This window comes from Geodermatophilus sp. SYSU D01045 (genome assembly GCF_054050295.1).
Window position 1 is genome coordinate 54,283 of sequence record NZ_JBJGZB010000012.1, and the last position, 56,229, is coordinate 110,511.

Sequence of the window (56,229 nt, forward strand, 5' to 3'; positions counted from 1 at the left end):
CCGGTGGCGGTCGTGCGCGGCTGGGTCCGGCGCGCGGCCGCCTGGGGCGCCGGCCCGCAGCGGTCCTGGTGCGCCTGGTGACGAGCGCCGTCCTGCTCTGGCCGGCGGTCACCGTCCTGGGGTTCCTCGCGGTGGCCGGCCTGGTCGTCGCGCTCGGCCGCAGCTCGACGGCCCGCTACGAGTTCGAGCGCAACGCCGCGGGCCGGCGGCAGCCGCCGGCCGGCCCGCCCGTGCCGGTCGCGGCGGGCGCCGACGACACCGTCCCCCGCCTGCTCGAGGTCCCGGTGCCGGCCGTCCCGACCGGCGGCGGCCGCGCGGCCGCGGCCGGTGCCGTCGCGACGGTCACCCCGGCCCGCACCGCCGTGGGGCTGGCGACCCACCCCGCCGGGCGGCGCAGCGGCTCGGCCGGCGCGCCGACGGCGTGGTGGCTGGTCGACGGGACCGGGGACCGCCCCGCCGCGCTCGCCGGGCCGTTCGAGGACCGGGTCGAGGCCGACTGGGCGGCCGTGGCCGGCGGGCTCGACGGCGCGGTCCGCACCGTCCACGGCGTGCTCCGCGAGGACGGCAGCGTCGCCCGGCGGCCCTCGCCGCAGGACCGGGCGTGGCTGACCGAGCTCGGCACCCAGCTCGACCGGCTGCCCGAGGACTGGGACGAGCTGCTCACCGACGAGGACGCGCTGACCACGCTGGTCGTGGAGGTCGCCGCCGCGCTGGTCGAGGCGGGCCTGTCGCTGCACGACTGCTCCGCCACCGACCCGGGGACCGCCGCGACCGGCGGGGTGTGCCTGACGCCGGAGACCACCCACGGCGGGGTCCTGGTGAGCTGGCGCCAGCACGACCGGATGAGCCTGCAGCAGGTCCGCGGTGCCGCGCTGGACACGGCCGTGCAGCGGACCATGAACGCGCTGCTCGCCGACGTGCTCGCGCAGTTCGGGTTCGTCGTCGACCCGTTCGGGCCGGACGGCTGCTCCCTGGTCACCGCGATCCGCACCCATCCCCTCGGGGGGTGACCGGCGGGTGGCGGGCCGGCCCGGCGTCCGCCTCCGGCCCCCGTCGTCGCCGCGGGCGCGCCCGCCCCGCGCAGCGACGGCGCGCCGCCGGCGGTGCCGGCGCCCCGGCCCGGCGCGCGGTCCCGTTGACCGGCGGGCGGCCGCCGGGGAGCCTCGCTGCCACGATGCCCGCAGCCGCCCGCCCCCGCCGCCCGGCCGCCGGCGTGCTGCTGGTGGCGGGGCTGCTGGCGGGCGGCTGCACCTCCGTCGTCCCCGGCACGGCCTCGCCGACGGGGACGGCGGCCACCGACGCCACCGACGTCGAGGTGCGGGTGCACCTGGCCGAGGAGGGCGACCCGACCGACCGGCTCGCCCGCAACGCGCTGGCCGACGTGCTGGCCTTCTGGGAGCGGACCTACCCCGAGGTGTTCGGCGGCCGGTTCGGGCGGATCGAGGGCGGCTTCTGGTCGGTCGACCCGGCCACGACCGACCCCGCCGACCTGCCCGACGGCGCCTGCTTCCCCGACGACGTCGGCGACCTGGCGGGCAACGCCTCCTACTGCGGCGACGACGACGTCGTCGTGTACGACCGGACGTGGATGGCCGGCCTGGTCGGGGACTACGGGCCGTTCATCGTCGCCGAGATCATGGCGCACGAGGTCAGCCACGCCGTCCAGGCGCAGGCCGGCCTCGACGACCCCTCGATCGTCGCCGAGACCCAGGCCGAGTGCTTCGCGGGCGCGTGGACGAAGTGGGTGGTCACCGGCCGCGCCGAGCACGTCGCGCTGCGGCAGAAGGAGCTCGACCCCTACCTGCTCGGCTACGCGTACTTCGGCGACGCCGTCGGCACCCCGCCCGACGCCCGGGACGCGCACGGCTCGCTGTTCGACCAGCTGTCGGCCTTCCAGGAGGGGTACGCCGACGGCGCGCGCGCCTGCGCCGCCTTCGACGAGTCGCGCCTCTACACCCAGCAGGAGCCCCGGCCCGGTTCGGGCACGGCCGCCCGGTCCTACCGCACGGTCGTGGACGGCGCCGACGACGTGCTGGCCGGTTTCTGGCAGCAGGCGCTGACCCGGGGCTTCCCCGGCACCGGCCCGCTCGGCGGGTTCCTCACCGTGCCCGAGGTCCGGGCGGCCGACGGCGCGGGCGCGGTGTGCACCGGCGAGGGCGCCGAGCTGGACCTGCAGTTCTGCGCCGGGGACGGCTCGGTCCGCTACGACGCGGCCGGCCTGCTCGAGCCGGTCTACGACGACGTCGGCGACTTCGCCGTGACGACGTTGCTCGGCCTGCCCTACGCGCTGGCCGTCCGGGAGCAGCGCGGGCTGTCGGTGGACGACCGGGAGGCGCTCACCAGCGCGGTGTGCGCCACCGGCTGGCTGGCCCGCGAGGCGTATCTCGGCGAGCTCGACGGGGTGCAGCCCGGCCTCTCGCCCGGTGACGTCGACGAGGCCGCGGTGGTGCTGCTGCAGTACGCCACCGAGCCCACCGTCGTCGCGGAGCCGGAGCTGTCCGGCTTCGAGCTCGTCGACTCCTTCCGGCGGGGCTTCGTCGACGGCGGCGACGCCTGCGGGCTCTAGGGCGCGTCTCCCAGGGCGCGTCTCCCAGGGCGCGTCTCCTAGGGCGCGTCGAGGAAGCGCTCGACCACCGGCGCGAGCTCGGCGGCCTCGGTGACCAGCGCGAGGTGGCCGCCGCGGTGCACGTGCAGCCGGGCGTCGGGGATCAGCCGGGCCATGATGCGGGCGTTGACCAGCGGGACGATCGGGTCGTCGTCGCCGGCCACCAGCAGCGTCGGCTGCCGGACCAGGGAGAGGAACGGCAGGCTGGTCCAGGCCGAGCTCGCGGCCAGCTGGTAGTAGTAGCCGCGCCGCGGGCCGGTGCGCTCGTGCGCGTGCAGCGCCCGCGCCGCCCCCTCGGGGTGGGTGCCCACCCCCCCGCCGTAGACCGTCGGCGCGATCCGCCGGGCGTACTCGGCGTCGCGGTGCCGCCGCGGCGTGAGCATGTGCGAGAGCACCCGCGGGGACGCGGGCACCATCAGCGCGCCGGTGCCGGTGGCCGCGAGCACCAGCCGGCGGCAGCGGCGCCGGTGCTGGACGGCGAAGTGCTGCGCCAGGCCGCCGCCCCAGGACAGCCCCAGCACGTCGACCGGCCCGTCGTGGCCCAACCGGCGCAGGACCCCGGCGACCACCGGCGTCAGCGTCCCCAGCACGTAGGGGACGACCGGCCGGGGGGACCCACCCACGCCCGGGACGTCGAACCGGATCACGGTGCGCCGCGGGTCGAGCGCGTCGACGAAGGGCTGCAGCACCTCGAGGCTCGCGCCGATGCCGTTCATGAGCAGCAGCGGCGGCGTCCTGCCGTCGCCGGGCCGCTCGGCCACCCGGAGGGTGCGGCCGAGGACGGTCAGCGTGCGGACGGACTCACTTCTCGAGGACATAGGTCCCAGGAGCCTCCCCCAGGACCGGCAGCTCCGCACTCCCGAGCGACTCCGGCGCGGGCACCTCGTCCCCCGACCGCTCGCCGAGCCAGGACATGAAGTCCGGCCACCAGGAGCCCTTCTCCTTCGTCGCCCGGGACAGCCACTCCTCGGGGTCGGCCGGGGTGTCCGGCGCCACCTGGAACGTCGACTTCGGGTTGCCCGGCGGGTTGACCAGCGAGGCGATGTGGCCGTTGGTGGAGAGCACGAACCGGGTGTCCCCGCCGAGCAGCTGGGTGGTGCGGTAGCACGCCTGCCAGGGGCAGAGGTGGTCGGCGATCCCGGCGGTGACGTAGGCGTCGACGTCGACGGCGGACAGGTCCACCGGCGTGCCGAGCATCGTCGCCCTGCCCGGTTCGGTGAGGGAGTTGCCGACCGCGACCTCGATGAAGTCCCGGTGCAGCGCCGCGCTCATGCGGGTGGTGTCGGCGTTCCAGAAGAGGATGTCGAAGGCGGCCGGCGGCCTGCCCTGCAGGTAGTTGTTGACCCAGTAGTTCCACACCAGGTCGTTGGGGCGCAGCCAGGCGAAGACCTCGGCGAGCATCGCGCCGTCGAGGTACCCCTTCCTCCGCGACTTCTCTGTCGCGTCCCGGACCGCCTCGGGGTCCATGAGCGCCGACACCGTGCCGGCCCGCGCCCAGTCGAGGACGGTGACGGCGAAGCTGGCGGCGGCCACCCGGTCCAGCCGTCCGGTGGCGGCCAGGTGGGCCAGCACCATCGCGGTGACGATCCCGCCGGAACAGAACGCCTGGAGGGCCACCCGCTCGCTGCCGGTGATGCGCTGCGCGGCGTCCATCGCGTCCAGCACGGCCTGGCCGTAGGCGTCCAGGCCCCAGTCGGCGTGCCGCTCGTCGGGGTTGCGCCAGCTGATCATGAAGACCTGCTGGCCGGCGGCCACGTAGTGCTCCACGATGCTGCGGCCGGGCGCGAGGTCGGTGATGTAGTACTTGTTGATCGTCGGCGGGACCATCAGCAGCGGGACGGCGCGGACGGTCTCCGTCGTCGGGCGGTACTGGATCAGCTCGAACACGTCGGTCCGCAGGACGACGGCGCCCGGGGTGACCGCGAGGTCCTCGCCCACGGTGAAGGCGTCGGGCTCGACCATCGAGGGCACCCGCGGCGGGGACACCAGGTCCGAGACCATCCGGCGGAGCCCGCTGACCGCGTTGCGGCCGCCGGTGTCGATGACCGCCTTGAGCGCCAGCGGGTTGAGGAACGGGACGTTGGACGGCGCCAGCGCGTCGACCACGTTGGTCAGCGTGAACCGGATCCGCTCGTCGTCCTGCCAGTCGAGGTCGGCGTCCTCGACCAGGCGCGCGGCGGCCTGCGCGGCGGCGATGTGCGCCTGCATGGTCCGCCGGAGGAAGGGGTTGCCGGTCCAGGCGGGGTCGGCGAAGCGGCGGTCCTTCGGCGAGGGGGCGACCTCCGAGCGGCCCACCGCGATCCGCCCCAGCTCGCGCACCAGGTCCCCGCCGGTGCGGACGACGGTCTCGGGCCGGCGCGCCAGGGAGGCGCCGAGCCGGGCGACGGTGCGGGCCGGCGGGACCATCCGCCGCAGCGGGCCGCGGGCGCCGTCGACCAGCACCATGTCCAGGCCCATGACCGCCTCGGACGCCTCCGGGGAGGGGGACCGGCCGCCGTCGGGAGCCCCGTCGGTGACCGGCGCGGGGCGCGGGCGGGGCGGGGCGGACGGGCGCGGGGCGGTGGTGGTCATCCCGGGCTCCTCGGGTCTTCGGGCCTCCTGTGACCTCAGTCACTCAACCACAGGCGGCGCCCGGCGGCAGACCTCACCGCGGCCGGCCGACCACCAGCAGCGCCACCGACCCGACGAGCAGCCCCAGCCCGATCCCGCCGACGACGTCCAGCGGCAGGTGCGCGGCGGTCCACACCCGCGCCAGGCAGACCAGCGCCACGAGCACCACGGCCACGATCCGCGCGCGGCGGCCCAGCCACGGCCAGGCCACGGTCAGGACGGCGGTCACGACGGCCGCGTGCCCGGACAGGAAGCCGCGGCCGCGCGCCGCCGCACCGCGGATCACGACGTCGTCGAGCAGCCCGTCGGGCCGGCCGCGCACGACGACGTCCTTGATCCCCTTCGCCGCGAGGTAGGTGCCGACGCCGGCGAGCAGCAGCCCCAGCGCGAGCCGCCAGCGCCGCATCGCGGCCGCGACCACGGCGGCCGCCGGGACGACGAGGAAGTTGCCCAGCTGCATGACCGGCCAGACGAGCAGGAACGGCACGACGTCGACACCGTTCACCGCCCGGAACACCGCCGCCTCGGCCGCGGGCACCGACGTCCGCTCCACCGGCAGCGCGGCGAGCACGAGCACCAGCGCGCCGACGGCGGCCAGGACCACCTCGCGACCGCCGCGGGTGACCGGCGGCCGCGGGCGGGTGGCCGCCCGCCCGGTCACGCCGTCTCCGGCACCAGGTCCGTGCGCGGTGCGGAGTTGGGCTCCCGCCGCCACGAGCGGTTGTGCCGCCAGAACAGGTAGGTGCCGATCCCGAGGGGGATGGGCAGCAGGTAGGTGAGGCCGCGGAAGACCAGCACCGCCGCGGCCACCAGCGACCGGTCCCCGCCGTACGCCGACATGCCGGTGATCAGCGCCAGCTCGATGACCCCCAGCCCGCCCGGGGTGAACGGGACGGCCGTGAGCAGCCGGGCGAAGGCGAAGACCGTGAGCGCCTCCACCACGCTGACCTGCTCGGCGGACACGCCCACCGCGCGCAGCGCGACGATCAGCACGAGGAACAGGGACAGGTGGCTGACCAGCGTCGTGAGGGTGAGCCAGTGCCAGCGGGCGCGCAGCAGCAGCGCGGTCCGGTCGCGGAACTTCGTCGTCGCCTGGTCCCAGCCCTGCACGGGCGGCCGGCCGAACGGCTTGATCAGCGCGGAGGCGACCCGCCCGCTGCCCCGGCCGATCCGGGCGGCGCCCTCCCGGCTGTGCAGCAGCAGGCCGAGCACGACCACGGCCGCGACCAGCCCGGCGACGCCGGCGATGCCCGCGGCCACCCGGCCGGGACCGGGGGCGGAGGAGGTGAAGGCCATCAGCACGAGGGCGACCACCGGCAGGGCGAGCTTGGCGAAGTTGTTCCACAGCCCCGACAGCAGCACCGACACCGACGTGCGGGACCGCGAGAAGCCCCACGAGGAGTTCATGGCGTAGGTCAGCCCGAGCGCGATCGCCGCCCCGCCGATGACGGTGTTCGACACCGCGGTGGTGGTGAGGGTGGAGACCGTCGCCTCGCGCAGCCGCAGGCCGGGCATGGTCACGACCATCACGAACTGGTAGGTGGCCAGGTTCCACGCGGCCGCGACCAGGAGCAGCAGCAGCGCCCCCCACGACAGGTCGACCACCGCGTCCCACACCTGCGCCATGTCGGTGAAGCGCGGCAGGAACCACAGGAAGACGGCGGCGACGAGCGCGAGGGAGAACAGCGGGGCGAGCACCCGGCGCCACAGGGGCCTGCGCCGGGACGGCCGGACGGGTGGCGCCTGCGGGGTCACGGCGGTCATGGCGGGTCCCCCTCGTCCTCGGGGCCGGCGGCGTCGGCGGGCGGCGGGTCGAGCTGCAGCCGGCCGCCGCTCTCCTCGTGGACCTCGGCGGAGAGCACCTCGCGGCTCACCACGCCCAGGCTCTGGGTGGCGAGTGCCAGGGGCTCCCCGCGGTTGTCGCCGGAGAGCGTGAACACGACGGTCAGGCAGCCGCCGGGGAACACGTAGTAGCGGCGGCCCAGGTACTCCGGGGTCACCCGGACGACCCGCTCGAAGCGCTGCAGCCCGTCCCGCTCGCTGGGGATCTCGGTGGCACCCGTGGTGTCGCAGCCGGCGGTCAGCCGCACCTCGATGGCGTGGTAGCCGTCGCGGTCGGAGTTCAGCCAGAACCGCGCCGAGCCCGAGTGGGCGTCGAGGCCGGCGAAGGTCCAGCCCACCGGGACGCTCTCCACGCACGGCACCCAGGTCGCCGTCGGCACCGCCTGGGCCATGAGCACGACGCCGTGGGCGGCCCGGTCGTCGTCGCCGGTGCGGCAGCCGGGCAGCTCGCCGCTGACGGTCGGGGTGCCCGGCGCGCAGCCCGCCGTCAGCAGGGCGGCCGCCAGCACCGCCGCCGCGGCCGGGCGCCGGGCGCCGCTCACAGCGGCGACCCGAGCAGGTTGACCGCGATGGTCACGGCGAGGACCAGGGCGAGCGCGGTCACCAGGCACAGGCCGGCCCGGCGCCAGGTCCACCGCTGGATGCGCACCGGCGGAAGCCGGTAGGGCAGCAGCTCGAGGAAGTCCCGGTGCAGGTCGCGGCCCTGCGCCCGCAGCATCCGGCGCAGCTGCGAGGGCATGGTGAGCCCACGGGTGGCGGCGAAGGCCTCGGCCAGCTCCTCGTCGGAGAAGTAGCGCCGCGCCCGCTCGTACACGCGGGCGGCGTCCGTGCGCAGCGCGAGGACCAGGAGCATGTTCGCCAGGTCCACGGCCTGCCGCCACGGGCTGGGGCGCACCTCGGCGAACGCGGAGTCGATGAGGAACAGCGTGCCGTCGCGGACCATCAGGTTGGCCGGCTTGATGTCGCGGTGGGCCATGCCGATCTCCCACAGCCGCCGGACGACGGCCAGCCCCTGGTCGATCACCGCGTCGTCGACGACGACCTCGGGGTCGCCGATCTCCCGCGCGCCCTGGAGGAACTCGGTGACCAGCAGGTACTCGCGCTCCGGGGTGATCTCCACGATGCCCAGCGGGTGCGGCACGGGCAGGCCGGCGTCGGACAGCAGCCGCAGGACGTAGTCCTCGTACTGCACCAGCCGCCGCACGCTGTGGTAGGGCTTCTCGTCCTCCAGCCGGCCGTAGAGCAGCGTGCGCCCCAGCTTGAACCAGCGGTCGGACCGCACGTGCGTGGCGGCGTAGAGCTTGCCGAAGACGCAGCTCTCCTCCTGCTCGGCGGCGTCGGCGGCCTTGACGGTGATCTTCAGCGGCGTGGAGCCGCCCGACCCCGCCAGACCGAAGGGCTTCACCGAGGTGACCAGCAACCCGAGCTGGTCCTGCAGCGCGCGGACGATCGCCTCGCCGCGCGCCCCGGTGACGTCCAGGTGGGCGGGGCTGCCGCGCCGGTAGACGACGGGGTAGACCTCGTTGGGCGTCAGCAGCCGGAAGGCGGCCAGCGGCGCGGCCACGCCGAGGACGACGCCGGCGAGGACGTCGGTGGGGTGGTCCTGCGCGAGGTAGAGCCGCGAGGCGGCGGTGACCAGCAGCAGGCCCCACACCACCCACTTGCCGATGTCCCGGGGCCGGCCCGCGGGCACCAGCGAGTAGAGCGTGCTGACGAGGAAGGTGGCGAGCACGGTCATCGGCACCGACGGCATCGAGAACCCCGACCAGCTGCCGAGGATCTCCACCTCGTAGGGCCGTGGGCGCTGCAGCGTGGCGGCCAGGGTCGCGGCGGTGTTCACCACCAGCAGGCCGACCCCGATCCACACGAACAGGTGCCGCCAGCGGCGGAAGACCGCCAGCACCACGAGGTTGGCCAGCCACAGCAGGTGGATGGCCCGGCCGGTGCCGAGGACGCCGGCCACCTCGGCGACGTCGGTGAGGCCGGGGGAGCGGATGGCGGCGATCGCCTGCAGCACCCGGGTGTCGACGAGGTCGAAGAACGCCGAGCTCCCGGTGACGAGGACGGCGCCCCAGGTCACGACGACGACGCCGCTGAGCGCCAGCCACCACTTGCCCGACGCGTTGAGGTGCCGCGGCAGCGGCGGCGGCTCGCCCGAGGGGCGGCGTCGCCGGGGCTCGCGGTGGATGGGCGGGAGGTCCGGCCGCCGGACCTGCCCTCCCGCAGGTGCCTGCGCCGCGGGTGCCGTCACCGGTCCCCGCGGTGCCGGAGCCGGGACCGGCGTCTGGGGCGCCGGGGGCCGCGCCGTGGCCGCCATGCCGCCCGATGCTGCACCGGTTGCGCTCCCGGGACCATCGACCTTGGTCCCGAGCAGGGCTAGCGTGGCCGTCCCCGCGCCAGTCCGCCCGCGGGGCGTCGCCTCCTGTCCCGGGAGGGTCCGCGATGCGTCGTCGACCGCTCGCCGCCCTGCTCCTCGCCGCCCTGCTCCTCGCCGCCGCCGTGCTCGGCGCCTGCGGCTCCCCGGCCGCGGAGGCGGACCCGCCCGCCGACGGCGTCGTCCGGGTGGCGTCCTACGACTTCCCGGAGAACCAGACGCTCGCCGAGGTGTACGCGGAGGCGATCCGGCGGGCCGGGTTCGAGGTGGCGGTGCAGCACGGCATCGGCACCCGCGAGGTGGTCTTCCCGGCGCTCGAGCAGGGCGTCGTCGACCTCGTCGTCGACTACCTGGGCACCGCGTCGGAGTTCCTGGAGGCCGGCGCGGGGACGGCGTCCCACGACCCCACCGTCCTGCGGGAAGGGCTGGCGGCCGCCCTCGCGCCGCGCGGGCTGACCGTCCTGGCCCCGGCCGAGGCCGAGGACCAGAACGGGTTCGTCGTGCTCACCGACCTCGCCGCCCGGCACGGCGTGACGACGCTCAGCGGGCTCGCCGCGATCGCGCCGCAACTGGTGTTCGGCGGCCCGCCCGAGTGCAGCGATCGGCGGTTCTGCCTGCCCGGGCTGCGCGAGGTCTACGGCATCGAGTTCGCCGAGGTCCGCAGCATGCCGTCGCGGGCGGCCACCGCGGAGGCGCTGCTCACCGGGCAGGTCGACGTCGGGATGCTGGAGACGACCGATGCCCGGCTGACCGACGCCTCGCTGCAGCTGCTGCGCGACGACCGGGCGCTGCAGCCGCGGGAGAACGTGGTGCCGCTCGTGCGGACCGAGGTGGCCGCCGAGGGCGGCGAGCCGCTGCGCGCCGCGCTGGACGCGGTCAGCGCCCAGCTGACGACGATCGACCTGGTCCGGCTCAACCGGTCGGTCGCCGTCGACGGGCTCACCCCCGCCGAGGCCGCGGCCCGCTGGTGGGACGGCCGTTGAACGAGGCCGCCCGTGATCATGGCGCCGTGACCGGTGTCCCGGGCCCTCCGGTGGTCACGGCGCCGTGATCGCGAGGAGCGCGCGTCAGGTGATGGCGCTGGTGCCGGTGATCGCGCGGCCGACGATGAGGCTGTTGACCTCGCGGGTGCCCTCGTAGGAGTAGATCGCCTCGGCGTCGGCCACGAACCGGCCGACGTGGTTCTCCAGCAGGATCCCGTTGCCGCCCATGAGCTCCCGCGCCCAGCCGACGGTCTCCCGCATCCGCATGGTGCTGTAGCCCTTGGCCATGGACGCGTGCTCGTCGCGCAGCATCCCGCAGTCCTGCAGCTGGGAGGCGCGCGCGCACAACGCCGCCGACGCGGTGATGTTGCCGAGCATCCGGAACAGCAGGTCCTGCACCAGCTGGAACGAGGTGATCGGCCGGCCGAACTGCTCGCGGCCCAGCGCGTAGCGCAGCGCGTGCTCGTACGCGCCCCGCGAGCAGCCGACCGCCGACCACGCCACGCTCACCCGGGTGGCCCGCAGGACGTTCGCGGTGTCGCGGAAGGAGTTCGCGTTCTGCAGCCGGTTCTCCTCCGGCACGCGGACGCCGTCGAGGGTGATGTGCGCGTTCTGCACCGCGCGCAGCGCGATCTTGTCCTCGAGGTCGACGGCGCTGAAGCCCGGCGTCGGCGTCTCGACGACGAAGCCGAGCACCCGGTCGGTGTCGACGTCACGTGCCCAGACGATCACCAGGTCGGCGAAGCTGCCGTTGCCGATCCACTTCTTCTGCCCGTCGAGGACCCACTCGTCACCGTCCCGGCGGGCCGTCGTCTGGATTCCCCGGGCGACGTCGGAGCCGTGCTCGGGCTCGGTGAGGCCGAAGGCGCCGATGAGCTCCATCCGCGCCATCGCCGGCAGCCAGCGCTCCTTCTGCTCCTCGGAGGCGCACAGGTGCATCGTCCCCATCGCCAGCCCCCCGTGGACGCCGATGAAGGTGGCCACCGACGGGTCGCCCCGGCCCAGCTCCATCGACACCATGCCGTCGAACAGCGACGAGCGGCCGGGCGAGCCGTGACCGGAGTACTGCGCCCCCGCGATGCCCAGCTCGGCCAGGCCCGGGATCAGCTCCCGGGGGAACTGCGCCCGGGTCCAGTACTGGTTGATGACCGGCTCGACCTGCTCGTCCATGAACGCCCGGACGCGCATCAGTGTCGCCCGGTCCTCCTCCTCGAGGAGGGCCTCGAGCTCGTAGAAGTCCGACGTGACGGTGGGCCGGTCGGCCATGGCACTGGCTCCTTCCGCTGCCGGGACCCCGCTGTCCCGTGGGTCCGGCCTACCCCCGCCCCTGCGCGGCAACCGGCCCCGGCGGCGCGGGTCGGTGCCGCGGGGCGCCGACCGGTCGTCGACGTCGTCCCGCGCTCCCGACCGGCCTTCCCCCGCCTCCGGGGCGGCGACCGGCAAGGCGGCATGGCGGCGCGCCGATCGGGGCAGGGACCGGCGGATCCGACCGCCCCGTCCCGAGGAGGGCCCCGTGCCCCGATCCATCGCCGACCAGACCGACGACGAGCTGGGAGGCCCCGGCAGCGTCCTGGTGCGCCAGCGGGAGGACCACGTCGAGCTCGACCGGCTGCTGCACGAGCTCGACGGCGCCGCCGGCCGCGCGCAGGAGGAGGTGCTGACGCGCATCGACCGGCTGGTCTTCAGTCACGCGTTCGCCGAGGAGACCGTGCTCTGGCCGGTGATCCGCCGGGTGCTGCCCGACGGCGACGCGCTGACCCGGCAGATCGAGACCGAGCACCAGGAGGTCAACGAGCTGGTCGCCGCACTGGAGGAGGGCGGTCCCGACTCCCCGGAGCGGCCCGCCCGGCTGGCCCGGCTGGTCGAGGTGCTGCGCGAGGACGTGCGAGACGAGGAGGACGTGCTGTTCCCGCGGCTGCAGGAGCGGCTCGACCCCGCCGAGCTGCGCCGACTGGGCCGCCGGTGGGAGCTCGTGCGCCGGATCTCGCCCACCCGCGCGCACCCGACGGTGTCCCGCCGCCCGCCGGGCAACGCGCTCTCGGGCCTGCCGCTGTCGCTGCTGGACCGCAGCCGCGACGTCGTCGACGCGCTCGTCCGCCGGGCGCCCGCCCCGCTGACCCCGGTCGGGGAGGCGGTCAGCCGGGGGCTGGCCGCGGTGGCCGCCGTGGTCGAGCGCACCCCGCCGGCCCGCCGCGGGGACGGCCCGCCCACCGCCCGCTGAGCACACGACAGCGGCCCCCTCCCCCGCCGGGGAGGGGGCCGCTGTCGTGTGCTCAGTGCGTGTTGCGGGGCTTGGGCTCGGCGCGGGCGTCGAGCTGGATCTCCTTGTCCGCCCCCGGGACGCCCTCCTTGAGCTCGGTCGTCCGCTCCTTCTCGGCGTCGAACTCGATGCCGAACAGCAGGGCCAGGTTGATCAGCCAGAACCAGATCAGGAAGACGATGACGCCGGCCAGGGCGCCGTAGGTCTTGTTGTAGCTGCCGAAGTTGGCCACGTAGAAGGCGAAGGCGGCCGAGGCCAGGACCGCGACCAGGATGGCCACGCCGGCACCGGGGCTGATGAACCGGAAGCCGCGCAGCTTGACGTTCGGCGTGGAGTAGTAGAGGACGGCGATCATCAGGGCCAGGACCACCAGGATCACGGGCCACTTGACGACGTTCCACACGGTGAGCGCGGTGTCGCCCAGGCCGATGGCCGAGCCGACGGCCTCGACGACCGGGCCGCTGAGGACCAGCATCGCCACGATGACGGCGGCGAACAGGATGCCGATCAGGGTGATCAGCAGCTGCAGCGGCTTGAGCTTCCAGATCTTGCGGCCCTCGGGCGTCTCGTAGACGACGTTGGACGCGCGGGTGAAGGCGCCCACGTAGCCCGACGCCGACCAGATCGCGAGGGCGAGACCGATGACGAGCCCGACGCCGGCGGTGCTCTGGTTGCCGGCGACCTGCTCGATGACCGGGCCCATCGTGCTCGCGGCGCTGGCGGGGACGACGGTGGTCAGCGCGTCGGTGAGCTGCTGAGGGGTCGTCAGCAGGCCGACGATCGACGTCAGCGCGATCAGCGCCGGGAAGAGCGCGAGGACGCCGTAGTAGGTCAGCGACGCCGCCCAGTCGGTGAGGTTGTCCTCCTGGAACTCCTTGACGGTCCGCTTGACCGTGCCGAAGAAGGTCGGCGTGGTGTCCGCGCCGCGCGGCGCGTTGTCGAAGCGGGTGGAGTTGACCTTGTCGTCGTGCGGCGCGGGGTCACCGGCGGTGTTGCCGGAGAAGCGCGTCGGCTTCGCCGTGTCGGTGCTCGCGGCGCGGGAGCCGTGCGGGCGGGCCATGGTCGTCCTCCGGGTCTGGGGCGAGTCGATCGGACCGTGGTTTCCCCGGACGGGGCGCTTCCATGCGCGCGGTGATCATCCCGGCGCGTCGCGGGGCGTCAGCGGATGCCGGAGACCGGGGACCACTCGCCGGCGCCGGCGGTGGCCCGCTCGACGTCGTGGAGGTCGTCGGGGCCGGCCGGCCCGCTGCGCCGGGCCTGCACCATCCCGGCCAGGCTGACCAGCCCCACCGCGGCCGCCGCCCCGGCGCCGAGCAGGGCGACGGCGGTGAACCCGGCGGCCGTCGGCAGGCCGGTGGCGGGGTCGAGGGTGGCGCCGAGCAGCGCCACGGTGAGCGTGCTGCCCACCGCCTGGCCGAGCGAGCGGGCGATCGAGTTGACCGCGTTGGCGACGCCGGTCTCGCTGCGTCGCACCGCCTGGACCACCAGCGTGGGCAGCGCCGCGTAGGCCACGGTCACCCACGCCTGCGACAGCAGCCCCGCGACCACGACCAGCGCCGGCTCGGACCGGCCCAGCGCGAACACCACGAACCCGGCGACGCCGGCGACCGCGCCGGTGAGCAGGGTGGGCAGAGCGCCGATGCGGTCGACGACCTTGCCGGCCAGCGGCGCCAGCAGGATGCCGACCACGCCGCCGGGCAGCAGGTAGACGACGGCGGCCTCGAGCACCGGCGCGCCGAACCCGTAGCCGGCCACCCCGGGCGGCGTCTGGACGTACTGCATGACGGCGAGGAAGGACACGAACAGCCCGATGCCGGTGGTGAAGCCGGCGATGTTGGGCACGAGCATCCGCGGGTCGGTGAGCAGCGCCGGGCGCACCAGCGGCTGGGCGCTGTGGCGCTGCAGCAGCACCCAGCCGGTGAGGACGACCAGGGCCCCGGCCGCGCAGCCGAGCGTCAGCGGGGAGGTCCACCCCCAGGTGTTGCCCTGCGACACCGGCAGGAGCAGCAGCACCAGGCCGACGCCGAGGACGACGGCGCCGAGCCAGTCGACCCGCCCGCTCGCCGTGGCGGCGCGGCGGGGCAGCAGGACGGCGGCGAGGACCAGGGACAGCAGCGTGACACCCAGCCCGATCCAGAACGGCCGGTGGTAGTCCCCGCCGTCGCCGGTGAGCAGGCCCGCGGCGACCAGGCCGACGACGCCGCCGACGCCGAGGGTGCTGCTGACGACCGACATCGCCACGCTCAGCCGCTCCGGCGGGAGCTCGCGGCGCAGCACGCTGATCGACAGCGGGAACAGCCCGTAGGAGGAGCCCTGCAGGACCCGCGCGACCAGCAGCAGCGGCAGCGAGCGGGTGACGATCGCCAGCAGCGTGCCGACCGCGACCGCGGCCAGGATGCCGAGGATCACCGGCCGCTCGCCGCGGGTGTCGCCGAGCCGGCCGAGCACCGGGGTGAGCACCGCGGCGGCCAGCAGGTTGGCGGTGAGCACCCAGCCGGCCGCGGCCGGGGAGACGCCGAGCTGCTCGCCGATCGGCCCGAGCACCGGGACCACGAGGCTCTGCAGCAACGACAGCGTCGTGACACCCAGTGAGAGGGTCAGGACGAGCAGCGCGGGCCGCGGGCGGGCGGGGGCGGTGCCGGTGCCGGCGGTGGAGACCTCGGCACCTGCGGACACGTCCCGATGACACCACGTGCCGGACCGGGCGGCGCACCGGGCTCCGAGGGCCCCGTCGGGTGAAGTCGCTCACAGCCTGTCAGGTGAACAGTGCGTAGCGACGATTGAGAGGGCGGTTCGCTGGGGAAACAGTCTCCAGAGACGAGCCGCCGGGCCCGCAGCCCGGCCGGCGTCACGAGACGAGCAAGGGGACGTTCGAGATGTTTCTGTGGCCTGCAGTCACCCTGGTCGGGTTCCTGGTCCTGACCGCCCTGGTGATCGCGATGGGCACCTCGACCACGGCACGGTACGAGCGCGAGCAGCGGGCGGCCGCCCGCCGCGAGACCGCGCCGGCCGGTGCCGCCGTCGAGGCCGTGGGGATGGCCCGGGCGGCCTGACCCGCCCGCGCCCCGGACGACCCGCGCCCCGCCGCTCCTCCCGGAGCCGCGGGGCGCGAGTGCGTTCAGAGGTGGGCGTCGGGGGTGTCGAGCACCGTCCGGTCCAGGGACTCCAGCAGGTCCAGCCAGGTGTGCACCTTGGGCAGCTCCCAGTGCTGGAAGTACCGCGCCGCGGCGCGCTTGCCCTCGTGGAAGTCGCTGGTCTCGTCGCGCGTCGCCAGCGCCTGCTCCAGCCACAGCCAGCCGACGACGGTGTGCCCGGCCGCGTCGAGGTAGGCGCTGGCGTTGGCCAGGGCCAGCGCCGGGTCGCCGGTGCCCCACAGCGTGCCGGTCACCGCCACCAGCCGGGTGACGGCGGCGTCGACGTCCGCGGCCAGGTCGGCGAACGGCGTCCCGGCCGCCCGTGCCGTCGTCGCCGCGATCGTCTCGGCCAGCAGCCGCAGGCCGGCGCCGCCCTGCACGGTCACCTTGCGGCCGAGCAGGTCCAGCGCCTGGATCCCGTTGGTGCCCTCGTGGATCGGGTTGAGCCGGTTGTCCCGGTAGAACTGCTCGACCGGGTAGTCGCGGGTGTAGCCGTAGCCGCCGTGCACCTGGATGGCCAGGTCGTCGGCGACCGGCCCCCACTGCGAGGGCCACGCCTTGGCGATCGGCGTCAGGGTGTCGAGCAGCAGGTGGGCGCGGCTGCGGTCGTCCTCGGTCTCGCCGGTCTTCTCCTCGTCGACCAGGCGGGCGCAGTACAGGCCCAGCGCCAGGCCGCCCTGCGCGTAGCTCTTGGCGGCCAGCAGCATCCGGCGGACGTCGGGGTGGTCGACCAGCCGCACCATCGGCGACGACGGGTCCTTGCTGCTCGCCGAGCGGCCCTGGGTCCGGGTGCGCGCGTACTCCAGCGCGTGCAGGTAGCCGGTGTAGCCGAGGACGGTGGCGCCCATCCCGACGCCGATCCGCGCCTCGTTCATCATGTGGAACATGTAGGAGAGCCCCTTGTGCGGCTCGCCCACGAGGTACCCGACGGCGCCGGCCCGCCCGCCGGGGGTGTGCACGCCCTCGCCGAAGTTGAGCAGCGTGTTCGTCGTCCCGCGGTAGCCCATCTTGTGGTTGAGGCCGGCCAGGACGACGTCGTTGCGCTCGCCCAGGGACCCGTCGTCGTCCACCAGCACCTTCGGGACGATGAACAGCGAGATGCCCTTCACGCCGGGCGGCCCGCCGGGGATCTTGGCCAGCACCAGGTGGACGATGTTCTCGGTCAGCTCGTGGTCGCCGGCCGAGATCCACATCTTGTTGCCGGTGAGCCGGTAGGTGCCGTCGTCCTGGGGCTCGGCGCGCGTGGTGATGTCGGCGAGCGACGACCCGGCCTGGGGCTCGGACAGCGCCATCGTGCCGAACCAGCGGCCCTCGAGCATCGGCCGGACGAAGCGGTCCTTCTGCTCCTGCGAGCCGTGCGCGAGCAGCAGGCGGGCGTTGCCCATGGTGAGGAACGGGTAGCTCGAGGTCCCGACGTTGGCCGCCTTGAACCAGGCGAACGCCGCCTGCCCGACGGTCTGCGGCAGCTGCAGGCCGCCGTACTCCTCGTCGAAGGTCCCGGCCATGATCCCGGACTCGCGGAACACCGCGAGCGCCTTCGCGACCTCGGGGATCATCTCCACCCTGCCGTCGACGAACCGCGGCTCGTTCTCGTCGGCCTTCCGGTTGTGCGGCGCGAAGTGCTCCGTGGCGATCTGCTGGGCCAGCTCCATCACCGCGTCGAACGTCTCGCGGGAGTGCTCGGCGAAGCGGGGCCGCTTGGTGAGGGTCTCGACCTCGAGCCACTCGTGGAGCAGGAAGTCCAGGTCGCGCGGCGACAGGACGAGGTTGGGGGACACGGGGCCTCCACGGACGACGGCGGCGGGAGAGCCGGGCGCGCGGCCCGACCGGCCCACGATAGGCCGGGTCCGCGCCCGGGTAGCAGCTCCCTCGTGGACCTGCAGCAGCTGATGGGCCGTGCGACCGGCCTGGCCTCCGGAGCAGGTGCGGCACTGCTGCACCGGCTGCAGCACGTCCGCATGCCCGGCGCCGGCCAGGACGTGTCGATCATCGGCTGTGTGCACGCGACACGGCACGACACGCCGCCGCACCGTGCACGCGTCCGGTGATCGACGGCCGACCCGGCCCGGGACGACGAGAGGCCCCTCCCCGCACGGTGCGGGGAGGGGCCTCTCGGCCGGTGCGTCAGGAGCGGTGCCGGCCGGCGGGCTCGGCGTCGCCGGGGCGCCCGGTCGGGGGAGCCGTCGACGTCGGCGCCGCGGCACCGGCGGCCTGGGCCACCTGGGCGCCGGCGTCGTCCCCGGTGGGCTCGCCGGCGGTCTGGCGGGCGGCCTGCTGGGCCTGGATGCCGGACTGGTTGCTCAGCGCCAGCTGCGGCAGGAACAGGAACACGAAGAACCCGATCGCCACGACGCAGGCGGCGATGAGGAACACCAGGTCGATCGAGTTCGAGAACCCGGTCTTGAACGGCGCCGCGAGGAACGACGGCAGCGTCTGGATGAACGAGGTGTCCGACAGGTCGCCGCCGCCCTGGAGCTGGCCGCTCTGCAGCGCCTGCTGCACCCGCGGGTCGGTCGACGACGTCAGCGCCGACCCGATGTCCACCGGCAGCCGGCTGAACAGCACGGACAGGAAGACCGCGGTGCCGATCGTGCCGCCCATCTGCCGGAAGAACGTGACCGACGAGGTGGCCACGCCCATCTCCCGCGGGGACACGGCGTTCTGCACGGCGAGGATCGTGGGCTGGAAGTTGAAGCCCAGACCCAGGCCCAGCAGGACCATGAACGGCACGAGCGTCCACACCGAGGTGTCGGCGTCGACGACGAACGACATCGACAGCAGCGCGACGGTCATGAACACGATGCCGACCAGCGGGAAGACCTTGTACTTCCCGGTCTTCGAGATCGCGATGCCCGAGCCCATCGCGCCGGTCATGATGCCGGCGACCAGCGGGATCATCTGCAGGCCGGCGACCGTGGCGCTCGAGCCGTGGACGATCTGCAGGTACTGCGGGAGCAGCAGCAGGCCGCCGAACATGCCCGCACCCATCACCACGCTGCCGACGCCGACGACGCTGAAGCTGCGGTTGCGGAACAGCCGCAGGGGCAGCAGCGCCTCGTCGCGGTAGGCCCGCTCGGCGAGGAGGAACAGCACGAAGCCGACGGCGCCGATGCCGTAGCAGACCAGCGAGCGGGTCGAGCCCCAGCCCCAGATGCGGCCCTGCTCGGCGACGATCAGCAGCGGCACGAGGAAGGCGATCAGCGCCAGCGCGCCGGGCCAGTCGATGCGGTGCTCGCGCCGCTCGTGCGGCAGGTGCAGCACCCGGAAGACGGCGGCGAAGGCGACCAGGCCCAGCGGGACGTTGACGTAGAAGATCCAGCGCCAGCCGTCGACGCCGAGCAGCGCGTCCTGGCCGGCGAAGAACCCGCCGATGACCGGGCCCAGGACGCTCGAGGTGCCGAAGACGGCCATGAAGTAGCCCTGGTACCGCGAGCGCTCCCGCGGCGGCACGATGTCGCCGATGATCGCCAGCGCCAGCGACATCAGGCCACCGGCGCCGATGCCCTGGACCGCGCGGAACGCGGCGAGCTCGTACATGGAGTCCGCCAGGCCGCAGAGCATCGAGCCGACGACGAACACGGCGATGGCGAACAGGTAGAACGGCCGCCGGCCGTAGATGTCGGAGAGCTTGCCGTACAGCGGCGTGGCGATCGTCGAGGTGATGAGGAACGCCGTCGTCGCCCAGGCCTGCAGGTCGTAGCCCTGCAGGTCGTCGGCGATGGTGCGGATCGCGGTCGCGACGACGGTCTGGTCGAGGGCCGCGAGGAACATCGCGACCATCAGGCCGACGATGATCGTGAGGATCTGGCGGTGCGTGAAGGCGCCGGAGGAGTCCGGTGCGGCCGCCGCGGCGCGGGCGCCGCTGCGCCCACCCGTGGGGCGGGCGGTGGTCTGGCTCATGGCTTCTCTCTCGGGACGGGGAGTGCAGAGGGGGAGCGGGGGTCGGACGGCAGCGCTGCCGTCAGGTCGTCGAGCAGGCGCCCGAAGAGCTCGGTGAGCGTGGCGAGGTCGGCGTCGGACCAGCCGGTGAGCATCCCGGCGAGCTGGGCGGTGCGCTCCTCGGCCAGCCGCTCGACGGCGGCCCGGCCGGCGTCGGTGACGACGAGGCGCGTGGCGCGGCCGTCGGTCTCGTCGGCCACGCGCTGCACCAGGTCGCGCTCGACCAGCCAGGCCACGTGCCGGCTGACCGTCGACGGGTCGGCGTGCACGAGCTCGGCCAGCGCGCTCTGCCGCAGCGGGCCCAGCCGGGTCAGCGGGAAGAGCAGCACCAGGGCCGCGCGCTCCCGGCCGTCGGCGCCCGACGGGAGGCTCTTGAACGCGTGGGCCAGCCGCATGAAGCGCGGCATCTGCTCGGAGAGCCGGCGGACCTCCGCGGCGCGCTGCGGCGACGGTGCGGCCGGGGGGCCGGCGTCACGGGACGCAGACGGCGACATGGGGACTCCGGGGAACGGGTGGCGAAGATGAGTGCACGGTACAACTTCATGTGCGGTGCACACAACCAGTTGCAGCGTGCACGCATCGTGATCTGGGCGACAGCGCGGCCCCACTCCGGTACCCGCGGGTGCCGGTCGGTGCACGTCTCGCGGGAAGGGTCCGCGGCCCCGGCGCGTTGCACCGCTCGGTCCAGCGGCCCCGGGCGTCCGGCGGCACGGGCCGGACCTGCGATCCTGGGGGCGGTGGCCCCGGTCGCCACCCGTCCCCTCACCCGGAAAGGGAGTCGAGCGCGCCCGTGACCGCGACCCTCGCGGACCTCCGGTCCCGGCTGGCCGCGCTGACCCTCGACGACGAGCACCGGCTCGGCCGCCGGCTCGAGGGCCTGCGCCGCACCCGCGACGAGGGCGCGCGCGCACGGGCCCTCGACAAGGTCGCCGCCGACGTCGTCGCCGCCGAGGAGCGCATCGCCCGCCGGCGGGCCGCCGTCCCGGCGGTCAGCTATCCCGAGCAGCTGCCGGTCAGCGCCCGGCGCGACGACATCGCCGCCGCGCTGCGCGAGCACCAGGTCGTCGTCGTCGCCGGGGAGACCGGCTCGGGCAAGACCACCCAGCTGCCCAAGATCGCCCTCGAGCTCGGCCGCGGCGTGCGCGGGCGGATCGGGCACACCCAGCCGCGGCGGATCGCCGCGCGCACGGTGGCCGAGCGGATCGCCGAGGAGCTCGGCACGCCGCTGGGTGGTGCGGTCGGGTGGAAGGTGCGGTTCACCGACCAGGTCGGCGACGGCACGCTGGTCAAGCTCATGACCGACGGCGTGCTGCTGGCCGAGATCGCCCACGACCGGCTGCTGCGCCAGTACGACACGATCATCGTCGACGAGGCGCACGAGCGGAGCCTCAACATCGACTTCCTGCTGGGCTACCTCGCCCAGCTGCTGCCGCGCCGGCCCGACCTCAAGGTCGTCATCACCTCGGCCACCATCGACGTCGACCGGATCGCCAAGCACTTCTCCGTCGACGGCGCCGAGGTGCCCGTCGTCGAGGTCAGCGGCCGCACCTACCCGGTCGAGGTCCGCTACCGGCCCGTCGTCGACCCCGACGACCCGGACGCCGACCCCGACCGCGACCAGGTCAGCGCCATCGGCGACGCCGTCGGGGAGCTGGTCGCGGAGGGTCCGGGCGACGTCCTGGTCTTCCTCGCCGGTGAGCGCGAGATCCGCGACACCGCCGACGCGCTGGCCGAGCGCTTCCCCGGCGTCGAGGTGCTGCCGCTCTACTCCCGGCTGTCGGCCGCCGACCAGCACCGGGTGTTCCAGCCGCACACGGGCCGCCGGGTCGTGCTGGCCACCAACGTCGCCGAGACGTCGCTGACCGTGCCCGGCATCCGCTACGTCGTCGACCCCGGCACCGCGCGCATCTCCCGCTACAGCGCACGGACGAAGGTGCAGCGGCTGCCGATCGAGCCGATCAGCCAGGCCTCGGCGCGGCAGCGCTCGGGCCGCTGCGGCCGCGTCGCCGAGGGCATCGCGATCCGGCTGTACACCGAGGACGACTTCGACGGCCGGCCGGAGTACACCGACCCGGAGATCCTCCGGACCAGCCTCGCCTCGGTGCTGCTGCAGATGGCCGCGCTCGACCTCGGCGCCGTCGAGGACTTCCCGTTCGTGGACCCGCCGGACCGGCGCGCGGTCGCCGACGGCCGCGCCCTGCTCGAGGAGCTCGGCGCCCTCGACGCCGAGGGCCGGCTCACCCTCACCGGGCGGGCGCTCGCGCAGCTCCCGCTGGACCCGCGGCTGGGCCGGATGGTCGTCGAGGCCGACCGGCGCGGCGTGCTGGAGGAGGTGCTCGTCATCGCTGCGGGCCTGACCATCCAGGACCCCCGCGAGCGGCCCGCCGAGCACCAGCAGGCCGCCGACCAGGTGCACGCCCGGTTCGCCGACGAGCACTCCGACTTCCTCACGCTGCTCAACCTCTGGCGGTACCTGACCGAGCAGCAGGAGGCGCTGTCGGGCAGCGCGTTCCGCCGCACGGTCAAGCGCGAGTTCCTCCACTACCTGCGCATCCGCGAGTGGCAGGACCTGCACGGCCAGCTCCGCAGCACCGCCCGCCGCCTCGGCATGACCCCCGGCTCGCTCGCCGCCGAGCCCGACGAGCGCGGCATCACCACCGCCCTGCTGTCCGGACTGCTGTCGCAGATCGGCCTGCAGGTGGAGGAGAGCCATGCGCGCGCGAGAGGCGGAAGGGGGCGGGGGCGCGAGTACCTGGGCGCCCGCGGCGCCCGGTTCGTCATCGCCCCCGGCACCCCGCTGGCGAAGAAGCCGCCGCGCTGGGTCGTGGCCGCCGAGCTGGTGGAGACCAGCCGGCTGTTCGCCCGCACCGTGGCCCGCGTCGACCCCGACGACGTCGAGCGGCTGGCCGGCCACCTGGTCCGGCGCGAGTACTCCGAGCCCCGGTGGGACGCCAAGCGCGGCTCCGTCGTGGCCACCGAGCGGGTCACCCTCTACGGCATCCCGCTCGTGGTCGGCCGGCGGGTGCAGTACGGCTCGATCGACCCGGTGGTCTCCCGCGAGCTGTTCATCCGGCACGCCCTCGTCCAGGGCGAGTGGACGACGCACCACCGCTTCTGGGCCGACAACCAGCGGGCGCTCGAGCGGGTCGCCGAGCTGGAGGAGCGGGCCCGCCGCCGGGACATCCGGGTCGACGACGAGACGCTGTTCGAGCTCTACGACGCCCGCATCCCCGCCGAGGTCGTCTCCACCCGGCACTTCGACCGCTGGTGGAAGCAGGCCCGCCGCGAGACGCCGGACCTGCTCACCCTCACGCCGGAGGTGCTCACCGACGCGGCCGCGGCCGGGCAGGTGGATCCCGCGGACTTCCCCGACGAGGTGCCGCTGAGGCAGGGCCTGACCCTGCCGCTGTCCTACGCCTTCGCCCCCGGCGCGCCGGAGGACGGCGTCACCGTCGACGTCCCGCTGGCGGTGCTCGACACCGTCGCCGAGCGGACCTCGGGGGAGTCGCTGGCCTTCACCGTCCCCGGCCTGCGCGAGGAGCTGGTGACGGCGCTGCTGCGGACGCTGCCCAAGCAGCTGCGCCGGGCGCTGGTGCCGATCCCCGACCGGGTCCGCGAGGTGCTGCCGCGCATCAGCCCGGCCGAGCCGCTGCTGCCGGCGCTGGAGCGCGAGCTGCGCCGGTCCGCGGCCGTCGTCGTCCCGCCGGACGCCTGGCGCCCGGCCGAGGTGCCCGCGCACCTGCGCGCCACCTTCCGCGTGCTCGACGACGAGCAGAGGCCGCTGGCCACCGGCAAGGACCTGCAGGCGCTGCGCCGCGAGGTGGCCCCGGCCGGCCGGGCGAGCCTGGCCCGCGCCGCCTCCGACCTGGAGCGCACCGGGCTGACCGCCTGGACGATCGGCGAGCTGCCGCGCACCGTCGAGGTGCGCCGCGGCGGGCACGTGGTCACCGCGTACCCGGCGCTGGTCGACGAGGGGGCGACGGTCGGCGTCCGGGTGGTGGCCACCGAGGCCGAGGCCGGACGGCTGACCTGGCGCGGCGCCCGGCGGCTGCTCGTGCTGGTGGCCGGCTCGCCCACCCGGCAGGTGGTCAAGGGGCTCTCCCCGACGAGCCGGCTCGCCCTGCAGTTCAACCCCGACGGCGAGATCCCCGCGCTGGTCGACGACTGCGTCGACGCCGCGGCCGACGAGCTGGTCGCCGGCGCCGGCGGGCCGCCCCGCGACGAGGCCGCCTTCACCGCCCTGGTGGCGACGGCGCGGCAGCAGCTGCTGCCGCTCACCCAGGACGCCGTCCGCCGGGTCGAGGCGGTGCTCACCCAGGCGCGCGAGGTCGCCGTCGCGATCGGCGCGGCGCCCGGGCGCCGGGTGCCCGAGGCCGCCGTCGCCGACCTGCGCCGCCAGATGACCGGGCTGCTGCACCGCGGGTTCGTGGCCGACGCCGGCCGGCGGCGGCTGCCCGACCTGGTGCGCTACCTCAGGGGGATGGCGCTGCGGCTGGAGAAGCTCCCGGCCAACGCGGTGCGCGACGCCCTGTGGACGGAGCAGGTCGCCGCGGTGACCGCCGAGTACGAGCAGCTGCGCCGCGAGGTGCCGCCCACCGGCGGCCCCGACGACCCGGTCGCCCGCATCCGGTGGATGGTCGAGGAGCTGCGCGTGGGCCTGTTCGCCCAGCAGCTCGGCACGCCCCGGCCGATCTCCGAGCAGCGCGTCTACAAGGCCATCGACGCCCTGACCGCCTAGGCCGGAGGGGTCTCGCGGCCGTCGTCCCGGGCGGGCTGCTCGCGGAGCAGGGCCGAGATGCGCTGGCGGGTGACGCCGAACATCGCGGCGATCCGGTTGATGCTCACCTGCTCGGCCTGCAGGGCGCGGGCCTGCGCGCGGCGCCAGACCGACCCGGCGCCGGCCAGGGCTCCGAGGACGGTGGTGATCCGCTCGACGACCAGCGGGCGGGACTCCTCGGTGACGATGGCGAGCCAGCTGTCCCCCGCGCGGCGCTGGGTGAGCAGCTGCTGGGCGCGGGTCCGGGCGTCCTGCAGCTCGGCCGCGCACCGGTCGATCTCCCGGACCAGCTCCTCCAGGGCCGCGACCGCGTCGTCCCCTGGTGCCGACGTGGCGGTCCCCGACGGTCCTGTGGTCACCGGGAGCCTCCTGACGTGCCGGCGGGCCCCTGCCCGCGATCGGTTGGGCGCGATCCTACTGAACGGCCGTTGCGTGCAACGGGTGTGACGCGCAACGGCCCTTGCACGCAACGGCGGTTGCCAGGGGAGACCGGTCCTGGGACGGTGGGCCGCGACCCGATGACGCACAACCGGCCCGCCCCGGACGGCCGGTCACCAGGGGGCGAGATGTCGGCACCCACCGCACGGGTGGACCTGCCACCGGAGCCGCGCAGCGTCCCCACTGCCCGGCACGTGGCCCGCGAGACGCTGCGCACCTGGCGGGCGCCCCAGGACGCCGACGACGTCGCCCTCCTCGTGACCGAGCTGGTGGCCGACGTCGTCGACCACGTGGGCGGGGAGCGTGCTGTCCCTGGAGCTCGAGTACTCCGACGGCTGGTTGCGCATCGCGGTGTCCGACGGCTCGGGCACCCGTCCCGTCGTCGGCGAGCTGCGCGGCGACCGGCCCCGCGGCCGCGGCATGCAGATCGTCGACGCCATCGCCGACTCCTGGGGCGTGGAGGACGTCGACGGCGGCGAGCGCGTCCGGTTCGTGCTCGGGAGGTGACCGGGGCCGGAGTTTGACCGCGGGGCCCGCCGGGGAGGGCTGGAGGGACCGAAGCCGTTCGACGGAGGAGATGGGATGAGCGAGCCCACCAGCCACACCGAGGCCGCGGGCGAGGGCCTGTCCGACGAGGAGATGGCGCAGACCGTCGCCGACCAGACCGACAGCGCCTCGGGGCACGCGTACAAGGCCGGCAAGGACTGGGACGGCGACGCCAGCCAGGCGCCCGCGCCCCCGGACACCGACGCCTGAGCTGACAGACTCCTCCCGCCCGGTGTGCGCCGGGCGGGAGGTGCTGTGACGACGACGTCCCGGCGGCCGGCCCGGCCCGCTCCCGGCTCCCCGGCCGCACCCGCCCCGGCGCGCCTGCTGCGCCCGGCCCGCACGGCCACCCGCTACGCGCTGGGCCACGGCCTGCCGGCCCTCTACCTCGCGCGCGCCGCCCGCCGGGGTGACCCGGTCGCCCGGCTGCTGCGCGACCCGGCGTCCCGCGAGGACCCCTACGGCCTCTACGACCGGCTGCGCGCCCGCGGCCCGCTGTCCGGCAGCGCACTGGGCCCGGTCACCGCCTCGCACCCCGTCGCTGCCGCGGTGCTGCGCTCGGACGCGGCCGGCGTGGGCTGGGACCGGTCGCAGGCGCCGGCCCCCGTCCGGTGGGCGCTGCGGTTCGCCGACGAGCTCGACGCCACCGGCGTGGCCGAGCCGCCGTCCATGCTGGTCACCGACCCGCCCGACCACACCCGCTTCCGCCGGCTGGTCAGCCGCGCCTTCACCCCGCGCGCCACGCTGGCCTCCGGGCCGATGGTGCGGCGCACCGCCGAGGCGCTGCTGGACCGGCTCGCCGGCCGCGACGACGTCGTCGACCTGGTCGGCGCCTACGCCGCGCAGCTGCCGGTGCTGGTCATCGCCGACCTGCTCGCCGTCCCCGCCGACCGCCGCGGGGACTTCCTGCGCTGGGGCGCCGCCGCGGCCGCCACCCTCGACCCCGGCCTGCCGCTGCGCCGCTACCTGGCCGCCGAGCGCGCGCTGCGCGCCATGCACGCCTTCCTCCGCGGGCATGTCGCGCGGCTGCGCGCCGATCCCGGGGAGGACCTGGTCAGCCGGCTGGTCACCCTCCCCGACGACGAGGCGCTCACCGAGCGCGAGCTGCACGCCACGGTGATGCTGCTGCTCGGCGCCGGGTTCGAGACCACGGTCAACCTGCTCGGCAACGCCGTCGTGCTGCTCGACGCCCACCGCGACCAGTGGGACGCCCTGCGGGAGGACCCGGCGGGCTGGGACGGCGCGGTGGAGGAGGTGCTCCGCCACGACAGCCCGGTCCAGCTCACCGGCCGCGTTGTCACGCGGGACACCGAGGTCGCGGGCACGCCCCTGCCGGCCGGCACGCGGGTGACCCTGCTGCTCGGCGCGGCCAACCGGGACCCGGCGGTGTTCGCCGATCCCGCCCGCTTCGACGTCACCCGGGCCAACGCCCGCGAGCACCTGGCCTTCTCCGGCGGGATCCACTACTGCCTGGGCGCGGGCCTGGCCCGGCTGGAGGGCGTCGTCGGCCTGCGGACGCTCACCGAGCGGTTCCCGCGGCTGCGGGTGGCCGGCCGCCCCGTCCGCCGCGACCTGCAGACGCTGCGCGGCTTCGAGACGCTCCCCGTCAGACTGCGGTGAGGGCCTCTCCGTCCGGGCCGGTGGCCCCCTCGCAGGGGCCGGCAGCGAGCCTGCGGGGGGGCTTCAGCGGTGCGGCGGGAGCATCCCGGCGCCGACGGTGGCGTTGGTGGCCTCGTCGACGAGGATGAACCGGCCGGTGACCCGGTTGCTGTTGTAGTCGTCGACGAACAGCGGCTGCGTGGTGCGCAGCTTGACCCGGCCGATGTCGTTGAGGCCGAGCTCGGTGGCCTCGAGGTCGCGGTGCAGCGTGTTGACGTCGAGCCGGTAGGTCAGCTCCTTGACCATCGCGCGCACCGTGCGGGTGGTGTGCTTGACCGCCAGCCGCTGCCGCGGCCGCAGCGGCTCCTCGGCCATCCAGCACACCAGCGCGTCGAGGTCCTGGGTCACCTGCGGCACGTTGCCCGGCCGGCAGACCAGGTCGCCGCGGGAGACGTCGACGTCGTCGGCCAGGCGCACGGTCACCGACATGGGCGGGAACGCCTCGGCGACCGGGCCGCGCGGGCCGTCGATGCCCGCGATCGTGGTGGTCAGGCCGCTGGGCAGCACCTGCACCTCGTCGCCGGGGCGGAGCACGCCGCTGGCCACGGTGCCGGCGTAGCCGCGGTAGTCGTGGTGGGCGTCGGACTGCGGCCGGATCACGTACTGGACCGGGAAGCGGGTGTCGACGAGGTTGCGGTCGCCGGCCACGTGCACGTGCTCGAGGTGGTGCAGCAGCGACGGCCCGCCGTACCAGGGCGTGTTCTCCGACCGGGTCACCACGTTGTCGCCGTGCAGCGCCGAGATCGGGACGACGGTCAGGTCGTGGATCGACAGCTTCGTCGCGAACGCGGTGAACTCGTCGCGGATGCGCTCGTAGACGTCCTCGGACCAGTCGACGAGGTCCATCTTGTTGACCGCGACGACCAGGTGCGGCACCCGCAGCAGCGAGGCGAGGAAGGCGTGCCGGCGGCTCTGCTCGACCAGGCCCTTGCGGGCGTCGACCAGCACGATCGCCAGGTCCGCCGTCGAGGCGCCGGTGACCATGTTCCGCGTGTACTGCACGTGGCCGGGGGTGTCGGCCAGGATGAACGTCCGCCGGGGGGTGCTGAAGTACCGGTAGGCGACGTCGATGGTGATGCCCTGCTCGCGCTCGGCGCGCAGGCCGTCGGTGAGCAGCGCGAGGTCGACGTAGTCGCCCTTGCTGGCCCGCTCGATCGCCGCGTACTGGTCCTCGAACACGGCCTTGCTGTCGTAGAGCAGCCGGCCGATCAGCGTGCTCTTGCCGTCGTCGACCGAGCCGGCGGTGGCGATGCGGAGGATGTCCTTGCGCGCCGTCGCGATCTCGGCCGCCTGCTCGGCGGCGGGGGAGTGGACGTCGACCGGGGACTGCTCGGGCATGGCCCCCATCGTCCCAGCCACGGCACGGGGGCCCGCGATCGGGGACGCTGGTGTGAGCGGGACCACCCGGGCCCGCGGGGAGGGGCGGCCGTGGGCGGCTTCGTGTTCCTCGTCCCGGTGCTGCTGGTCGTCGTCGCGGGGTACGCGCTCGGCTACGTCGTCGCGGAGGCGCTCGGCGTCGCGCAGCCGGAGGCGGTGGGGTGGCCGGCGGGCCTGCTGCTGCTCGCCGTCACGGTCGTCGTCCTGCTCCGCCACCGCCGCCGGCGCCGGGCTAGAAGTAGCCCTCCTTCTTCCGGTCCTCCATCGCCGCGTCGCTGACCTTGTCGTCGCCGCGGGTGGCGCCGCGCTCGGTCATCCGGGTCACCGCGACCTCGGCGATGACCTCCTCCACCGTGCGCGCCTCCGAGCGCACCGCCGCGGTCAGGTTGGCGTCGCCGACGGTCCGGTAGCGCACCGTCTCGCGGAACACCCGCTCGCCCTCGCGCGGGCGGACGAACTCGTTGACCGCGTAGAGCATCCCCTGCCGCTCGACGACCTCCCGCTCCTGCGCCAGGTACAGCGGCGGGATCTCGATGTCCTCCCGGGCGACGTACTGCCAGATGTCGAGCTCGGTCCAGTTCGACAGCGGGAACACCCGGATCGACTCGCCCAGGTGGATGCGGCCGTTGAAGAGGTCCCACAGCTCCGGCCGCTGGTTCTTCGGGTCCCACTGGCCGAACTCGTCGCGGAAGGAGAACACCCGCTCCTTGGCCCGCGCCTTGTCCTCGTCGCGCCGGGCACCGCCGAACAGCGCGGTGAAGCCGTGCTCCTCCACCGCCTCGAGCAGCACCGGCGTCTGGATCCGGTTGCGCGAGCCGTTGGGCTCCTCGCGGACCAGGCCGCGGGCCATCGCGTCGGGCACCGAGGCCACGACGAGTTCCACGCCCAGCTCGGCCACCCGCTTGTCCCGGAACTCGAGGACGTCGGGGAAGTTCAGGCCGGTGTCCACGTGCATCACGGGGAACGGGATCCGCGCCGGCGCGAACGCCTTGCGGGCCAGCTCCAGCATGACGATGGAGTCCTTGCCGCCGGAGAACAGCAGCACCGGCCGCTCGAGCTCCGCGGCGACCTCGCGGATCACGTGGACGGACTCCGCCTCGAGCGTCTCCAGCTGGGTCAGGCGGTAGTCGGGTGTGGTCACGTGCGCGGACTCCGGGATCGACGACGACGGCCTCGGACCAGCACCAACCGCACCGGCCCAGGGGGGATTCCCGTACCCAGTGTCCGCCATCGGGTCGGCGGGCCCGCGCTCACCCCGGGCGGACGGCGGCGAGCAGGTCCGCGGCCAGCTCGGGGCGGCACACCAGCAGGTCGGGCAGCGAGGGGTCGGGCTCGTTGTAGCGCAGCGGCGACCCGTCCAGCCGGACCGCGGTCAGCCCCGCGGCCAGCGCGACGGCGACCGGCGCCGCCGAGTCCCACTGGTACATCCCGCCGGCGTGCACGTAGGCGTCGACCTCGCCGCGGACCACCGCGGTCACCTTGAACCCGGCCGACCCCAGCGGCACGAGCTCGCCGCCGACCGCCACCGCGGCCGCGTCGGCCTGCGCCGGCGGCCGGGTCCGGCTCACCGCGATCCGCGGCGCGCGGGCCACCGGCGGCGGCAGCGCCGGCGCCGGGTCGGTCACCAGCACCTCCCCGACGGCGGGCAGCGCGACGGCGCCGGCGGCCAGCGTCCCGCGGACCCACAGCGCCACGTGGACGGCGAAGTCGGACCGTTCCGTCTCGCCGTACTCCCGGGTGCCGTCGAGCGGGTCGACGATCCACACCCGGCCGGCCTCCAGCCGGCTGCGGTCGTCGGCCGCCTCCTCGCTGAAGACGACGTCGTCGGGGCGCTCGGCGGCGAGGACGGCGGTGATCGCCTCCTGGGCCGCGGCGTCGCCGGCGTCGCCGAGGGCACGCCCGGTCAGCCCCCCGACGCGCAGCCCGGTCAGCACGTCCGCGGCCGCCCGCGCGGCGGCCGCGGCGACCTCGACGTCCCTCACTCCGCGCGTCCCGGGGCGGTGGCGTCGGTGGGGCGCGAGGGCGGGGCGTGCCGGCCGGAGGCGTCGGTGACCCGCGCGAAGTACTCGGCCCGCAGGTCCTCCCGCGGCAGCACGAACACCGCCCGCGCCTCGACCAGCGGCCGGTCCGGCGCCCCGGCGAGCGCGATCGTGCCGGTGACGACCGACTTGCGGCCGCCGGCCTCGGTCACCCGGCCGCGGCAGACGACCGGGGTGTCCAGCGGCACCGGCCGCCGGTAGTCCAGCTCGAGCCGGGCGGTCATGCCCCACAGCCCGGCGCGGATCGTCGCCGCGCCCAGCACCTGGTCCATCACCAGGCTGCTCATCCCGCCGTGCAGGAAGCCGGGCGGCCCCTCGTAGGCCAGGCCGAAGGACACCTCCCCGACGACGCCGCCGGGCTCCTCGCGCAGCCGCAGCGGCGGGGCGAAGGCGCTGCCGACCCCGGCCACCGGGTTGTAGACGCGCCGGAACCGCACCGGGTCGTCCAGCGCCGGCAGCTGCCCCGGCGGGCGGACCGCGGCGGTGAGCCGGCCGGTGGCGGTCCGCACCACCGCGGCGACCTCCTGCAGGTCCGCGGCGGGGACGGCGGTGCGCACCGAGGCGTCGACCAGGCCGCGCAGGGCGTCGCCCAGGTCGGCGACCGCGGCCATCAGCGCGGCGTCGTGGGGGGCTCCTCCGCTGTCAGTGCTCACCGGCGGACGGTAGCCCCGCGGGCTCGGCGGGCTGCCCGGGGGGACCATCGGGCGCGGGCCCGGGCGCCGCGCCGGGAGCGCCGCCCGGGACGCCGGGCAGCTCGGGGCCGGAGCGGGGGAGCCGGACGGTGAAGGCCGCGCCCCGGCCGGGCGCGGTGTCCAGGGAGACGTCCCCGCCGTGCGCGGCGACCAGCGCTGCCACGATCGACAGGCCCAGCCCGGTGCCGCCGGCCACGCGGCTGCGCGAGGCGTCCGCCCGGTAGAAGCGCTCGAACACCCGGGCGGCGTCCTGGGGCGCCATGCCGGGGCCCTCGTCGGCCACCCGCAGCACCACCCGGTCCCCGCCGTCGCTGGTGTCCTCGCCGATCGAGACGGTCACCTGCGCGGTCTCCGGCGTGTGCACCAGCGCGTTGGTCACCAGGTTGCCCACCACCTGGCGCAGCCGCGCCTCGTCGCCGAGGACCACCGGCACCTCGGTGAGGGAGTCGTCCAGGTGCAGGCTGATCGGGCGGTCCGGCTGCAGGACCCGCGCGTCCTGGACGGCGTCGCCGGCGACCTCGGCCAGGTCGACCGGCGCGATGGACAGCGGCCGCTGCTGGTCCAGCCGGGCCAGCTGCAGCAGGTCCTCGACCAGCACGCCCATCCGGCCGCCCTCGCTCTCGATGCGCTGCATCAGCCGGGCGGTCTCCTCCGGGCTGGTGACGGCGCCCTGCCGGTAGAGCTCGGCGAACCCGCGGATGGAGGTCAGCGGCGTCCGCAGCTCGTGGCTGGCGTCGGCGACGAACCGGCGCATCCGCTCCTCGGACGCGCGGGCCTGCTCCTCGGAGGCCTTCTGTGCGCGGAACGCGCTCTCGATGCGGGCGAGCATGCCGTTGAGCGCCTGGGACAGCCGGCCGACCTCGGTGCGGCTGTCGCCCGGCGCCACCCGCTGCGACAGGTCGCCGGCGGCGATGGCCTGCGCGGTGCGCTCCACCTCGGCCAGGGGGCGCAGGCTGCTGCGCACCAGCCAGTACCCGGTCACGCCGAGGGCGACCAGCACCACCAGCCCGACGACGATCTCGATGGACACCAGCCGCGCGATCACCCGGTCGTCGCGGTCGAGGTCCCCGCCGACGACGAGCACCAGCCCGCCGCGCAGCTCCGCGGCCGTGACCCGCCAGGCCGTGTCGCCGTCGCCGGAGACCACCGTCTGCGCGAGCGGCCGGCCGGGGCCCGCCTCCGGGGGCGGGCCGCCGGGAGCCGCGGCGCGGGCCGCGATCGCGGCGGCGTCCTCGGCGTCGAGGGCGGGCAGGTCGTCCTCGTCGTCCGGGCCGGAGAGCACCACCGGCTCCTCGTCCCCGGGGATCACGCAGGCCACGTAGTTGTCGGGGGCCAGGTAGCGCTGGCGGCTGCCGAACAGGCAGTCGGTGAGGTAGTCCTGGGAGCCGGCCGTGTCGCGCAGCGTGCTCACCAGCTGCTGGTCCAGCTGGGCCACCAGGTAGCGCTTGAGCAGCGACGTCGCGGCCACCCCGGTGGCGACCAGCGCGAGGGTCACCAGGACCAGCAGCACCGCGACGAGCGTGATCCGCAGCGGCACCCGCGGGAGGCGGGGGCCGCTGCGGAGCGCCGCTCCGGGAGCAGGACCGGGGGGAGTGCTCACGCGCCGCGGGGCAGGCGCAGGGTGTAGCCCACCCCGCGGATGGTGTGCAGCAGGCGCGGCTCGGTGGTGTCCACCTTGCGCCGCAGGTAGGAGATGTAGGACTCGACGACGTTGGCCTCGCCGTTGAAGTCGTAGTTCCACACGTGGTCCAGGATCTGCGCCTTCGACAGCACCCGCCCGGCGTTGGCCATGAGGTAGCGCAGCAGCTTGAACTCGGTGGGGGACAGGCTCACCACCTGGCCGGCCTTGACCACCTCGTGCGACTCCTCGTCGAGCTCGATGTCGGCGAAGGTGAGCCGGCTGGTCGCGGCGGCCCGCTGCTGGCCGGCGCTGCGGCGCAGCACCGCCCGGATGCGCGCGAGCACCTCGTCGAGGCTGAACGGCTTGGTCACGTAGTCGTCGCCGCCGAGGGTCAGCCCGGAGACCTTGTCCTCGGCGGCGTCCCGCGCGGTGAGGAACAGCACCGGCGTGTGCCGGCCGCTCTCCCGCAGCCGGCGGACGACGCCGAAGCCGTCCAGGCCGGGCATCATCACGTCGAGCACCAGCAGGTCGGGGCGGAAGGTGGAGGCCACGGCCAGCGCCTGCTGGCCGTCGGACGCCGTCGCCACCTCGAACCCGGCGTAGCGCAGGCTGGCCGAGAGCAGCTCGCGGATGTTCGGCTCGTCGTCGACCACCAGGAGGCGGGCCTCCGGGGCGGCGGGTCGAGCGGTGCGGGCTCCCGTCACGACAACTCCCGTCGGACGCCTGGCTGCTGTCGTCATGCCCCGAGGCTCTGCCGCGGAACTGCAGTACCCCTGGACGCTACCTGTGAGTTCCCTGGGGGCGGCCCCGCTAGCCCGCGGGCGCCATCGCGCGGCCGCGCCGCCAGTAGCCGATCGCGTGGTGCTGGGCGCGGGTGAGTCCCCAGCGGCCGCGCAGGTCGGCGCGCACCGCCCGGACGGCGGCCGACTCGGCGGCCACCCACGCGAAGACGTCGTCACCGGCCGGGCGCTCGGTCGCGGCCACGGCGTCGGCGAGCAGGGTGCTCTCGCCCGGCGGCGTGCCGCCGCGGTGCAGCCAGCGCACCTCCACGCCGGCCGGCGCGGCCAGCGGCTGCTCCTCCTCCGACCCGGCGACCTCCAGCAGCGCCGTCCCGACGGTGTCCGGGCCGGCCGCGGCCAGGATGCGGCTGATCGCCGGCAGCGCCGTCTCGTCGCCGGCCAGCAGCAGCGTGCCGGCCGGGCGGTCGCCCAGCGGGCCGCTGCCGGCCACGCCCAGCAGGGCGCCGGGAGCCGCCGCGCCCGCCCAGGCGGCGGCCGGACCGTCGCCGTGCAGCACGAAGTCGACGTCCACCTCGCCACGGCCGGGGTCCTGGCGGCGGGCGGTGTAGCTGCGCAGGCTGACGCCGTGTGCCCCGGTCGGCCACACGATCCGGCCGTCCCGGGCGACCGCCGGCCACCGCGGCTCCCGGTCGCCCACGCGGGGCACCAGCAGGTTGACCGTGGGGCCGGCCGCGGCGACCGCGTCGGGCGTCCCCGAGAGCACGACCCGGCGCACCGACGGGGTCACGTCGGTGACGGAAGTGACGGTGAGGACGTCGACGGGGCGGGGGCTGCCCGGCAGGTGGTCCCCGTCAGCGGGAGCGGGCGGGCCGGCGGGATCGGTCACGCCGGCGAGCGTAGGGACCGGGCGGGGAACGGGGCCGACCCGGCCGACCCCGGGGGAATGGGGTCGACCGGGCCGGCGATCGAGGACGGCTCACCTCACCGAGCGTGACCGCTGCTCGACTCTCAGCAGGAGGTTCGCTCGACCGGTCTCCGTCACCGGACACGCTACGTGAGCGCGGTGGTCCTGCCACCGCACGAGCGGGTGACGCCGGCGCTCCGGAGGGTGATGTGCGTCGCTCCCGGTGCCGATGTGTGTGCGCTCCGGACGCCGGGCACGGGGGAAGGACGACCCGACGACACGGAGGTCCGAGATGGCCGACGACTTCACGAAGGGTGACCACGTCACCTGGAACAGCCACGGCAGCAAGGCCGAGGGGACCGTCACCCGGAAGATCACCGAGGAGACGGAGGCCGGCGGCCGGAAGGTGAAGGCCAGCTCGGACGACCCCCAGTACGAGGTCGAGAGCGACAAGAGCGGCAAGACGGCGGTGCACAAGCCCTCCGCGCTCGAGGAGAAGTAGCCACAGGAAGGAAGCGGTCGTGAGCGATATGGACGACGGGTTCGCTGGTGTGTCGTCGCGCAGCAACAAGCACAACCCGCGGGTCGACGAGGAGCTCGAGCACGAGATCCAGGGGATGCTGAAGGCCGAGCGGGCCACCCGGGCCGAGGAGTTCCGGGAGGTCGAGCCGGTCGCCGAGGGCGAGCCGGACATCGCCGCTGACCCCGCGGGCACCCTCGTCGGCGGCGTCCCCGTCGGGATGACCGAGGACGCCGTGGTCGCCCGTGCGGAGCTGGCGCGCTGGCTGGTGCGGGCCGACTTCCCCAATGACGGTCCCGGGCTGGTGGAGGCCGCACTGGACCACCGGGCGACCGACGCCGTCGTCGACGAGCTTCGCCGGCTGCCCGAGGGTCAGACCTACGAGCGCATCGGCGACGTCGCCCGCGCCCTGGGGTACCCGACCGAGACCTGACCGGCGGGACGTGCGGGACGAGGGGGCTCAGGAGCCGGTGCGCTCCTGGGCCCCCTCGCCGTTCTCGTCCTCGGCGATCTCGTCGCGGCCGCGCCGGCGGAACAGCTTGGAGCCGGGGAAGCCCTTCACCACCTCACGGATGTCCTGCATCGTGTCGACCAGGTCGTGGACGTCGCTGCCGACGTCGCCCAGCGACTCCAGCACCGGCAGCATCGTCTCGTCGAGGTGCGTGACGAGTTCCGGCAGCCGGTCGACCAGCCGGACCAGCGCCTCCACCTCGTGCGGGTCCAGCGTCTCGGCCAGCCGCCGCACCGACGGCGCCAGCCGCGTCAGCGGCTCCTCGTAGCCGGCCAGGAGCGGGTCGATCCGCCCGACCAGCCCCTCGGCGGCCACGACGGCGCCGTCCGCCCGCCCGAGCGTGCCCTCGGCGCGGTCGACCGCGCCCTCGGCCCGCCCGACGGCGCCCTGCGCCCGCTCGATGGTGGTGCCCACGGCCGCGATGGCGTCGTCGGCCCGCTGCTGGGTGCCGCCGACCGCCTCGATCGCGCGGTCGGCGCGGGCCTGCGTGCCCTCGACGGCGCCGATCGCGGCGTCGGCGCGGGACTGGGTCTGCTCGACGGCGCCGATCACGGCGTCCGCGCGGCGCTGGGTGCCCTCGACGGCGCCGATCGCGGCGTCGGCCTTCCGCTGCGTGCCGCCGACCGCGGTGATCGCGGCGTCGGCCTTCCGCTGCGTGCCGCCGACCGCGGTGATCGCGGCGTCGGCCGCCTGCAGCGTCGACCCCGCGCCGGCGACCAGCTCGTCGGCGCGCTGCCGGGTGGAGTCCAGGGCGGTCACCGCGCCGTCGGCCCGGCCGACCAGGCCCTCCGCGCGGTCCACGACGGCGTCGACGCGGTCCAGCAGCCCCTCGAGCCGCCCGACCGCCGCGGCCACCCGGGGCACGAGGGCGAGCGCCTCGGCGACGCCGTCACGCAGGCTCTCGACGGCGGAGAAGACGTCGGAGGGACCGGGGATCGAGGGCAGCCACACGCGCCGACGCTACGTCCGCGCGCCGGGCGCCGCCCGTCCGCCGACCGCCGCTCCCTCGTTCGTGGCCTGCGCAAACGCGACCCGCCCGGCGGGTCACGCCGCGTGCAACCGGTCGACGGCCGCTTCCGCCCGTATCGTTGAGTACTGGCGCGCGTGCGGTGTGCGACGGCACGGGCCACGACGATGGGATCGACAGCGGTGCGGGACGAGCGGGGGGACGACCGGGCCGCGGGCGGTGACGCGCCGGGGCCGGTGACCGTCGAGCAGTTGCTCGCCCGCCAGGGCGGGGCCACCGGCCGCCGCGCCGCGCGCCGCACCGGCGAGGTGCCCATCCCGCTCGAGCCCGGTGAGTCGCTGCCCCCGCACCGCGGGCCGAAGCCGCCCGTACCCGGAGCGGCCGCCGCGTCCTCAGCGGCCGCGCCCGAGGAGCCCCGTCGCGGGCTGCCCCCGGTCCCCGCCGCGCCGGCCGGCGTCCAGCACTCCCGTCCGGTCCCGCCGCTGCCCGGCACCCCGCCGAGGGGCGTCCAGCGCCCCGCCTCGGTGACGCCGCCGGCCGGCGTGCAGCACTCCCGCCCGGTCCCGCCGCTGCCGGGGACGCCGCCCGTGGGCGTCCACCACTCGGCGCCCGTCCCGCCGCTGCCCGGCACGCCGCCGGCCGGCGTCCAGTACTCCCGCCCGGTGCCGCCGCTGCCCGGCCGCCCCGCGCACCCGCCGATCCCCGGCCTCGACGGCCCGGCGGTGTCCGGTGCCGGGAGCACCCGCCGGCCCGCGGCCCCGCGCCCGCCGCGCAGCCCCGGCCGCCGCCGGCTGGTCCGCGCCGCCGTGGTCCTCGGCGTGCTGATCGGTCTCGTGGTCGGCTACCACGCCGGCCTCTACGCCTACGTCGACCGCAGCATCGCCCGCGTCGCCGCCCTCGCCCCCGAGGGGCCGGAGGTGATCGCCCCGCAGCTGCAGGACGGGTCGACCACCTACCTCGTGGTCGGCACCGACCTCCCCGGTACCGCCGGGCCGGCCTCGGTCACCACGCTGCTCGTGCACGTCGCCGCGGACGAGCAGCGCGCCGTCCTGGTCAGCGTCCCGCCGACGGCGTGGGTCGACACCCCCGCCTGCCGGACCGACGACGGCGCCGCCCGCGAGCCCGTCTCCGAGGCGTTCGCCGCGTCGCTGCTGGCCGGCGGGCCCGCGTGCATGGTCCGCGCGGTGCAGCAGCTGTCCGGGCTGCGCGTCGACCACTACCTCGCCGTCGACCTCGGCCGCCTCCCGGCGATGGTCGACGCCGTCGGCGGGGTCAGCGTCTGCCTGCCCACCGCCGGTCCCGCCGGCGCCGCCTCCGCCGCGCCGCTGCCGGCCGGCACGTCGGAGCTGACCGGGGCGCAGGTCGGCCGCTACCTGGCGCCCGGTGACGCCGGCTCCGACGTCACCGGGGTCGCCGCGGCCGAGCGCACGCAGCTGCTGCTGTCGGCCACGCTGCGCTCGGCGATGACCGTCGGGACGCTGACCGACACCTACGACCTCACCCGGTTCCTCACGCGGTCCGCCGACGCGCTCACCGTCGACGAGCAGACGACGCTCGGCGACCTCCGCACGCTGGCCTCGGCGCTGGGCGACCTCGAGGGCGACGCCGTCCAGCGGGCGAGCCTGCCGGTGGCGCAGGTCGGCTACGTGCCCACCGGCAGCGACCAGGCCTACGTGCTGCTCGACGGCGCGGCCACCCGCGCGCTGTTCGACGACGTCATCGAGGACAGCACCGTGCCCGCCGAGCTGGCCGCCCCGGTCGCCGCGGCGGCGACCGCTCCCGCGGACCCGGCCGCGGCGGCCGCCGGCACCCCGGCGGCCGACCCCGCCGCGGGGGCCACCGGTGCCGAGCAGCCCGCCGCGAGCCCGGCCGCCCAGCCGCTGACCGTGGCGCCGGCCGCCGTGACCGTCGACGTCCTCAACGGCACCGCCACCACCGGGCTGGCCTCGACCGTGGCGGACCTGCTGCGCCGGCAGGGCTTCGCCGTGGGCCAGGTCGGCAACGAGCGCGGCACGGTCAACCAGACCGTCGTCCGGCACGGCCCCGGGGTGGTCGAGCAGGCGCGCACCGTGGCCGCCGCCGTCCCCGGCGCGGTCCTGCAGCCCAGCGACGCCATCGGCGACACCGTGCAGCTGGTCCTCGGCCCCGGCTACACCGGCGTCGTCCCGGTGCAGGTGGCCCCCGCCCCGGCGCCCGCCGCGGTCGCCGCGCCGGCCCCGGAGACGTCCGCGGCGCCCGCCACGACGGCTGCCCCCGCCACGCCCGTCAGCTGCTGACCGGGGCGCCCCGCCGGGCGGGACCCCGGGCAGTCGCTCGTGCTCTGCCCCGTCCCACGGGGCAGAGCACGAGCGAGGGCCGAAGGAGTGGCCGTGGGCGGACTCGTGCTCTGTCCGCATCGGGGGCAGAGCAGGAGCGGGCGCAGGGCCGGATCCGGCTGCCGAACGGCCGCGGGCCCGGTCAGCAGCTGACCGGGCCCGTGGACGGAGCAGGGAGCGTCACCCGAAGCGGCCGGAGATGTAGTCCTCGGTCGCCTTCTGGTCGGGGTTGCTGAAGATCTTCTCGGTCGGGTTGAACTCGATCAGCCGGCCGGGCTGACCCACGCCGTTGAGGTTGAAGAAGCCGGTGGACTGGCTCACCCGCGCCGCCTGCTGCATGTTGTGCGTGACGATCACGATGGTGAACCGCTCCTTGAGCTCGGTCATCAGGTCCTCGATGGCCAGCGTGGAGATCGGGTCCAGGGCGGAGCAGGGCTCGTCCATGAGCAGCACGTCGGGCTCGACGGCGATCGCCCGGGCGATGCACAGCCGCTGCTGCTGACCGCCCGACAGGCCCGATCCGGGACGGCCCAGCCGGTCCTTGACCTCGTCCCACAGGTTGGCGCCGCGCAGCGAGCGCTCGACCAGCTCGTCGGTCTCGGACTTCTTCATCCGCTTGTTGTTGAGCCGGTTGCCGGCGATGACGTTGTCGTAGATCGACATCGTCGGGAACGGGTTGGGCCGCTGGAAGACCATGCCGATCTGCCGGCGGACGTCGACCGGGTCGGTGTCGGCGCCGTAGAGGTCCTGGCCGTCCATGACGACCTTGCCCTCGACGCGGGCGCCGGGGATGACCTCGTGCATGCGGTTGAGCGAGCGCAGGAAGGTCGACTTCCCGCAGCCCGACGGCCCGATCAGCGCGGTGATGCTGCGCGGCTCGATGGAGACGTTCACGCCCTCCACGGCGAGGAAGTTGCCGTAGTAGATGTTGAGGTCGGAGACCTCGATGCGCTTGGCCACGGGGGGATCCTCCGGGTCGGGGGGTCGGTCAGCGACCGGTCTTGGGGGCGAAGAAACGGCTGATCAGGCGGGCCACGACGTTGAGGACCATCACCAGGATGATGAGGACGAGTGCCGCCGTCCAGGCCCGGTCGAGGAACGCCTGGGTGTCGGTACCCGGCTGCGTGAGCTGGTAGTAGGCGAACACCGGGAGCGTCGCCATCCGCCCGTCGAACGGGTTCAGGTTGGTGCCGGTGATCAGGCCGACGGTGATGAGCAGCGGCGCGGTCTCGCCCACGACGCGGGCCACGGCGAGGGTGATGCCGGTGCCGAGGCCGGCGACGGCGGTCGGCAGGACGACCTTCATGATCGTCCGCCACTTGGGCACGCCCAGGGCGTAGCTGGCCTCGCGCAGCTCGTTGGGGACGAGCTTGAGGACCTCCTCGCAGGAGCGGACGACGACCGGGATCATGAGCACCGAGAGGGCCGCGGACCCCATGAGGCCGAGCCGGACGTCGTTGCCGAACAGCAGCGTGAACAGGGCGAAGGCGAACAGGCCGGCGACGATCGACGGGATGCCGGTCATGACGTCGACGAAGAAGGTGATCGCCCGCTTCAACCGGCCGGTGCCGTACTCGACGAGGTAGATGGCGGTCAGCAGGCCGATCGGCACCGAGATCACCGCGGTGATGGCGGTGATGATCAGCGTGCCGAGGATGGCGTGGTAGGCGCCGCCGCCCTCACCCACGACCCGGTACATCGAGTTGGTGAAGAACATGGCGTCGAAGCGGGCCAGGCCCTTCTCGAGCACCGTGTAGACCAGCGACACCAGCGGGATCATCGCGATCGCGAAGGCCGTGGTCACCAGCGAGGTGACCAGCCGGTCGCTGGCCTTGCGCCGTCCCTCGACCACCCGGGACCCGACGTACACCGCCAGCGTGCCCAGGACCGCACCGTAGATCACCGTCAAGGCGATGCTGAACCCGGTGAGCGCCGACAGGAGCGCCCCGACGGCGATGCCGGCCGCGTAGAGCCCGAGCGGGGCGAACCGGGGGAGGCGGGAGCGGCGCGGGACCGGGCCGGACGGGTCCGGGGCGACCTGCAGCGTCGACTGCGTGGAGGTGCTCATCAGTTGGCTCCGGAGAAGTCGGCGCGCCGGTTGACGATCCAGCGGGCGAGCATGTTGACCGCGAGGGTGATGACGAACAGCACCAGGCCGCTGGCGATCAGGGTGTTGATCCCCAGGCCGGTGGCCTCGGGGAAGCTCAGGGCGATGTTGGACGCGATCGTCGAGGGGTTCGAGCTGCTGATCAGGTTGAGCGTGGCGCCGGCGCCGCCCGACAGCACGATGGCGACTGCCATGGTCTCGCCGAGCGCGCGGCCCAGCCCCAGCATCGCCCCGGCGATGACGCCGGACTTGCCGTAGGGCAGCACCGCCATCTTGATCATCTCCCAGCGCGTCGCGCCGAGGGCGAGCGCGGCCTCGCGGTGCAGGGCCGGGGCCTGGCTGAAGACCTCGCGGGAGATGGCCGAGATGATCGGCAGGATCATGACCGCGAGCACCAGGCCGACGGTGAACATCGTGCGGCCGCTGGCGGAGGCCGGGCCGGCGAAGATCGGGAGCCAGCCCAGGTCGTCGGCGGCCCACTGGTGGAACGGGACCAGGGCCGGCGCGAGGACCGCGAGCCCCCAGAAGCCGTAGACGACGCTGGGGATGGCCGCGAGCAGGTCGATCACGTAGCCGAGGCCGGCCGCGATCCGGCGGGGCGCGTAGTAGGTGACGAAGAGCGCGATGCCCACGGCGAGCGGCGTGGCCACGACCAGCGCGAGGACGGCGCCGAGCAGGGTCCCGACGATGAGCGGGGCGATGTAGGAGCCGAGGCCCTCGCCACCGGGGATGTCCGCCGCCGGCGCGGTGAGGGCGGGGATCGCCTCGCTGATGAGGAAGACGGCCACGCCGGCGAGCACCAGCAGGATGAAGATGCCGGAGCTCTTGGCGCTGCCGGCGAAGATGCGGTCCCCCGCCCGGCGCACGACGCGCTGCTGCGACGGGGGTGGGGTCGGGGCCTTCGTGGCGGTCACCGTTGCTCCGAGGTCGATCGGTGGTGCGGGGAGCCCGTCTCCGGGCGGGGCGGTGGCCCGGGGCGTCAGCGACGCCCCGGGCCACCGTTGATGGTGCTCCGGTCAGCCGGCGGTGATCGCGTCCACCGCGGTCTGGGCCTGCTCGCGCAGGGTGTCGGAGATCGGCGCGTTGCCGGCGTTGTCGGCCGCGGCCTGCTGGCCGTCCTCGCTGATCACGTAGGACATGAAGGCCTTGACGTTGTCGGCGGTCGCCTGGTCGTCGTACTGGACGCAGCCCACGTGGTAGCTGACCAGGACGACCGGGTACTCGCCGGTGCCCTCGGTCTGCCGGTTGAGCTCGATGGCGAAGTCGTACTGGCCGCGGCCCTCCACGGCCGGGGAGTTCTCGACGACGGCCGCGGCGGCCTCGGCCGACGGGGCGACGAACTCCTCGCCGACGGCGACGCTGGCGACACCCAGGTCACCGGCGCGGCTGGCGTCGGCGTAGGTGACGGCGCCGGCCGTGCTCTCGACGACGCCGATGACGCCGGAGGTGCCGCTGGCGGCCTCGCCACCGGGCAGCGGCCACACGCCGTCGGGCTCCGAGGTCCACACGTCACCGGCGGTCTGGAACAGGTAGTCGGTGAAGTTGTCCGTGGTGCCCGAGTCGTCGGCGCGGTGCACGGGGGTGATCGCCGTGTCGGGCAGCTGGGCGTCCGGGTTGGCCTCGGCGATCGCCGGGTCGTTCCAGGTGGTGATCTGGCCGGTGAAGATGCGGGCGATCACGTCGGGCGTGAGGTCGAGCGAGTCGACGCCCTCGAGGTTAAAGACGACCGCGATCGGCGAGATGTAGTTCGGCAGCTCGAAGACCTCGCCGCCGCCGCAGCGCTCCTGCGCGGCGGCCAGCTCCTCGTCGTCCAGCGCGGCGTCGGAGCCGGCGAAGTCGGCCCGGCCCTCGATGAACTGCTCGCGGCCCGCGCCGGAGCCGGCCGGGTCGTAGCTGAACTGGACGTCGGGGTACTCGCCCTCGAAGCCGGCCTGCCAGGCCTCCATGGCCGCCTGCTGGCTGCTGGCGCCGGCGCCGACGAGGTCGCCGCTGAGCTCGGCGGCGCTCGCGCCGCTGCCGCTGTCGCTGCCGCCCGAGGAGCTGTCCGACTCGTTGGCGGCCCCGCACGCGGCGAGCGTGAGGGTGCTGGCCAGCGCCGTGCTGAGGACGACGGCGCGCGACCGGGTGCTGAGCTTCAAGCCAGTGCCTTTCCGGAGGTGCCCGGACCTCGTTGCCGGGCAGGGGAGGACCAACGGAACGGGACGGTAGGCAGCGCAGGTGGCCGGTCCCGGGTCGCTCGATGAACGCCCGGTGAACGCCGGTGGAGCCTTTCCCGACCGGGTGAGGACGACGTCACGTCCGGCAGGTGAACCAGGGCGATTCGGGTGGCGGCGGACACGTCCGGTGCGGCACAAAGGGACGTTTGCGCCTCGTATCCCGGACTCAGGGGAGGCGCCGCCAGGAGACGTCGACGGCGTACCGCGTGAAGCCGGTGCGCCCGTAGAGCGTGACCGCCGCGGTGTTGTCCTCCTCGGTGTAGAGGAGCACCTCGTCCAGGCCGCGGGCGCGCAGGTGCGCCAGGCCGCGCCCGGTCAGCGCCCGGCCCAGCCCGAGCCCCTGGGCGTCGGGGTCGATGCCCAGCACGTACACCTCGCCGACGGCGTCCGGGCCGGCGTCACCGGGCGGGTGCACCTTCGTCCAGTGCGCGCCGAGCAGCGTGCCGCCGGCGTCGGGGTCGCCGCGCCAGGCGAGCAGGAAGCCGGCCGGGTCGAACCAGGGCTCGGCCTCGCGCAGCCGCAGGTCCTCCGGCGTCCAGGCGCCCTGCTCGGGGTGGGCGGCGAAGGCCCGCGCGTTGAGCCGCAGCCAGGCCGCCTCGTCCCGGCCGGGGCGGAAGGCGGCCACCGACACGTCCGGCGGCAGCGGGGCGGGCGCGTCCAGGTCGGCGTCGGTGAGCGGGCGGCGCATCTGCAGCAGCACCCGGGCCCGGGTGTAGCCGCGGGCGGCGGCCAGCGCGGTGGCGGCCGGCAGGTCGCCGTGCGCCCAGACCCGCAGCGGCCGGCCGGCGGCGAGCTCCTCGAGCCGGGTCAGCAGCGCGCCGCCCACCCCGCGCTCCCGGGCCGCGGGCGCGACGACGAGCTCGCCCTCGGCGTCCCCGCTGCCGTCGCCGAGCTCGAGCCGGGCGTAGCCGGTGAGCGCGCCGCCGTCGTCGGTGGCGACGACGTCCCGGCCGCCGGGCGGGCCGCCGTGCTGCAGCCGCAGCTCGGCCTCCTCCGACAGCGGCCGCACGCCGTCGGCCACCGCGGCCGCCCGCAGCAGCGCGAGGACGGCAGCGGTCCGCGCGGGGTCGAGCCCGGCGGAGTCGGAGACGGCGGCGGCGCTCAGAGCAGCGGGGCGGTGGTGGGGGAGGCGTCGGCCACCGTGTTCGCCGACCGCTCGGCCTCGGCGCGGGCGGCCGCGGCGGTCGCGTCGGCCACCTGCTGGTCGAGCTTGTAGCCGACGTTGCGGACGGTGCCGATCAGCGCCTCGTGCTCGGTGCCGAGCTTGGCGCGCAGCCGCCGCACGTGGACGTCGACGGTGCGGGTGCCGCCGAAGTAGTCGTAGCCCCAGATCTCCTGCAGCAGCTGCGCGCGGGAGAACACCCGGCCGGGGTGCTGGGCGAGGTACTTGAGGAGCTCGAACTCCTTGTAGGTGAGGTCGAGCGGGCGGCCGCGCAGCTTCGCCGAGTAGCTGTGCTCGTCGATGACCAGCTCGCCGGCCTGGGTGACGCCGCCGTCGGCGCCGTCGGCCGGGGTGGTCGCGGCGAGCCGGCGGGCGGTGGCCCACTTCAGCCGCGCGTCGACCTCGGCCGGGCCGGCGGTGTCGAGCAGGACGTCGTCGACGCCCCAGTCGGCCGAGAGCGCGACCAGCCCGCCCTCGGAGAGGACCGCGACCAGGGCGGAGGCCACCCCGGTCGAGGACAGCAGGCTGCACAGCGTGCGGGCCTGGATGAGGTCGTGGCGGGCGTCGACGAGCACGACGTCGCCGGAGTCGCCGTCGAGCAGGCTCGACAGCTCGGGGGCCACGACGCGGACCTGGTGGCCGAGCAGCCCCAGCGCGGGCAGCACCTCGGTCGTGGCCTGACGCGCCGCGGTCATGAGCACGAGTCGCATGTCGTCTCCTCGGGGAGGGCGTCGACGGCGCTGTCGAACCGAGACCGCAGGATAGCCGACGTGCGTCCCGTCCCCTCCGAGGTCGGCCGAGCGCGTCCGGTGACGGTCCCCACCGAGGACGGCGTGCGGCTCGAGGGTCTCGTCGTCCCGGCCTCCGGGCCGGTGACCGACCTGGCCTTCGTCGTGGCGCACGGGTTCACCAACTCCACCGCGTACCCGCCGTTCCGGCGGATGGCCGGCTGGCTGTCCCGGTTCGGCGAGGTGCGCGCCCTGGACTTCCGCGGGCACGGCCGCTCCGGCGGCGGCACGGGGGCCGGGGGCGACGACGAGCTGCGCGACGTCGACGCGGCGGTGGCCGCCGCGCGGGACGACGGCGCGGACGCGGTGGTCACCCTCGGGCTGTCGATGGGCGGGGGCGCGGTGCTGCGGCAGGCGGCGCTCGGCCGGCACCGGCCCGACGCGGTGGTCGCCGTCAGCGCGGTCAGCCGCTGGTACGTCCGCGACACCCCGCCCATGCGCCGCGTGCACTGGCTGCTGGAGACGACGCTCGGCCGGCGGGCCGGCGCGCGCCTGCTCGGCGTCCGCCTGGCGCCGCCGTGGGAGACCGTGCCCTCGTCGCCGCTGGAGGCGGTCTCCCGGATCGCCCCGACGCCGCTGCTGCTCGTGCACGGCGACCGCGACGCCTACTTCCCGCTCGAGCACGCCCGCGCGCTGGCGCGGGCGGCCGGCCCGACGGCGACCGCGTGGGTGGTCCCCGGCTTCGGACACGCCGAGAGCGCCCTCACCGCTCCGCTCGTCGAGCGCGTCGGGCGCTGGGCGTCTGCGACGATCGGGGGCGAGCGGGAGGTGCCGGCGCCGACGGGGTCGCCGGGCGGTCCCGGGCAGGAGGGGACGTGACCACGGCGCTGGACTCCCCGCCGGCCACCCGCGCGCGGCACGCCGCCGCGGCCGTCGTCACCGGCGCGGCCGTGGCCGCGGTGCTGCTCGCGCCGGACCTGCTCGGGGAGCGGGGGCGGCTGGTCGCCGTCCTCGTGCTGCAGGCCCTCCTGGTCGCGGGCTGGGTGCGCGCCACGGCGCCGGCCGGGGCCGCGGGCGTCGCGGTGGTCGGGGCCGGCGCCGCCGTCGGCGCCGACCTGGCCGTGGACCTGCTCGCCGGCGACGGGGACCGGCCCGGCCCGGGCCTGCTGCTCGCGGTCGCGGGGCCCGCGCTGATCGTCGCGGTGCTGCACCAGATGCTGCGCCGGCCGCCGCGCACCGACGTCGTCGGCTCGCTGGGCAGCGAGGCGGTGCTGGTGTCCGCCGTCTGCGCGCTGGCGCTCCTGCTGCTGCCCGACGTCGCCGGCGACGACGGCGACCGCGCCGCCTCGCCGCTGCTGGCCGCCGGCGCCGCCCTGGTCGTCGCGCACCTCGTCGACGCCGTGCTGCCCCGTCCCGCGGTGGCCGCCGGCGCCGACCGCGGCGTGCCGGCGCTGCTGCTCGCCGTGGTGACCGGGGTCGTCGTCACGCTGCTCGGGCGCGGCACCGGCGCGACCGCCGACGTCGTCGGCGCCGTCGCCGTCGGCCTGGTGCTCGGCCTGGTCGCCGGGCTGGCGGGGACCGCCGCCTCGTTCGCGGTGGGCGGCGGCGGGGAGCGGCGCCGCGGCGCCGCCGTCGCCGGGGTCGTGGTCGAGGCGGTGCTGCCGCTGGCCGTGTGCGCGCCGGTGCTGCTCGCCCTCGCCGCGGTCTGAGGCCGGTCGCACCCGTGCGCGCCCTGCTCGTCGTCCCCGCCCTGCTCGTCGTGCTCGCGCTGGTGGCCGACCCGGTCGCCGAGGGCGTCGCCGAGGACCGGGTCGCCGAGGCGCTGCGCGACGCCGGCGGGCTCGCCGGGACGCCCGACGTCGACGTCCGGGGCTGGCCGTTCCTCACCCAGGCGGTGTCGGGCACCTACGACGACGTCCGCATCTCGCTGACCGCCGCCGAGCTGGGGCAGCCGGAGGGGACCACCGCCGACGTCCGGCTGCGCGGGGCGCACGTGCCGCTGCCCGACGCGGTGTCGGGGTCGGTGCGCGAGGTGCCGGTGGACCGGGTCGACGGCACGGCGACGCTGTCCTACGCGCTGCTCGCCCAGCAGCTCGGCGGCGACACCACCGTGGCCCGCGAGGGCGACGGGCTGCGCGTCACCCGGACCGTGGAGGTGCTCGGGTACACCGTCCCGCTCACCGCCGCGGGCACGGTGTCGCTGGACGGCGAGGACCTCGTGGTCGACGTCGAGGAGGCCGACGCGGCCGGCGTCGACGTGCCCGGGTTCGTCGTCGACCGGGCGAGCGACCTGCTCGACCTCCGCTACCCGGTCGAGCTGCCGTTCGGGCTGCGGCTGACCGGCCTGCGCCCGGCCGACGCCGGCGTGGAGGTGACCGCCGAGGCCACCGACACGGTGCTGCGCGCGCCCTGAGCCGCCCCGGGAATGCGCACCGGACCGGTCGGGTTGGTGCGGGGGATGAGCGGGACCGGCCTCGTGGTGCTCGCCGTGGCGCTCGTGCTGACCGCCGCGGCGGCCTGGTGGCTGCGCACCCACGACGGCCGGCTCAGGACGGAGGAGGAGCCCGTGGACGGACCGACCGCGGTCCTCGAGGGGCTCGGCGTGCGGCCGGGCGAGGCGGACCTGACCGTCGTCCAGTTCTCCACCGCGTTCTGCGGGCCGTGCCGCACCACCCGCGCGCGGCTGCAGCACCTGCAGGCCACCCGGCCGGGCCTGGCCTACGTGCACGTCGACGCCGAGAGCTCCCTCGAGGCGGTCCGCGCGCTCGACGTCCGGCGCACCCCGACGCTGTTCTACCTGGACCGGGCCGGCCGGCTGCTGGGCCGCAGCAGCGGCGCGCCGCGCCCGGAGGAGCTCACCGCCCTGGTGGAGGCGCACACGGGGGCCCGGTCGTGATCGGCTACCCTGCCCGCGTGGGCACCCTGCTGACCTCGCGCCGCACAGTGGACCTGTGCCGCGTCGGCAGCTGCCTGTGTCGCGCCTCCTGAGGGCGGTCCCGCTCCGCCCAGACGTGCCCTGACCGCCGTCCGGAGAGCCTCGTCGATGTCCCTGAGTCCTGCCCGCACGGTCGACGTGCGCGGCCCGCGCTCCGCCGCGTGGGTCACCAGCGCCGTCCTGGCCGTCGTCCTGCTGACCGCGAGCGGGGAGCTGGCCGCCGTCCAGGCGGTCGTCTTCGCCGTGGGCGCCGCCGCCGGCCTGCGGTACGCGCCGTACGCGGTGCTGTTCCGCACCCTGGTCGCCCCCCGGCTGGGGCCGGCGCGGGAGCGCGAGCCCGAGGCGCCGGTGCGCTTCGCCCAGTTCGTCGGGTTCGTGTTCGCCGGCGTCGGCGCGGCGGGGTACCTGCTCGGTGCGCCGGTGCTCGGCGCCGTCGCCACCGGGTTCGCCCTCGTCGCGGCCCTGCTCAACGCGGCCACCGGCTTCTGCCTCGGCTGCGAGCTGTACCTGACCGTCCGGCGGGCCCGTCCCGCCCGCACCGCCTGACCGTCCGCACACCCACCACTGGGAGGAGATCCCCCATGAGCCGCAACGACGTGCTCGTCACCGCCGACTGGGCGCAGGAGAACATCGGCGCCCCCGGCATCGTCTTCGTCGAGGTCGACGAGGACACCAGCGCCTACGACAAGGGCCACATCGAGGGCGCGGTCAAGCTGGACTGGAAGAAGGACCTGCAGGACCCCCTGCGCCGCGACTTCGTCAGCAAGGACCAGTTCGAGGAGCTGCTGTCCGCCAAGGGCATCGGCAACGACGACACCGTCGTCCTCTACGGCGGCAACAACAACTGGTTCGCCGCCTACGCCTACTGGTACTTCAAGCTCTACGGCCACGACCAGGTCAAGCTCCTCGACGGCGGCCGCAAGAAGTGGGAGCTCGACAGCCGCCCGCTGTCCTCCGACGCCGTCGAGCGCCCGGCCACCCAGTACCGGGCCCAGGAGCCCGACACCTCCATCCGCGCCTTCCGCGACGAGGTCGTGGCCGCGATCGGCCAGCAGAACCTGGTCGACGTCCGGTCGCCCGACGAGTTCGCCGGCAAGCTGGTCGCCCCCGCCCACCTGCCGCAGGAGGGTGCGCAGCGTCCCGGCCACATCCCGACCGCGGTGAACGTGCCGTGGAGCAAGGCGGCCAACGAGGACGGCACCTTCAAGAGCGACGACGAGCTGCGCAAGCTCTACGCCGACGCCGGCCTGGACGAGTCCAAGGACACCATCGCCTACTGCCGGATCGGCGAGCGCTCGAGCCACACCTGGTTCGTGCTGCGCGAGCTGCTCGGCCAGCAGAACGTCAAGAACTACGACGGCTCGTGGACCGAGTACGGCTCGCTGGTCGGTGTCCCGATCGAGAAGGGGGCCTGAGCATGTGCGGCGCCCCGAAGCAGGGCGGTGCCCTCGCCGGTATCGACCTCGACACCCAGACGGTGATCCAGGGCCAGGTGTGGCACGACGGCGCGCCGGTGGCCGGGGCCTACGTCCGGCTGCTCGACGCCACCGACGAGTTCACCGCCGAGGTGGTGACCAGCCCGGAGGGCGAGTTCCGCTTCTTCGCCGCCCCGGGCACGTGGAAGCTGCGCTCGCTGGCCCCCGCCGGCCGCGGTGAGCGCGTCGTGGAGGCCGAGGTCGGCCTGACGGAGACCACCGTCGTCCTCGACTGAGGGAAGGACCCCGGCCCCCCGCCACTCGCAGGCTCGCGGCGGGACCCTGCAGGGGACCGGTTCAGCGCCCCTCTCGGCCTCGGCCGAGAGGGGCGCTGTCGCGTCCGCGGACGGTGCAGGCCAGGGCGAGCAGGACGGCGGCGCCGAGCGCCGCGCCGCCGCCGGTGAAGGCCGCGGCGCCCCCGGCCGACCGGACGTCGGGTGCTCCCGCGGCCACGACCGCCCCCGCGACCCCCGCCGCACCCGCGAGCACGGCCCACGGCAGCCACCACCGCGGGTGCGCCGCCGCCGGCCCGGCGGGCGTGCGCCGCCACCACCACACCAGCCAGACCAGCAGGACCAGCGCGCCGGCCGGGACAGCAGGCCGTGCCACAGCGCCTACAGCAGCCTGCCCAGCACGACGTCGGTGCTCACGACGGCGAGGGCGGTGTGGGTGCGCACGCCGGTGTCGACCGGCAGGTGGAAGAGCAGGTCGGGGGCGAGGCTCCCCGCGACGAGCGCGGAGGCGGGCAGGCCGGTCCGCAGCAGGGGCAGCACCGCGGCGGGGTGGCTTCCCGTGAACGGCACGTCCCATCCTCCCCGCGGCGGCGGGTCCCGCGGCGCAGCGCCGGGCGGCTGCCTACCGTGGCGTCGTGGTCGCCGCCTGGGTCCTCGTCGCGCTCGCCGTGCTCCTGGCGCTCGCCTGCGGCCTCGCCGCGCGGCGGCTGGCCCGGCGGCCGGCCGAGCGGTCCCGCCGCGTGCCGCCGTCGTCCCCGGGCCGCCCCGGCCGCGGGCGCTGACCGGCGCAGGAGGGCAGGCCGCCGCCGGACTACGGTGGCGGGCATGCCTCCCCGGGACGCCGGCCGGTGACCGGCCCGACCGAACTGCCCGTCGCCGACACCGTCGACGTCCGTGAGGGCCCCGAGGTGGCGCACGCCCTGCTCTCGGTGCTGCCGCTGCTGGGGGAGTGGCACGGCGAGGGTGTCCTCGCCGGCGGGGACGCCGGTGACCGGCGCTTCGGCCAGTGGATCCGCTTCGCCCACGACGGGCGCGACTTCCTCGCCTACGAGTCGCGCACCTGGCTGATCGGCGACGACGGCCGGGTGGAGGGCCCCGCGTCCCGCGAGTCCGGCTTCTGGCGGCCGCGCGGCGAGGACGACGTCGAGCTGCTGGTGACCAGCGCCGAGGGCGTGCTCGAGCTGTACGTCGGCCGCGCCCGCACGACGACGAGCTGGGAGCTCACCACCGACGTCGTCGCGCGGACCCAGGGCGCACCGGACACCACCCGCGCCGTGCGGCTGTACGGCATCGTCGACGGGACGCTCATGTACGCCGTCGACCGCGCCGGGGCGGACACCCCGCTGCGGCCCACGATGTCGGCACGGCTGGAGCGCCTGCGGTGACCGCCCCGGGAGGCACTCCCCGCGAGGTCGCCGACCGCTACGTCGACGCCGTCTGCGACCTCGACCCGATCGTCGCGACGTCGCTGGGCACCCGGCCCGGCGACGACCGGCTGCCCGACCCCAGCCCGGCCGGCCTGGAGGCCGAGGCCGAGCTCAGCCGCGCCACGCTGGCCGAGCTCGACGCCGTCCTCGCCGCCGACCCCGCGCTGGGCGAGGACCCGATCGAGCGCCGCTGCGCCCGCCTGCTGCGCGAGCGGCTCGGCGCCGAGCTGGCCGCGCACGAGACCGGCGAGGGCTTCCGCGCGCTGTCGAACCTGTTCAGCCCGGTCCACTCGATCCGCCAGGTCTTCCTGCTCATGCCGACGGCGACCGACGACGACTGGGGCGTGGTCGCCCGCCGGATGGCCCGGGTGCCCAGGGCCTACCGCGGCTACCTCGACACCCTGCGCGAGGGCGCCCGCCGCGGGCTGTTCGTGGCCCCGCGGCAGGTGTCCACCGTCGTCGGCCAGCTCGGCGAGTGGCTGTCCGGGCCGTTCTTCGGCGGGCTGGCCGCCTCCGGCCCCGACGCCGTGCGCGGCGACCTCGACGCCGCCGCCCGCGCGGCCGACGCCGCGGTGGCCGAGGTGCGCGACTTCCTGCGCGACGAGTACCTCCCGCGCGCCGAGGGCACGCCGGACGCCGTCGGCCGGGACCGCTACGCCGTCGCCGCCCGCCGGTGGAACGGCTCGGACCTCGGCGCGGGGCAGGGCCTGGAGGAGGCGTACGCGTGGGGCTGGGCCGAGCACCGGCGGCTGCTGGCCGAGCAGCGGGCCGAGGCGCGGGCGCTGCGGCCGGGGTCCTCGCCGAAGGAGGCGATGGCCTGGCTCGACGAGCACGGCCCCGCCGTCGACGGCGTCGAGGCGATCCGGCAGCGGCTGCAGGCGATGATGGACGAGGCGATCGCCGCCCTCGACGGCACGCACTTCGACCTCGCCGAGCCGGTCCGCCGGGTCGAGGCGATGATCGCGCCGCCCGGCAGCGCGGCGGCGCCCTACTACACCCGCCCGGCGCAGGACTTCTCCCGGCCGGGCCGCACCTGGCTGCCGACCCTCGGCCGCGAGCGCTTCCCGCTCTGGGACCTGGTCTCGATCTGGTACCACGAGGGCGTCCCCGGCCACCACCTGCAGCTGGCGCAGTGGGCCTACGTCTCCGGCGACCTGTCGACCTACCAGACGTCGCTGGGCTCGGTCAGCGGCAACGTGGAGGGCTGGGCGCTCTACGCCGAGCGGCTCATGGACGAGCTCGGGTACCTCACCGAGCCCGGCGCCCGGATGGGCTACCTCGACGCCCAGCAGCTGCGCGCGATCCGGGTGGTCATCGACATCGGCATGCACCTGCGGCTGCCGGTCCCCGACGACGCCGAGGGCGTGCTGGCCGGCCACCGCGGGCAGCCGTGGACGCCGGAGCTCGCGCGGGCGTTCGCCGGCGAGCACCTGGGCAGCGACCCGGCGTTCCTCGACAGCGAGCTGATCCGCTACCTGGGCCTGCCCGGGCAGGCGATCAGCTACAAGCTGGGCGAGCGCGCCTGGCTGGCCGGCCGGGCGGCGGCCCAGCGGGCGCGCGGTGCCGACTTCGACCTGAGGGCCTGGCACATGGCGGCGCTGTCGCAGGGCTCGCTGGGGCTCGACGACCTCGAGGCCGAGCTGGCGGTCCTGTAGCTAGTCGGCGGTCAGCCCGATCAGCGCGCCCAGCTCGGCCACCGCGCGCTCGAAGTACCGGTCGGCGTCCTCGACCGACCCGACGAGGTGGCCGAACAGCTCGAAGCTGACCGTGCCGAACAGCGCGCTCCACGCCAGCAGGGCGCGCACCCGGACGGCGTCGTCGATGCCCGGGGCGTCCCGGCCCAGGATCTCGACGGCCGCGTCGCCGAGCAGGCCGGGCACGCGGCCGCCGTCGCCGTGCAGCCGGCCCGCCCGGGCGGCGTCGCCGAGGACGCGGCCGAGCACGACGCCGACCCGCGACGCCGCCGGCACGGTGTCGCGCGGCGCGGTGTAGCCGGGCACGGGGGAGCCGTAGAGCAGCGCGTACTCGTGCGGGTGCGCGCGGGCCCAGCCGCGCACCGCCGCGCACACCGCCGCCCAGCGCCGCTCCGGCGCCGAGTCCGGGTCGTCGGCGGCCTCGGCCGCCTCCCCGAGGGCGTCGTAGCCGTCGACGATCAGCCGGGTCAACAGGTCGTCGCGGCTCGGGAAGTAGCGGTACACCGCGGACGACGCCATGCCCAGCTCCCGGGCCACCGCGCGCAGGGACAGCCCGGCCGCCCCGACCTCGGCCAGCTGGCGCCGGGCGGCCTCGGCGATCTCGGCGGTCAGCTCGGCGCGGACGCGCTCGCGGGCGGTGGGCACCCCGCCATGCTCCCTGACGAGAGCGCCGCACACAACAGAGAGCACTGCTCTTGACATCGTGCCGATCGGTGCGAGAGCGTCGTCCTCGATCGAGAGCACCGCTCTCGCCAAGGTGACGAGGAGTTCGGCATGGCACTGCACGTGATCGTCGGCAAGGGCCCGGTGGGCACGACGACGGCGGAGCTGCTCGCCGCCCGCGGCCACCGGGTGCGGGTGCTGTCGCGCAGCGGCGGCACCTCCACCGGTGCGGTCGAGCACCGCCGGGTGGACGCCGCCGACGCCGCGGCCCTGACCGCCGCCACCGAGGGCGCCGACGCCCTCTACAACGCGGTCAACCCCGCCTACCACCGTTGGACCACCGACTGGCCCCCGGTCGCCGCGGCCCTGCTCACCGCGGCCGAGCGGACCGGGGCGGTGCTGGTGACGATGGCCAACCTCTACGTCTACGGCCGGCCCACCGCACCGATGACGCCGGAGAGCCCGCTCGCCGCCACCGACACCAAGGGCCGCGTGCGGGTGGCCATGTGGCGCGAGGCGCTGGCCGCGCACGAGGCAGGCCGGATCCGGATGACCGAGGCCCGCGCCGGGGACTTCGTCGGCCCCCAGGTCCCGCCCGCGCAGTCGCACCTCGTGCGGCAGCTGCCCGCGCTGCGCCGCGGCCGCCGCGCCTGGGTGGTCGGCGACCCCGACGTCCCGCGCAGCTGGACCTACCTGCCCGACGTCGCCGCCACGCTGGCGACCCTCGGCACCGACGAGCGGGCCCTGGGCCGGGCCTGGCACGTGCCGAGCAACCCGCCGCGCGCCCAGCGCCAGGCGCTGGGTGACCTCGCCCGCGCGATGGGCCGGGAGCCGGTGCCGGTGAGCGGCATCCCGTGGCCGGTGCTCCGCGCCGCCGGCGTGTTCTCACCGGTGATGCGCGAGGTCGTCGACGTGCGGCACCAGTTCGACCAGGAGTACGTCCTCGACGCGACGGCGACCACCGAGGCCTTCGGCCTGACCGCCACGCCGTGGGACGAGGTGGTCGCCGCGACCGCCGGCGCGCCCGAGCCCGCGCGCGCCTGAGCTCAGGCCCGCGGCGGGACCGCGTTGACCGGGTCGCTGTCGGGCGTGACCGGGTCGCCGGGGCCCGCGGGGGCCACCTCCAGCCGGGTGGCCAGGAGCGCGTCGACGGCGGCCACGCCGGCGCCGACGTAGGTGCTGGTGAGCGCCGGGTCGGTGACGACGCACCAGGCGCGGTCGGCCGGCCACCACAGCGCGGCGCTCTGCTCGTGCGGCTCGCGGGCGAAGTTGGTGGCGGCCCGCTCCACCGGCCCGCGGGTCAGCAGCAGGTCGGCGCGGGGGAGGCGCAACCGGGGCAGGTCGGCGGCGCCGCCGTCGTCCCAGCCGAACCAGCACTCGCCCGGCGTCGTGGTCTGGTCCCCCAGGACCGTGGCCAGCTCCCGGGCGACGTGCGCGACCAGGTGGCCCTCGGCGGGGGCGTCGTTCCACAGCCCGGGCTGGTCGGCCTCGCCGAGGTACTCCCAGGAGCCGGTGACGCCGGGCCACTGCATGAGGCGGTGCGCCTGCCTGCCGTTGGCGGCGGCCACCTCGTCCCAGCGGACGTGCACGTCGACGTCGCCGTCGTAGCGGACGGCGGGGTGGAAGACGCGGGCGTAGGCGGGGAAGCGGGCCGGCAGGAGCGCGGCCACGGTGTCGGGGGGAGCGGCGCGGACGGCGTCGGTGACCCAGCGGCCGGCCGGCGCGGAACGCCCAGCGGTCTGCACGGCCGCCGTTCCTCCCCCTCAGCGCGCTGGGCCGGTCCGTGCCCAGGGACGGACAACCCCCGGGCCGCTCCGTGGCGCCACCTCGGGAGGCGGCAGCGCACGGGCCGACTGGACAAGTGTCGGCAGCCCGGGGGTCGGGTGACTGTCCGGTTCTCGCTCGCCGCCGTACGACGGACGGGCGATCATGCCGTCGTTCGGATTCCACTCCGAACGGGCGGCCCATCTGGACGGCGGCTAGCGGACAGCCACCTCACGAGTCCGATAAGCATGCAATTGTTCGGACCACCTCCCTCCTCGTGTACCCCGACGGTACGTCGCGGTTCCGGGGTCGGCAACGACGTTGTTCAGCCGTCGGCGGAAGGCCTGGGCAGCCCGGGGGAGCCGGGCGTGTCGGGGTCGCGCTGGTAGACGTCGGGGATCCCGTCGTGGTCGGCGTCGACCGCCTCGAGCGCCTCGATGCGCCGGTAGCGGCGGTTGCGCAGCCGCAGCACCACGGTGGCCAGCAGGGCCGACAGCAGCGTGCCGACCAGCACGCCGACCTTCACGTGGTCGTCGCGCTCGCTGCCCACCCCGAAGGCCAGCTCGCCGATGAGCAGCGACACGGTGAACCCGATGCCGCCGAGCAGTGCCATGCCGACCAGGTCCGGCCAGCCCAGCTCGTCGGCGAACTCCGCGCGGGTGAACCGGGTGACCAGCCAGGTGGCCCCGACGATGCCGGCGACCTTGCCCGCCACCAGGCCGACGACGATGCCGAGCGCGACCCGGTCGCCCAGCGACTCGACCAGCCCGGACAGCCCGCCCACGGTCACCCCGGCGGCGAAGAACGCGAAGACCGGCACGGCGACGCCGGCCGAGATCGGGCGGAACCGGTGCTCGAGGTGCTCGGCCAGGCCCGGCCCGGCGCCCGGTCCGCCGGCCGCCTCGCTGCGCACCACCGGGACCGTGAACGCCAGCAGCACGCCGGCCACCGTGGCGTGCACGCCCGACTCGT

General features: G+C 75.6%; 58 protein-coding genes (2 of these 58 cut by a window edge). 26 read left to right on the forward strand and 32 right to left on the reverse strand.

Annotated features, from left to right (window positions below; genetic code table 11):
* The 3 genes from ACI798_RS11685 to ACI798_RS11695 form a co-directional block, all read left to right on the forward strand.
* A protein-coding gene (locus tag ACI798_RS11685; protein ID WP_457047984.1) for a hypothetical protein crosses the window boundary here: on the forward strand, positions 1–81 show its final stretch. Its footprint begins 210 nt before the window's first position; 81 of the gene's 291 nt are visible here — the last part of the coding sequence; its start codon lies off the left edge, out of view; its stop codon occupies positions 79–81.
* A complete protein-coding gene (locus ACI798_RS11690; RefSeq protein WP_457047985.1) occupies positions 78–1,010 on the forward strand; it encodes a hypothetical protein in 933 nt (310 codons plus the stop codon). The genes ACI798_RS11685 and ACI798_RS11690 overlap by 4 nt, the downstream gene beginning before the upstream one ends.
* Positions 1,011–1,174: 164 nt before the next feature.
* Positions 1,175–2,566, forward strand: coding sequence for a neutral zinc metallopeptidase (locus tag ACI798_RS11695; protein WP_456942482.1), 1,392 nt, complete (start codon positions 1,175–1,177; stop codon positions 2,564–2,566).
* Between the two features lie 38 nt (positions 2,567–2,604).
* Here ACI798_RS11695 and phaZ read toward each other — a convergent pair whose 3' ends face one another.
* The 6 genes from phaZ to ACI798_RS11725 all read right to left on the reverse strand — a co-directional run bounded on the left by phaZ (position 2,605) and on the right by ACI798_RS11725 (position 9,308).
* Positions 2,605–3,423 (reverse strand): poly(3-hydroxyalkanoate) depolymerase, encoded by an 819-nt coding sequence (gene phaZ, locus ACI798_RS11700; protein ID WP_457047986.1) that lies wholly within the window; start codon positions 3,421–3,423, stop codon positions 2,605–2,607.
* Complete coding sequence (locus tag ACI798_RS11705; protein WP_457047987.1) at positions 3,407–5,176, reverse strand: PHA/PHB synthase family protein; 1,770 nt, start codon at positions 5,174–5,176, stop codon at positions 3,407–3,409. The genes phaZ and ACI798_RS11705 overlap by 17 nt, the downstream gene beginning before the upstream one ends.
* A gap of 73 nt (positions 5,177–5,249) precedes the next feature.
* Positions 5,250–5,876: a phosphatase PAP2 family protein gene (locus tag ACI798_RS11710; protein WP_456941511.1), complete on the reverse strand. Its 627-nt coding sequence runs from the start codon at positions 5,874–5,876 to the stop codon at positions 5,250–5,252.
* Positions 5,873–6,979: a lysylphosphatidylglycerol synthase transmembrane domain-containing protein gene (locus tag ACI798_RS11715; protein ID WP_456941512.1), complete on the reverse strand. Its 1,107-nt coding sequence runs from the start codon at positions 6,977–6,979 to the stop codon at positions 5,873–5,875. The genes ACI798_RS11710 and ACI798_RS11715 overlap by 4 nt, the downstream gene beginning before the upstream one ends.
* Positions 6,976–7,599, reverse strand: coding sequence for a hypothetical protein (locus tag ACI798_RS11720; protein WP_457047988.1), 624 nt, complete (start codon positions 7,597–7,599; stop codon positions 6,976–6,978). Before ACI798_RS11720 ends, ACI798_RS11715 begins: the two co-directional genes overlap by 4 nt.
* Positions 7,596–9,308: a phosphatase PAP2 family protein gene (locus ACI798_RS11725; RefSeq protein WP_457047989.1), complete on the reverse strand. Its 1,713-nt coding sequence runs from the start codon at positions 9,306–9,308 to the stop codon at positions 7,596–7,598. Before ACI798_RS11725 ends, ACI798_RS11720 begins: the two co-directional genes overlap by 4 nt.
* A gap of 191 nt (positions 9,309–9,499) precedes the next feature.
* Here ACI798_RS11725 and ACI798_RS11730 point away from each other — a divergent pair, with 191 nt between their 5' ends.
* The gene (locus ACI798_RS11730) at positions 9,500–10,414 is read left to right on the forward strand and encodes an ABC transporter substrate-binding protein (RefSeq protein WP_457047990.1); all 915 of its coding nucleotides are present in this window, start codon (positions 9,500–9,502) and stop codon (positions 10,412–10,414) included.
* An 84-nt stretch (positions 10,415–10,498) separates the two neighbouring features.
* Here the strand turns inward: ACI798_RS11730 and ACI798_RS11735 are convergent, their stop codons facing one another.
* Positions 10,499–11,680: an acyl-CoA dehydrogenase family protein gene (locus ACI798_RS11735; protein ID WP_456941516.1), complete on the reverse strand. Its 1,182-nt coding sequence runs from the start codon at positions 11,678–11,680 to the stop codon at positions 10,499–10,501.
* 247 nt (positions 11,681–11,927) lie between these two features.
* Here ACI798_RS11735 and ACI798_RS11740 point away from each other — a divergent pair, with 247 nt between their 5' ends.
* On the forward strand, positions 11,928–12,635 hold the full coding sequence (locus ACI798_RS11740; protein WP_456941517.1) for a hemerythrin domain-containing protein: 708 nt from the start codon (positions 11,928–11,930) through the stop codon (positions 12,633–12,635).
* A gap of 52 nt (positions 12,636–12,687) precedes the next feature.
* Here ACI798_RS11740 and ACI798_RS11745 read toward each other — a convergent pair whose 3' ends face one another.
* On the reverse strand, positions 12,688–13,734 hold the full coding sequence (locus tag ACI798_RS11745) for a YihY/virulence factor BrkB family protein (protein WP_456941518.1): 1,047 nt from the start codon (positions 13,732–13,734) through the stop codon (positions 12,688–12,690).
* A gap of 98 nt (positions 13,735–13,832) precedes the next feature.
* The gene (locus tag ACI798_RS11750) at positions 13,833–15,350 is read right to left on the reverse strand and encodes an MFS transporter (RefSeq protein WP_456941519.1); all 1,518 of its coding nucleotides are present in this window, start codon (positions 15,348–15,350) and stop codon (positions 13,833–13,835) included.
* A gap of 200 nt (positions 15,351–15,550) precedes the next feature.
* On the opposite strand from ACI798_RS11750, the gene ACI798_RS11755 reads away from it, so the two are divergent.
* Positions 15,551–15,727 carry a hypothetical protein gene (locus ACI798_RS11755; protein WP_456941520.1) on the forward strand — a complete coding sequence of 59 codons (177 nt, stop codon included), beginning with the start codon at positions 15,551–15,553 and terminating at the stop codon, positions 15,725–15,727.
* Positions 15,728–15,792: 65 nt separating this feature from the next.
* On the opposite strand, the gene ACI798_RS11760 is transcribed toward ACI798_RS11755, so the two are convergent.
* Positions 15,793–17,586 carry an acyl-CoA dehydrogenase gene (locus ACI798_RS11760; protein WP_457047991.1) on the reverse strand — a complete coding sequence of 598 codons (1,794 nt, stop codon included), beginning with the start codon at positions 17,584–17,586 and terminating at the stop codon, positions 15,793–15,795.
* Positions 17,587–17,679: 93 nt separating this feature from the next.
* On the opposite strand from ACI798_RS11760, the gene ACI798_RS11765 reads away from it, so the two are divergent.
* A complete protein-coding gene (locus ACI798_RS11765; protein ID WP_457047992.1) occupies positions 17,680–17,856 on the forward strand; it encodes a hypothetical protein in 177 nt (58 codons plus the stop codon).
* A 76-nt stretch (positions 17,857–17,932) separates the two neighbouring features.
* On the opposite strand, the gene ACI798_RS11770 is transcribed toward ACI798_RS11765, so the two are convergent.
* Both ACI798_RS11770 and ACI798_RS11775 read right to left on the reverse strand, forming a co-directional pair.
* The gene (locus ACI798_RS11770; protein WP_456941522.1) at positions 17,933–19,708 is read right to left on the reverse strand and encodes an MDR family MFS transporter; all 1,776 of its coding nucleotides are present in this window, start codon (positions 19,706–19,708) and stop codon (positions 17,933–17,935) included.
* On the reverse strand, positions 19,705–20,241 hold the full coding sequence (locus tag ACI798_RS11775) for a MarR family winged helix-turn-helix transcriptional regulator (RefSeq protein WP_456941523.1): 537 nt from the start codon (positions 20,239–20,241) through the stop codon (positions 19,705–19,707). The genes ACI798_RS11770 and ACI798_RS11775 overlap by 4 nt, the downstream gene beginning before the upstream one ends.
* A 296-nt stretch (positions 20,242–20,537) precedes the next feature.
* Between ACI798_RS11775 and hrpA the strand changes: the two genes are divergently transcribed.
* Complete coding sequence (gene hrpA, locus ACI798_RS11780; protein ID WP_457047993.1) at positions 20,538–24,485, forward strand: ATP-dependent RNA helicase HrpA; 3,948 nt, start codon at positions 20,538–20,540, stop codon at positions 24,483–24,485.
* Here hrpA and ACI798_RS11785 read toward each other — a convergent pair.
* Entirely contained in the window at positions 24,482–24,883 is a 402-nt protein-coding gene (locus ACI798_RS11785) for a hypothetical protein (protein WP_456941525.1), read from the reverse strand. The genes hrpA and ACI798_RS11785 overlap by 4 nt on opposite strands.
* A 382-nt stretch (positions 24,884–25,265) precedes the next feature.
* Between ACI798_RS11785 and ACI798_RS11790 the strand changes: the two genes are divergently transcribed.
* From ACI798_RS11790 to ACI798_RS11800, 3 genes are all read left to right on the forward strand, one after another.
* On the forward strand, positions 25,266–25,469 hold the full coding sequence (locus ACI798_RS11790) for an ATP-binding protein (RefSeq protein ID WP_457047994.1): 204 nt from the start codon (positions 25,266–25,268) through the stop codon (positions 25,467–25,469).
* 75 nt (positions 25,470–25,544) lie between these two features.
* Positions 25,545–25,718 carry a hypothetical protein gene (locus ACI798_RS11795; RefSeq protein WP_456941527.1) on the forward strand — a complete coding sequence of 58 codons (174 nt, stop codon included), beginning with the start codon at positions 25,545–25,547 and terminating at the stop codon, positions 25,716–25,718.
* A gap of 45 nt (positions 25,719–25,763) precedes the next feature.
* Positions 25,764–27,128, forward strand: coding sequence for a cytochrome P450 (locus ACI798_RS11800; RefSeq protein ID WP_456941528.1), 1,365 nt, complete (start codon positions 25,764–25,766; stop codon positions 27,126–27,128).
* Positions 27,129–27,191: 63 nt separating this feature from the next.
* Here ACI798_RS11800 and ACI798_RS11805 read toward each other — a convergent pair whose 3' ends face one another.
* Positions 27,192–28,505, reverse strand: coding sequence for a sulfate adenylyltransferase subunit 1 (locus ACI798_RS11805; RefSeq protein WP_456941529.1), 1,314 nt, complete (start codon positions 28,503–28,505; stop codon positions 27,192–27,194).
* Positions 28,506–28,595: 90 nt separating this feature from the next.
* Between ACI798_RS11805 and ACI798_RS11810 the strand changes: the two genes are divergently transcribed.
* The gene (locus tag ACI798_RS11810; protein WP_456941530.1) at positions 28,596–28,823 is read left to right on the forward strand and encodes a hypothetical protein; all 228 of its coding nucleotides are present in this window, start codon (positions 28,596–28,598) and stop codon (positions 28,821–28,823) included.
* Here the strand turns inward: ACI798_RS11810 and cysD are convergent.
* From cysD to ACI798_RS11840, 6 genes are all read right to left on the reverse strand, one after another.
* On the reverse strand, positions 28,777–29,685 hold the full coding sequence (cysD, locus tag ACI798_RS11815; RefSeq protein ID WP_456941531.1) for a sulfate adenylyltransferase subunit CysD: 909 nt from the start codon (positions 29,683–29,685) through the stop codon (positions 28,777–28,779). The two genes, ACI798_RS11810 and cysD, sit on opposite strands and share 47 nt — an antisense overlap.
* 109 nt (positions 29,686–29,794) lie before the next feature.
* On the reverse strand, positions 29,795–30,526 hold the full coding sequence (locus ACI798_RS11820; protein ID WP_456941532.1) for an inositol monophosphatase family protein: 732 nt from the start codon (positions 30,524–30,526) through the stop codon (positions 29,795–29,797).
* Positions 30,523–31,236, reverse strand: a complete 714-nt coding sequence (locus tag ACI798_RS11825; protein WP_456941533.1) for a PaaI family thioesterase — start codon at positions 31,234–31,236, stop codon at positions 30,523–30,525. Before ACI798_RS11825 ends, ACI798_RS11820 begins: the two co-directional genes overlap by 4 nt.
* Positions 31,226–32,812, reverse strand: coding sequence for a sensor histidine kinase (locus tag ACI798_RS11830; protein ID WP_456941534.1), 1,587 nt, complete (start codon positions 32,810–32,812; stop codon positions 31,226–31,228). Before ACI798_RS11830 ends, ACI798_RS11825 begins: the two co-directional genes overlap by 11 nt.
* A gap of 59 nt (positions 32,813–32,871) precedes the next feature.
* Positions 32,872–33,600: a response regulator transcription factor gene (locus tag ACI798_RS11835; RefSeq protein WP_456941535.1), complete on the reverse strand. Its 729-nt coding sequence runs from the start codon at positions 33,598–33,600 to the stop codon at positions 32,872–32,874.
* A gap of 106 nt (positions 33,601–33,706) precedes the next feature.
* Positions 33,707–34,522 (reverse strand): siderophore-interacting protein, encoded by an 816-nt coding sequence (locus ACI798_RS11840; RefSeq protein ID WP_456941536.1) that lies wholly within the window; start codon positions 34,520–34,522, stop codon positions 33,707–33,709.
* A 310-nt stretch (positions 34,523–34,832) separates the two neighbouring features.
* Here ACI798_RS11840 and ACI798_RS11845 point away from each other — a divergent pair, with 310 nt between their 5' ends.
* Both ACI798_RS11845 and ACI798_RS11850 read left to right on the forward strand, forming a co-directional pair.
* Positions 34,833–35,042, forward strand: coding sequence for a DUF2945 domain-containing protein (locus tag ACI798_RS11845; protein ID WP_456941537.1), 210 nt, complete (start codon positions 34,833–34,835; stop codon positions 35,040–35,042).
* Between the two features lie 28 nt (positions 35,043–35,070).
* Complete coding sequence (locus ACI798_RS11850) at positions 35,071–35,493, forward strand: DUF2795 domain-containing protein (protein ID WP_456941634.1); 423 nt, start codon at positions 35,071–35,073, stop codon at positions 35,491–35,493.
* 27 nt (positions 35,494–35,520) lie between these two features.
* Here ACI798_RS11850 and ACI798_RS11855 read toward each other — a convergent pair whose 3' ends face one another.
* Entirely contained in the window at positions 35,521–36,522 is a 1,002-nt protein-coding gene (locus tag ACI798_RS11855) for a hypothetical protein (protein ID WP_457047995.1), read from the reverse strand.
* Positions 36,523–36,720: 198 nt separating this feature from the next.
* Here ACI798_RS11855 and ACI798_RS11860 point away from each other — a divergent pair, with 198 nt between their 5' ends.
* Positions 36,721–38,814: an LCP family protein gene (locus ACI798_RS11860; RefSeq protein ID WP_457047996.1), complete on the forward strand. Its 2,094-nt coding sequence runs from the start codon at positions 36,721–36,723 to the stop codon at positions 38,812–38,814.
* 219 nt (positions 38,815–39,033) lie between these two features.
* Here the strand turns inward: ACI798_RS11860 and pstB are convergent, their stop codons facing one another.
* The 6 genes from pstB to ACI798_RS11890 all read right to left on the reverse strand — a co-directional run bounded on the left by pstB (position 39,034) and on the right by ACI798_RS11890 (position 45,048).
* A complete protein-coding gene (gene pstB / locus ACI798_RS11865) occupies positions 39,034–39,813 on the reverse strand; it encodes a phosphate ABC transporter ATP-binding protein PstB (RefSeq protein ID WP_456927567.1) in 780 nt (259 codons plus the stop codon).
* A 28-nt stretch (positions 39,814–39,841) separates the two neighbouring features.
* Positions 39,842–40,921: a phosphate ABC transporter permease PstA gene (gene pstA, locus ACI798_RS11870; protein ID WP_456941540.1), complete on the reverse strand. Its 1,080-nt coding sequence runs from the start codon at positions 40,919–40,921 to the stop codon at positions 39,842–39,844.
* A complete protein-coding gene (gene pstC / locus ACI798_RS11875; protein WP_456941541.1) occupies positions 40,921–41,874 on the reverse strand; it encodes a phosphate ABC transporter permease subunit PstC in 954 nt (317 codons plus the stop codon). Before pstC ends, pstA begins: the two co-directional genes overlap by 1 nt.
* A 102-nt stretch (positions 41,875–41,976) precedes the next feature.
* Positions 41,977–43,098 carry a phosphate ABC transporter substrate-binding protein PstS gene (pstS, locus tag ACI798_RS11880; protein WP_456941542.1) on the reverse strand — a complete coding sequence of 374 codons (1,122 nt, stop codon included), beginning with the start codon at positions 43,096–43,098 and terminating at the stop codon, positions 41,977–41,979.
* A gap of 244 nt (positions 43,099–43,342) precedes the next feature.
* Entirely contained in the window at positions 43,343–44,281 is a 939-nt protein-coding gene (gene mshD, locus ACI798_RS11885) for a mycothiol synthase (protein ID WP_456941635.1), read from the reverse strand.
* Positions 44,278–45,048 (reverse strand): winged helix-turn-helix transcriptional regulator, encoded by a 771-nt coding sequence (locus ACI798_RS11890; RefSeq protein ID WP_456927571.1) that lies wholly within the window; start codon positions 45,046–45,048, stop codon positions 44,278–44,280. The genes mshD and ACI798_RS11890 overlap by 4 nt, the downstream gene beginning before the upstream one ends.
* Positions 45,049–45,147: 99 nt before the next feature.
* Between ACI798_RS11890 and ACI798_RS11895 the strand changes: the two genes are divergently transcribed.
* The 7 genes from ACI798_RS11895 to ACI798_RS11925 all read left to right on the forward strand — a co-directional run bounded on the left by ACI798_RS11895 (position 45,148) and on the right by ACI798_RS11925 (position 49,712).
* Complete coding sequence (locus tag ACI798_RS11895; protein ID WP_457047997.1) at positions 45,148–45,945, forward strand: alpha/beta hydrolase family protein; 798 nt, start codon at positions 45,148–45,150, stop codon at positions 45,943–45,945.
* Positions 45,942–46,775, forward strand: a complete 834-nt coding sequence (locus ACI798_RS11900; protein WP_457047998.1) for a hypothetical protein — start codon at positions 45,942–45,944, stop codon at positions 46,773–46,775. Before ACI798_RS11895 ends, ACI798_RS11900 begins: the two co-directional genes overlap by 4 nt.
* Before the next feature lie 14 nt (positions 46,776–46,789).
* Positions 46,790–47,479, forward strand: coding sequence for an LmeA family phospholipid-binding protein (locus ACI798_RS11905; RefSeq protein ID WP_456941545.1), 690 nt, complete (start codon positions 46,790–46,792; stop codon positions 47,477–47,479).
* Positions 47,480–47,524: 45 nt separating this feature from the next.
* Positions 47,525–47,962: a TlpA family protein disulfide reductase gene (locus ACI798_RS11910; RefSeq protein WP_457047999.1), complete on the forward strand. Its 438-nt coding sequence runs from the start codon at positions 47,525–47,527 to the stop codon at positions 47,960–47,962.
* A 147-nt stretch (positions 47,963–48,109) separates the two neighbouring features.
* Entirely contained in the window at positions 48,110–48,547 is a 438-nt protein-coding gene (locus tag ACI798_RS11915) for a DUF4395 domain-containing protein (RefSeq protein WP_457048000.1), read from the forward strand.
* 35 nt (positions 48,548–48,582) lie between these two features.
* Positions 48,583–49,416, forward strand: coding sequence for a sulfurtransferase (locus tag ACI798_RS11920; protein WP_456941548.1), 834 nt, complete (start codon positions 48,583–48,585; stop codon positions 49,414–49,416).
* 2 nt (positions 49,417–49,418) lie between these two features.
* Positions 49,419–49,712 (forward strand): DUF1416 domain-containing protein, encoded by a 294-nt coding sequence (locus ACI798_RS11925; protein ID WP_456941549.1) that lies wholly within the window; start codon positions 49,419–49,421, stop codon positions 49,710–49,712.
* Positions 49,713–49,773: 61 nt separating this feature from the next.
* Here the strand turns inward: ACI798_RS11925 and ACI798_RS11930 are convergent, their stop codons facing one another.
* Positions 49,774–50,085: a hypothetical protein gene (locus ACI798_RS11930; protein WP_457048001.1), complete on the reverse strand. Its 312-nt coding sequence runs from the start codon at positions 50,083–50,085 to the stop codon at positions 49,774–49,776.
* A 5-nt stretch (positions 50,086–50,090) separates the two neighbouring features.
* A complete protein-coding gene (locus ACI798_RS11935) occupies positions 50,091–50,279 on the reverse strand; it encodes a DUF4184 family protein (protein ID WP_457048002.1) in 189 nt (62 codons plus the stop codon).
* Positions 50,280–50,344: 65 nt separating this feature from the next.
* Here ACI798_RS11935 and ACI798_RS11940 point away from each other — a divergent pair, with 65 nt between their 5' ends.
* The 3 genes from ACI798_RS11940 to ACI798_RS11950 all read left to right on the forward strand — a co-directional run bounded on the left by ACI798_RS11940 (position 50,345) and on the right by ACI798_RS11950 (position 52,791).
* Positions 50,345–50,491: a hypothetical protein gene (locus tag ACI798_RS11940; RefSeq protein WP_456941551.1), complete on the forward strand. Its 147-nt coding sequence runs from the start codon at positions 50,345–50,347 to the stop codon at positions 50,489–50,491.
* Between the two features lie 66 nt (positions 50,492–50,557).
* On the forward strand, positions 50,558–51,094 hold the full coding sequence (locus ACI798_RS11945) for an FABP family protein (RefSeq protein ID WP_457048003.1): 537 nt from the start codon (positions 50,558–50,560) through the stop codon (positions 51,092–51,094).
* Entirely contained in the window at positions 51,091–52,791 is a 1,701-nt protein-coding gene (locus ACI798_RS11950) for a DUF885 domain-containing protein (protein ID WP_457048004.1), read from the forward strand. The genes ACI798_RS11945 and ACI798_RS11950 overlap by 4 nt, the downstream gene beginning before the upstream one ends.
* On the opposite strand, the gene ACI798_RS11955 is transcribed toward ACI798_RS11950, so the two are convergent.
* On the reverse strand, positions 52,792–53,475 hold the full coding sequence (locus tag ACI798_RS11955; RefSeq protein WP_457048005.1) for a TetR/AcrR family transcriptional regulator: 684 nt from the start codon (positions 53,473–53,475) through the stop codon (positions 52,792–52,794).
* A gap of 129 nt (positions 53,476–53,604) precedes the next feature.
* Here ACI798_RS11955 and ACI798_RS11960 point away from each other — a divergent pair, with 129 nt between their 5' ends.
* Positions 53,605–54,537, forward strand: a complete 933-nt coding sequence (locus ACI798_RS11960) for an NAD-dependent epimerase/dehydratase family protein (RefSeq protein ID WP_457048006.1) — start codon at positions 53,605–53,607, stop codon at positions 54,535–54,537.
* A 2-nt stretch (positions 54,538–54,539) separates the two neighbouring features.
* Here ACI798_RS11960 and ACI798_RS11965 read toward each other — a convergent pair whose 3' ends face one another.
* Positions 54,540–55,238: a hypothetical protein gene (locus ACI798_RS11965; protein ID WP_456941556.1), complete on the reverse strand. Its 699-nt coding sequence runs from the start codon at positions 55,236–55,238 to the stop codon at positions 54,540–54,542.
* A 344-nt stretch (positions 55,239–55,582) separates the two neighbouring features.
* Positions 55,583–56,229 carry the 3' portion of a Na+/H+ antiporter NhaA gene (gene nhaA / locus ACI798_RS11970; protein ID WP_456941557.1) on the reverse strand. Its footprint extends 703 nt past the window's final position, so only the last 647 of its 1,350 coding nucleotides appear in the window; its start codon lies beyond the right edge, outside the window — the gene reads right to left on this strand; its stop codon occupies positions 55,583–55,585.

Excerpts from the sequence above, each read along its gene's own strand:
- phaZ (WP_457047986.1), bottom strand. The coding sequence starts at position 3,423 with ATGTCCTCGAGAAGTGAGTCCGTCCGCACGCTGACCGTCCTCGGCCGC.
- pstA (WP_456941540.1), bottom strand. The coding sequence starts at position 40,921 with ATGAGCACCTCCACGCAGTCGACGCTGCAGGTCGCCCCGGACCCGTCC.
- ACI798_RS11890 (WP_456927571.1), bottom strand. The coding sequence starts at position 45,048 with ATGCGACTCGTGCTCATGACCGCGGCGCGTCAGGCCACGACCGAGGTG.
- ACI798_RS11730 (WP_457047990.1), top strand. The coding sequence starts at position 9,500 with ATGCGTCGTCGACCGCTCGCCGCCCTGCTCCTCGCCGCCCTGCTCCTC.
- ACI798_RS11745 (WP_456941518.1), bottom strand. The coding sequence starts at position 13,734 with ATGGCCCGCCCGCACGGCTCCCGCGCCGCGAGCACCGACACGGCGAAG.
- ACI798_RS11915 (WP_457048000.1), top strand. The coding sequence starts at position 48,110 with ATGTCCCTGAGTCCTGCCCGCACGGTCGACGTGCGCGGCCCGCGCTCC.
- ACI798_RS11795 (WP_456941527.1), top strand. The coding sequence starts at position 25,545 with ATGAGCGAGCCCACCAGCCACACCGAGGCCGCGGGCGAGGGCCTGTCC.
- ACI798_RS11845 (WP_456941537.1), top strand. The coding sequence starts at position 34,833 with ATGGCCGACGACTTCACGAAGGGTGACCACGTCACCTGGAACAGCCAC.
- ACI798_RS11695 (WP_456942482.1), top strand. The coding sequence starts at position 1,175 with ATGCCCGCAGCCGCCCGCCCCCGCCGCCCGGCCGCCGGCGTGCTGCTG.
- ACI798_RS11850 (WP_456941634.1), top strand. The coding sequence starts at position 35,071 with ATGGACGACGGGTTCGCTGGTGTGTCGTCGCGCAGCAACAAGCACAAC.
- ACI798_RS11805 (WP_456941529.1), bottom strand. The coding sequence starts at position 28,505 with ATGCCCGAGCAGTCCCCGGTCGACGTCCACTCCCCCGCCGCCGAGCAG.
- ACI798_RS11705 (WP_457047987.1), bottom strand. The coding sequence starts at position 5,176 with ATGACCACCACCGCCCCGCGCCCGTCCGCCCCGCCCCGCCCGCGCCCC.
- ACI798_RS11770 (WP_456941522.1), bottom strand. The coding sequence starts at position 19,708 with ATGAGCCAGACCACCGCCCGCCCCACGGGTGGGCGCAGCGGCGCCCGC.
- ACI798_RS11735 (WP_456941516.1), bottom strand. The coding sequence starts at position 11,680 with ATGGCCGACCGGCCCACCGTCACGTCGGACTTCTACGAGCTCGAGGCC.
- ACI798_RS11715 (WP_456941512.1), bottom strand. The coding sequence starts at position 6,979 with ATGACCGCCGTGACCCCGCAGGCGCCACCCGTCCGGCCGTCCCGGCGC.
- ACI798_RS11755 (WP_456941520.1), top strand. The coding sequence starts at position 15,551 with ATGTTTCTGTGGCCTGCAGTCACCCTGGTCGGGTTCCTGGTCCTGACC.
- ACI798_RS11910 (WP_457047999.1), top strand. The coding sequence starts at position 47,525 with ATGAGCGGGACCGGCCTCGTGGTGCTCGCCGTGGCGCTCGTGCTGACC.
- ACI798_RS11925 (WP_456941549.1), top strand. The coding sequence starts at position 49,419 with ATGTGCGGCGCCCCGAAGCAGGGCGGTGCCCTCGCCGGTATCGACCTC.
- ACI798_RS11920 (WP_456941548.1), top strand. The coding sequence starts at position 48,583 with ATGAGCCGCAACGACGTGCTCGTCACCGCCGACTGGGCGCAGGAGAAC.
- ACI798_RS11960 (WP_457048006.1), top strand. The coding sequence starts at position 53,605 with ATGGCACTGCACGTGATCGTCGGCAAGGGCCCGGTGGGCACGACGACG.
- ACI798_RS11775 (WP_456941523.1), bottom strand. The coding sequence starts at position 20,241 with ATGTCGCCGTCTGCGTCCCGTGACGCCGGCCCCCCGGCCGCACCGTCG.